The organism is Halorientalis pallida, assembly GCF_004118325.1.
Lineage (GTDB): Archaea > Halobacteriota > Halobacteria > Halobacteriales > Haloarculaceae > Halorientalis > Halorientalis pallida.
Genome location: NZ_RDFA01000001.1, coordinates 401,584 through 456,706, shown reverse-complemented (window position 1 = coordinate 456,706; position 55,123 = coordinate 401,584). Strand labels below are relative to the sequence as shown.

General features: G+C 66.7%; 57 protein-coding genes and 1 tRNA gene (2 of these 58 running past the window's edge). 24 read left to right on the top strand and 34 right to left on the bottom strand.

The features are described 5' to 3' along the window. The 3 genes from EAF64_RS02510 to EAF64_RS02500 all read left to right on the top strand — a co-directional run. Positions 1 to 527, top strand: the 3' portion of a protein-coding gene (locus EAF64_RS02510) for an alpha/beta fold hydrolase (RefSeq protein ID WP_129067389.1). The gene continues 151 nt to the left of window position 1, outside the view; the window shows 527 of its 678 coding nt (coding positions 152-678); its start codon lies beyond the left edge, outside the window; its stop codon occupies positions 525 to 527. A 74-nt stretch (positions 528 to 601) separates the two neighbouring features. Continuing rightward, entirely contained in the window at positions 602 to 1,957 is a 1,356-nt protein-coding gene (locus EAF64_RS02505; protein ID WP_129067388.1) for a cytochrome P450, read from the top strand. Positions 1,958 to 1,999: 42 nt separating this feature from the next. Continuing rightward, entirely contained in the window at positions 2,000 to 3,409 is a 1,410-nt protein-coding gene (locus EAF64_RS02500; RefSeq protein ID WP_129067387.1) for a carotenoid oxygenase family protein, read from the top strand. 1 nt (position 3,410) lies between these two features. Here EAF64_RS02500 and EAF64_RS02495 read toward each other — a convergent pair whose 3' ends face one another. From EAF64_RS02495 to EAF64_RS02490, 3 genes are read right to left on the bottom strand one after another with little or no spacing between them, the layout of a single operon-like run. Beyond that, entirely contained in the window at positions 3,411 to 4,241 is an 831-nt protein-coding gene (locus EAF64_RS02495; protein WP_129067386.1) for a hypothetical protein, read from the bottom strand. Positions 4,242 to 4,281: 40 nt separating this feature from the next. Further along, positions 4,282 to 4,413, bottom strand: a complete 132-nt coding sequence (locus tag EAF64_RS21550) for a hypothetical protein (protein WP_267899417.1) — start codon at positions 4,411 to 4,413, stop codon at positions 4,282 to 4,284. A 37-nt stretch (positions 4,414 to 4,450) separates the two neighbouring features. Next, a complete protein-coding gene (locus EAF64_RS02490; RefSeq protein ID WP_227738862.1) occupies positions 4,451 to 5,392 on the bottom strand; it encodes a M48 family metallopeptidase in 942 nt (313 codons plus the stop codon). Positions 5,393 to 5,487: 95 nt separating this feature from the next. Here EAF64_RS02490 and EAF64_RS02485 point away from each other — a divergent pair, with 95 nt between their 5' ends. Then, on the top strand, positions 5,488 to 5,733 hold the full coding sequence (locus EAF64_RS02485) for a DUF7120 family protein (protein WP_129067385.1): 246 nt from the start codon (positions 5,488 to 5,490) through the stop codon (positions 5,731 to 5,733). A gap of 28 nt (positions 5,734 to 5,761) precedes the next feature. On the opposite strand, the gene EAF64_RS02480 is transcribed toward EAF64_RS02485, so the two are convergent. The 5 genes from EAF64_RS02480 to EAF64_RS02465 form a co-directional block, all read right to left on the bottom strand. After that, a complete protein-coding gene (locus tag EAF64_RS02480; RefSeq protein ID WP_129067384.1) occupies positions 5,762 to 6,115 on the bottom strand; it encodes a hypothetical protein in 354 nt (117 codons plus the stop codon). Between the two features lie 64 nt (positions 6,116 to 6,179). Next, complete coding sequence (locus EAF64_RS20730; RefSeq protein WP_193767543.1) at positions 6,180 to 6,341, bottom strand: hypothetical protein; 162 nt, start codon at positions 6,339 to 6,341, stop codon at positions 6,180 to 6,182. Positions 6,342 to 6,408: 67 nt separating this feature from the next. Then, a complete protein-coding gene (locus EAF64_RS02475) occupies positions 6,409 to 7,707 on the bottom strand; it encodes a PH domain-containing protein (RefSeq protein ID WP_129067383.1) in 1,299 nt (432 codons plus the stop codon). Between the two features lie 44 nt (positions 7,708 to 7,751). Further along, positions 7,752 to 9,929, bottom strand: coding sequence for an N-6 DNA methylase (locus EAF64_RS02470; RefSeq protein ID WP_129067382.1), 2,178 nt, complete (start codon positions 9,927 to 9,929; stop codon positions 7,752 to 7,754). 94 nt (positions 9,930 to 10,023) lie between these two features. Next, a complete protein-coding gene (locus tag EAF64_RS02465) occupies positions 10,024 to 11,412 on the bottom strand; it encodes a PH domain-containing protein (RefSeq protein WP_129067381.1) in 1,389 nt (462 codons plus the stop codon). A 190-nt stretch (positions 11,413 to 11,602) separates the two neighbouring features. Between EAF64_RS02465 and EAF64_RS02460 the strand changes: the two genes are divergently transcribed. Next, complete coding sequence (locus tag EAF64_RS02460) at positions 11,603 to 11,788, top strand: hypothetical protein (protein WP_129067380.1); 186 nt, start codon at positions 11,603 to 11,605, stop codon at positions 11,786 to 11,788. On the opposite strand, the gene EAF64_RS02455 is transcribed toward EAF64_RS02460, so the two are convergent. Both EAF64_RS02455 and EAF64_RS02450 read right to left on the bottom strand, forming a co-directional pair. Next, positions 11,782 to 12,834 carry a hypothetical protein gene (locus EAF64_RS02455; protein ID WP_129067379.1) on the bottom strand — a complete coding sequence of 351 codons (1,053 nt, stop codon included), beginning with the start codon at positions 12,832 to 12,834 and terminating at the stop codon, positions 11,782 to 11,784. The two genes, EAF64_RS02460 and EAF64_RS02455, sit on opposite strands and share 7 nt — an antisense overlap. A gap of 86 nt (positions 12,835 to 12,920) precedes the next feature. Further along, on the bottom strand, positions 12,921 to 13,445 hold the full coding sequence (locus EAF64_RS02450) for a FlaD/FlaE family flagellar protein (protein ID WP_129067378.1): 525 nt from the start codon (positions 13,443 to 13,445) through the stop codon (positions 12,921 to 12,923). Positions 13,446 to 13,702: 257 nt separating this feature from the next. Between EAF64_RS02450 and corA the strand changes: the two genes are divergently transcribed. Further along, positions 13,703 to 14,680, top strand: coding sequence for a magnesium/cobalt transporter CorA (gene corA / locus EAF64_RS02445; protein WP_129067904.1), 978 nt, complete (start codon positions 13,703 to 13,705; stop codon positions 14,678 to 14,680). 57 nt (positions 14,681 to 14,737) lie between these two features. Further along, on the top strand, positions 14,738 to 15,247 hold the full coding sequence (locus tag EAF64_RS02440; protein ID WP_129067377.1) for a type IV pilin: 510 nt from the start codon (positions 14,738 to 14,740) through the stop codon (positions 15,245 to 15,247). On the opposite strand, the gene EAF64_RS02435 is transcribed toward EAF64_RS02440, so the two are convergent. The 6 genes from EAF64_RS02435 to EAF64_RS02410 all read right to left on the bottom strand — a co-directional run bounded on the left by EAF64_RS02435 (position 15,244) and on the right by EAF64_RS02410 (position 21,881). Further along, positions 15,244 to 16,491, bottom strand: coding sequence for a tripartite tricarboxylate transporter permease (locus tag EAF64_RS02435; protein ID WP_129067376.1), 1,248 nt, complete (start codon positions 16,489 to 16,491; stop codon positions 15,244 to 15,246). The two genes, EAF64_RS02440 and EAF64_RS02435, sit on opposite strands and share 4 nt — an antisense overlap. A 102-nt stretch (positions 16,492 to 16,593) precedes the next feature. Continuing rightward, complete coding sequence (locus tag EAF64_RS02430; RefSeq protein ID WP_129067375.1) at positions 16,594 to 18,528, bottom strand: histidine kinase N-terminal 7TM domain-containing protein; 1,935 nt, start codon at positions 18,526 to 18,528, stop codon at positions 16,594 to 16,596. Between the two features lie 166 nt (positions 18,529 to 18,694). Further along, positions 18,695 to 19,042 carry a 50S ribosomal protein P1 gene (rpl12p, locus tag EAF64_RS02425; protein WP_129067374.1) on the bottom strand — a complete coding sequence of 116 codons (348 nt, stop codon included), beginning with the start codon at positions 19,040 to 19,042 and terminating at the stop codon, positions 18,695 to 18,697. 31 nt (positions 19,043 to 19,073) lie between these two features. After that, entirely contained in the window at positions 19,074 to 20,120 is a 1,047-nt protein-coding gene (locus EAF64_RS02420) for a 50S ribosomal protein L10 (RefSeq protein ID WP_129067373.1), read from the bottom strand. Between the two features lies 1 nt (position 20,121). Next, positions 20,122 to 20,757 (bottom strand): 50S ribosomal protein L1, encoded by a 636-nt coding sequence (locus EAF64_RS02415; protein WP_129067372.1) that lies wholly within the window; start codon positions 20,755 to 20,757, stop codon positions 20,122 to 20,124. Between the two features lie 110 nt (positions 20,758 to 20,867). Continuing rightward, positions 20,868 to 21,881: a Brp/Blh family beta-carotene 15,15'-dioxygenase gene (locus EAF64_RS02410; protein ID WP_129067371.1), complete on the bottom strand. Its 1,014-nt coding sequence runs from the start codon at positions 21,879 to 21,881 to the stop codon at positions 20,868 to 20,870. A 105-nt stretch (positions 21,882 to 21,986) separates the two neighbouring features. On the opposite strand from EAF64_RS02410, the gene EAF64_RS02405 reads away from it, so the two are divergent. Next, complete coding sequence (locus tag EAF64_RS02405; RefSeq protein WP_129067370.1) at positions 21,987 to 23,540, top strand: phytoene desaturase family protein; 1,554 nt, start codon at positions 21,987 to 21,989, stop codon at positions 23,538 to 23,540. A 17-nt stretch (positions 23,541 to 23,557) separates the two neighbouring features. Here the strand turns inward: EAF64_RS02405 and EAF64_RS02400 are convergent, their stop codons facing one another. Continuing rightward, on the bottom strand, positions 23,558 to 24,040 hold the full coding sequence (locus tag EAF64_RS02400; protein ID WP_129067369.1) for a 50S ribosomal protein L11: 483 nt from the start codon (positions 24,038 to 24,040) through the stop codon (positions 23,558 to 23,560). A gap of 118 nt (positions 24,041 to 24,158) precedes the next feature. After that, the gene (locus EAF64_RS02395; protein ID WP_092662888.1) at positions 24,159 to 24,359 is read right to left on the bottom strand and encodes a VNG_1110C family protein; all 201 of its coding nucleotides are present in this window, start codon (positions 24,357 to 24,359) and stop codon (positions 24,159 to 24,161) included. Positions 24,360 to 24,483: 124 nt separating this feature from the next. Here EAF64_RS02395 and EAF64_RS02390 point away from each other — a divergent pair, with 124 nt between their 5' ends. Then, a complete protein-coding gene (locus EAF64_RS02390) occupies positions 24,484 to 24,990 on the top strand; it encodes a cation:proton antiporter regulatory subunit (protein WP_129067368.1) in 507 nt (168 codons plus the stop codon). Continuing rightward, a complete protein-coding gene (locus tag EAF64_RS02385; RefSeq protein WP_129067367.1) occupies positions 24,991 to 26,235 on the top strand; it encodes a cation:proton antiporter in 1,245 nt (414 codons plus the stop codon). It begins immediately after the preceding gene. On the opposite strand, the gene EAF64_RS02380 is transcribed toward EAF64_RS02385, so the two are convergent. Both EAF64_RS02380 and EAF64_RS02375 read right to left on the bottom strand, forming a co-directional pair. Next, on the bottom strand, positions 26,213 to 26,902 hold the full coding sequence (locus EAF64_RS02380) for a potassium channel family protein (protein WP_325051200.1): 690 nt from the start codon (positions 26,900 to 26,902) through the stop codon (positions 26,213 to 26,215). The genes EAF64_RS02385 and EAF64_RS02380 overlap by 23 nt on opposite strands. Then, a complete protein-coding gene (locus EAF64_RS02375; protein WP_129067365.1) occupies positions 26,871 to 28,331 on the bottom strand; it encodes an APC family permease in 1,461 nt (486 codons plus the stop codon). The genes EAF64_RS02380 and EAF64_RS02375 overlap by 32 nt, the downstream gene beginning before the upstream one ends. 177 nt (positions 28,332 to 28,508) lie before the next feature. On the opposite strand from EAF64_RS02375, the gene EAF64_RS02370 reads away from it, so the two are divergent. The 5 genes from EAF64_RS02370 to artA all read left to right on the top strand — a co-directional run bounded on the left by EAF64_RS02370 (position 28,509) and on the right by artA (position 35,705). Beyond that, complete coding sequence (locus EAF64_RS02370) at positions 28,509 to 29,621, top strand: OBG GTPase family GTP-binding protein (protein ID WP_129067364.1); 1,113 nt, start codon at positions 28,509 to 28,511, stop codon at positions 29,619 to 29,621. Continuing rightward, the gene (locus EAF64_RS02365; protein ID WP_129067363.1) at positions 29,621 to 30,118 is read left to right on the top strand and encodes a TIGR04206 family protein; all 498 of its coding nucleotides are present in this window, start codon (positions 29,621 to 29,623) and stop codon (positions 30,116 to 30,118) included. Before EAF64_RS02370 ends, EAF64_RS02365 begins: the two co-directional genes overlap by 1 nt. 42 nt (positions 30,119 to 30,160) lie before the next feature. Next, a complete protein-coding gene (locus EAF64_RS02360; protein ID WP_129067362.1) occupies positions 30,161 to 30,916 on the top strand; it encodes a VOC family protein in 756 nt (251 codons plus the stop codon). Positions 30,917 to 31,352: 436 nt separating this feature from the next. Continuing rightward, complete coding sequence (locus tag EAF64_RS02355) at positions 31,353 to 34,568, top strand: DUF7282 domain-containing protein (protein WP_129067361.1); 3,216 nt, start codon at positions 31,353 to 31,355, stop codon at positions 34,566 to 34,568. Between the two features lie 168 nt (positions 34,569 to 34,736). Then, entirely contained in the window at positions 34,737 to 35,705 is a 969-nt protein-coding gene (gene artA, locus EAF64_RS02350; RefSeq protein WP_129067360.1) for an archaeosortase A, read from the top strand. Here artA and dph5 read toward each other — a convergent pair whose 3' ends face one another. Then, positions 35,706 to 36,485, bottom strand: coding sequence for a diphthine synthase (gene dph5, locus EAF64_RS02345; protein ID WP_129067359.1), 780 nt, complete (start codon positions 36,483 to 36,485; stop codon positions 35,706 to 35,708). It lies immediately after the preceding gene. A gap of 81 nt (positions 36,486 to 36,566) precedes the next feature. Here dph5 and EAF64_RS02340 point away from each other — a divergent pair, with 81 nt between their 5' ends. Continuing rightward, positions 36,567 to 37,553, top strand: coding sequence for a class I SAM-dependent methyltransferase (locus EAF64_RS02340; protein ID WP_129067358.1), 987 nt, complete (start codon positions 36,567 to 36,569; stop codon positions 37,551 to 37,553). A 178-nt stretch (positions 37,554 to 37,731) separates the two neighbouring features. Further along, positions 37,732 to 37,806 (top strand) — tRNA-Thr (locus EAF64_RS02335). 52 nt (positions 37,807 to 37,858) lie between these two features. On the opposite strand, the gene EAF64_RS02330 is transcribed toward EAF64_RS02335, so the two are convergent. Next, positions 37,859 to 39,157, bottom strand: coding sequence for a sulfatase-like hydrolase/transferase (locus EAF64_RS02330; RefSeq protein ID WP_129067357.1), 1,299 nt, complete (start codon positions 39,155 to 39,157; stop codon positions 37,859 to 37,861). Positions 39,158 to 39,397: 240 nt separating this feature from the next. On the opposite strand from EAF64_RS02330, the gene EAF64_RS20725 reads away from it, so the two are divergent. Next, positions 39,398 to 39,541 (top strand): hypothetical protein, encoded by a 144-nt coding sequence (locus EAF64_RS20725; protein WP_193767541.1) that lies wholly within the window; start codon positions 39,398 to 39,400, stop codon positions 39,539 to 39,541. Between the two features lie 179 nt (positions 39,542 to 39,720). After that, positions 39,721 to 41,178: an ATP-binding response regulator gene (locus EAF64_RS02325; protein ID WP_129067356.1), complete on the top strand. Its 1,458-nt coding sequence runs from the start codon at positions 39,721 to 39,723 to the stop codon at positions 41,176 to 41,178. Here the strand turns inward: EAF64_RS02325 and EAF64_RS02320 are convergent, their stop codons facing one another. Both EAF64_RS02320 and EAF64_RS02315 read right to left on the bottom strand, forming a co-directional pair. Next, positions 41,179 to 42,369, bottom strand: a complete 1,191-nt coding sequence (locus EAF64_RS02320; RefSeq protein ID WP_129067355.1) for a PAS domain-containing protein — start codon at positions 42,367 to 42,369, stop codon at positions 41,179 to 41,181. A 459-nt stretch (positions 42,370 to 42,828) separates the two neighbouring features. After that, positions 42,829 to 43,698: a cytochrome c oxidase subunit 3 gene (locus tag EAF64_RS02315; RefSeq protein ID WP_129067354.1), complete on the bottom strand. Its 870-nt coding sequence runs from the start codon at positions 43,696 to 43,698 to the stop codon at positions 42,829 to 42,831. A gap of 148 nt (positions 43,699 to 43,846) precedes the next feature. Here EAF64_RS02315 and EAF64_RS02310 point away from each other — a divergent pair, with 148 nt between their 5' ends. After that, on the top strand, positions 43,847 to 45,241 hold the full coding sequence (locus tag EAF64_RS02310) for a hypothetical protein (RefSeq protein ID WP_227738861.1): 1,395 nt from the start codon (positions 43,847 to 43,849) through the stop codon (positions 45,239 to 45,241). Continuing rightward, positions 45,238 to 45,564 carry a C2H2-type zinc finger protein gene (locus EAF64_RS02305; RefSeq protein ID WP_227738860.1) on the top strand — a complete coding sequence of 109 codons (327 nt, stop codon included), beginning with the start codon at positions 45,238 to 45,240 and terminating at the stop codon, positions 45,562 to 45,564. The genes EAF64_RS02310 and EAF64_RS02305 overlap by 4 nt, the downstream gene beginning before the upstream one ends. On the opposite strand, the gene EAF64_RS02300 is transcribed toward EAF64_RS02305, so the two are convergent. Beyond that, a complete protein-coding gene (locus EAF64_RS02300; RefSeq protein WP_129067353.1) occupies positions 45,561 to 46,625 on the bottom strand; it encodes a polyprenyl synthetase family protein in 1,065 nt (354 codons plus the stop codon). The two genes, EAF64_RS02305 and EAF64_RS02300, sit on opposite strands and share 4 nt — an antisense overlap. A 123-nt stretch (positions 46,626 to 46,748) precedes the next feature. Between EAF64_RS02300 and EAF64_RS02295 the strand changes: the two genes are divergently transcribed. Next, positions 46,749 to 47,516 (top strand): NAD(+)/NADH kinase, encoded by a 768-nt coding sequence (locus EAF64_RS02295; RefSeq protein ID WP_129067352.1) that lies wholly within the window; start codon positions 46,749 to 46,751, stop codon positions 47,514 to 47,516. Positions 47,517 to 47,572: 56 nt separating this feature from the next. Then, the gene (locus tag EAF64_RS02290; RefSeq protein ID WP_129067351.1) at positions 47,573 to 48,013 is read left to right on the top strand and encodes a DUF7313 family protein; all 441 of its coding nucleotides are present in this window, start codon (positions 47,573 to 47,575) and stop codon (positions 48,011 to 48,013) included. Positions 48,014 to 48,564: 551 nt separating this feature from the next. On the opposite strand, the gene EAF64_RS02285 is transcribed toward EAF64_RS02290, so the two are convergent. From EAF64_RS02285 to EAF64_RS02250, 8 genes are all read right to left on the bottom strand, one after another. Further along, complete coding sequence (locus EAF64_RS02285; protein ID WP_129067350.1) at positions 48,565 to 48,837, bottom strand: DUF7314 family protein; 273 nt, start codon at positions 48,835 to 48,837, stop codon at positions 48,565 to 48,567. Further along, positions 48,830 to 49,228, bottom strand: a complete 399-nt coding sequence (locus EAF64_RS21790) for a DUF7315 family membrane protein (RefSeq protein ID WP_227738859.1) — start codon at positions 49,226 to 49,228, stop codon at positions 48,830 to 48,832. Before EAF64_RS21790 ends, EAF64_RS02285 begins: the two co-directional genes overlap by 8 nt. 44 nt (positions 49,229 to 49,272) lie before the next feature. After that, positions 49,273 to 50,034 carry a cytochrome bc complex cytochrome b subunit gene (locus EAF64_RS02275; protein WP_129067349.1) on the bottom strand — a complete coding sequence of 254 codons (762 nt, stop codon included), beginning with the start codon at positions 50,032 to 50,034 and terminating at the stop codon, positions 49,273 to 49,275. Between the two features lie 4 nt (positions 50,035 to 50,038). Beyond that, complete coding sequence (locus tag EAF64_RS02270) at positions 50,039 to 50,842, bottom strand: cytochrome b (RefSeq protein ID WP_129067348.1); 804 nt, start codon at positions 50,840 to 50,842, stop codon at positions 50,039 to 50,041. A 2-nt stretch (positions 50,843 to 50,844) separates the two neighbouring features. Continuing rightward, positions 50,845 to 51,720 carry a ubiquinol-cytochrome c reductase iron-sulfur subunit gene (locus EAF64_RS02265; RefSeq protein WP_129067347.1) on the bottom strand — a complete coding sequence of 292 codons (876 nt, stop codon included), beginning with the start codon at positions 51,718 to 51,720 and terminating at the stop codon, positions 50,845 to 50,847. A gap of 2 nt (positions 51,721 to 51,722) precedes the next feature. Continuing rightward, a complete protein-coding gene (locus EAF64_RS02260) occupies positions 51,723 to 52,112 on the bottom strand; it encodes a DUF7318 family protein (protein ID WP_129067346.1) in 390 nt (129 codons plus the stop codon). A 2-nt stretch (positions 52,113 to 52,114) separates the two neighbouring features. Next, positions 52,115 to 52,768, bottom strand: coding sequence for a halocyanin domain-containing protein (locus EAF64_RS02255; RefSeq protein ID WP_129067345.1), 654 nt, complete (start codon positions 52,766 to 52,768; stop codon positions 52,115 to 52,117). Between the two features lie 69 nt (positions 52,769 to 52,837). Further along, positions 52,838 to 53,728, bottom strand: coding sequence for a DUF7319 domain-containing protein (locus EAF64_RS02250; protein ID WP_129067344.1), 891 nt, complete (start codon positions 53,726 to 53,728; stop codon positions 52,838 to 52,840). A gap of 94 nt (positions 53,729 to 53,822) precedes the next feature. On the opposite strand from EAF64_RS02250, the gene EAF64_RS02245 reads away from it, so the two are divergent. Further along, complete coding sequence (locus EAF64_RS02245; protein ID WP_129067343.1) at positions 53,823 to 54,308, top strand: DUF7321 family protein; 486 nt, start codon at positions 53,823 to 53,825, stop codon at positions 54,306 to 54,308. A gap of 560 nt (positions 54,309 to 54,868) precedes the next feature. Here EAF64_RS02245 and nth read toward each other — a convergent pair. Further along, positions 54,869 to 55,123 carry the final stretch of an endonuclease III gene (gene nth, locus EAF64_RS02240; protein ID WP_129067342.1) on the bottom strand. 429 nt of this gene lie beyond the right edge of the window, so only the last 255 of its 684 coding nucleotides appear in the window; its start codon lies off the right edge, out of view; the stop codon is at positions 54,869 to 54,871.

The window sequence follows — 55,123 nt, the reverse complement described above, 5'->3', positions numbered from 1 at the left end:
CCGGGTCGCGGCGACTGGGCGAACTGTTCGAGACGGCGGCCCGGGAGCGTGGGGTCCGGATTTTGGCTCCGGACAGACCGGGATTCGGAGCGTCCTCGCCGTGGCCCGGACGTTCGATCACGGACACGGCACGGGTCGTGCCCGCGGTGCTGGACGACGCCGGCGTCGGCTGCGCCGGCCTGATCGCGTTCTCGGGTGGGTGTCCGTACGCGCTCGCGGCGGCCGGTGTCTGTCCCGAGCGCGTCGAGCGGGTCGACGTGATCGCCGGAGCCACGCCGCCGGACGTCGGGGGTGACGATTCCGCGATACGGCGGCTTCTGACCGGGCTGGCGACGAGGACACCGACGTTGCTCGGGGGGCTCTTTCGCGGGCAGACGTGGCTAGCCCGGCGTCTCGATCCGTCCGTCGTGGTCGGGCAGTACACCGACGACGTCGAGTCGGTCCCCGAACCGGTCGCCGAGGAGATCCCCGGCGGCGGTGGCGGTGACGACGACGACGGCGGCATCGGTGTCGACGACTTCCTCTGAACCGGGCACGTGGGCGGTCTTTCGAGCCTGCCGGCGGACCCAGATATTTAATCGTACAGTCCCTAGTGCACTCGATGTCCCAGACGCCACCTGGTCCCAAAGGGCAACCGGTCTTCGGAAGTAGCCGCCAGTACGCCCGCGATCCGTTCACGTTCGTGACGACGCTGGAACGGGCCTACGGCGGAGTCTCGCAGTTCGACATGGGGCCACTGGAGACGTACATGGTGACCGACCCGGACGCGATCCAGCGCATCCTGGTCTCCGACGCGGCGAACTTCCAGAAACCCGCGTTTCAGGACGATGCGCTCGGCGACTTGCTCGGCGAGGGGCTCCTCCTCAGCGAGGGCGAGACCTGGCAGAAACAGCGTGAACTGGCGAACCCGGCGTTCAACATGTCGCGGCTCTCGGGGATGGCGGACCGCATCGTCGGGCACGCCGAGTCGATGGTCGACGGCTGGGCGGCCGGCGACGTGATCGACGCCGAGGAGGCGATGACGGGGGTCACGCTGAACGTCATCCTCGACCTGATGATGGGCGTCGAACTCGACGAGGAGCGTGTCGCCCACGTCCGCGAGCAACTGGAGCCGCTGGGCAAGCGGTTCGAGCCCGATCCGATCCGCTTTGCCCTCCCCGACTGGGTGCCCATGCCCGACGACGCCGAGTTCGACTCGGCAGTCACGGAACTGGAGACGGTGATCGAGGAGATCGTCGCCCAGCGACGCGACGACATCGGGGAGGAGGGCGACGACGACGCGCCGATGGACTTCCTGTCGATCCTCCTGCGAGCGCGCGGGCGCGGCGAGCAGAGCGACGAGCAGTTGCGCGACGAGATGATGACGATGCTGCTGGCGGGCCACGATACGACCGCGCTGACGCTGACGTACACCTGGTACCTGCTCTCGGAGCACCCCGAGGTCGAACGCCGGGTCCACGCCGAACTCGACGAGGTACTCGACGGCGGCCAGCCCACGATGGCCGACGTGCGCGACCTCGAGTACACCACCTGGACCATCGAGGAGGCGATGCGGCTCTACCCGCCGGTGTACACCATCTTCCGCTCGCCCAAACGCACGGTCGAGATCGACGGCTACACCGTGCCCCAGGGCGCGAGCATCATGCTCCCGCAGTGGGCCGTCCACCGTTCGGAGGAGTACTGGGAGGACCCCGAAACCTTCGACCCCGAGCGGTTCAGTCCCGAACGCCGGAAAGACCGGCCCCGATTCGCCTACTTCCCGTTCGGCGGCGGGCCGCGCCACTGCATCGGCAAACACCTGGCGATGCTCGAAGCTCGAATGATCGTCGCGACCGTCGCGGACCAGTACCGCCTCGAGTTCCAGGGCGACTCCCCGCTGGAACTGCTGCCGACGCTGACCGCCCACCCGCGCCAAGAGATGTCGATGGAAGTCGTGCCACGCGAGGACCGGTCGTAGGGCCGCCCACACCTTGATTACCGTCGGCCACCTGTGCTACCTGTGTCACGATCTACGGCGGCGCAACTGGGGTTTCGGTCGCTGACCGACGAACGGACGGGGGAGTCCCTGCCGGTTTCGGGCACCGTGCCGGCGTGGCTCTCGGGGACGCTGATCCGCAACGGGCCGGGGCGGTTCGACGCCGGCGGCGGCGTCAACCACTGGTTCGACGGTCTCGCCATGCTTCGCCGGTACAGTTTCGACGAGGGCGAGATCGAGTACACCAACCGCTTTCTCCGGACCGAGGCCTACGACCGCGCCGAGGCCGGCGAACCCACCCGCCAGTTCGCCACCGGCGCGAACGGCCTGGCAGAACTCCGCCGGTGGATTCGGGCCCTGGGACCACCCGAGCCGACCGACAACGCCAACGTCCACCTCACTCGCATCGGTGACCGGTACGTCGCCCAGACCGAGGTCCCTCGCTGGATCGAGTTCGATCCCCACACCCTGGAGACTGTCGGCGAGTTCACCTTCGAGGACGGCGTGTCGACCCAGATGGCGACGGCGCACTACGTCGTCGACGATCACCGCGAGGAGTCCGTCGGCTACGGGCTCTCCTTCGGCCGGCGGACGGAGTACTACGTGTATCGGGTCCCCCACGGGAGCGACCGGCGCGAGGAGATCGGGCGCGTCACGGCCGAAGGACCGGGCTACGTTCACGACATCGCCGTCACGCCCGACTACGTCGTCCTGCTGGAGCCGCCGCTCCACATCGACGTACTCCGCGGGCTGGCTCCCTGGACCGAGGGGTTCGCGGGGATGCTCTCGTACGACGCCGCCGCGGGGACCCGAATCGTCGTGCTGGACCGGTCGACGGGCGAAATCGTCGCCGATCCCACCGTCGACCCCTTCTTCGTCTTCCACCACGTGAATGCCTTCGAGCGCGACGGTGCGGTCGTCCTGGATCTCGTGGCCTTCGAGGACGCCGACATCGTGGACGCGCTGTCGCTGGAGGAACTCCGCTCCGGCGGTTTCGCGGGCGCGCCGGACGGGCACCTCTACCGCTACCGGGTCGACCCCGGGTCGGGCGAGGTCGACGACGAGCGCCGCCATCCCGGCGGGATCGAACTCCCGACGGTGCCGCCGGCCGTCCGGACGAAACCGTACCGGTACGCCTACGGCCAGGCGACCGACCGCGCCGGGGCCAACGGGCTGGTGAAGGTGGACGTGGAGGCGGGCTCCGCCACCGAGTGGTGGGAAGACGGAACCTACGTCGAAGAGCCGCGAATGGTCCAGCGTCCCGACGCCGACAGCGAGGACGAGGGGGTCGTCCTCGCGCCCGCGCTCGACACCGACGCCGAGCGGACGTATCTGCTCGTGTTCGACGCGGAGACGCTGACGCTACGGGCGCGGGCCCGCCTGCCCCACGCGGTCCCCTTCGGCTTCCACGGACGGTACTTCGCCGAGCCGTGAATCAGGGCGGCTCGCGCTGGTCCGTGTCGGTTTCGAGGGTGCCGGTGACCGCCGTCCAGCCGTTCTGTGGGCCGTCCAGCGTCACCGTCACGTCGTCGCGGTACTCGTCGTAGCTCCAGCCGAACACCCACCAGGCGTTCGTGCCGTACAGCGTCGCCGACGCGTAGACCTCGGTGTCGCCGGCCGTGTCGTAGCTCGCGGACACCGCGGCGTCGTAGGCGTAACACTCGCGCCAGTCGGGGCCGGGGAAGTCACAGTCGCTCGGTCGGCGGTCGACCCGGGGTCGGAGCAGGGGCTCGCCGGCCCACGGCGTCCCGGTGTCGATACTCCGGTCGACGGGCACGGTCACCTCGAACCGGACGCTCCGACTGTCGTCGACGACCATCGAGGGGTCGTCGGGGTCGTACTCGGACTCGGAGATCACGACGCGTTCGCCGCGACCGTTCCGCTCGATAAACTGGTAGTACTCCGGCGTGACGGTCCACTCGTCCGCCGAGACCGCGAGCATCGGGCCCCGTTCTGTCTCGACCACCTCGTAGGCCAGCGGCCCGGATCGGTTGGTGCCCCTCTCGACGGCGGCCGCGCCGAGGTCGGCGTCGTCGGACGCTTCGGGGACCGGTAGATAGATCGTCGCGTTCGTCAGCGTCCCGTTGGTCGCGAGCGTCACCTCGTAGGTGTACTCGCTCTGATAACTGGTGCGGTAGAGGTGGCCGCTGTAGAGCCACACCGCGCCGATCACGACCGCCAGCAGGACCACGACCGCGAGGACGACGCCCAGCGCCACCCGCCGCCAGTTGTCGGCCAGCCACGAGTCCCCCGTTTCGTCGGTCATCGACCGACAGAAGACGAGCGAGCGACATGAAGGTTCGTCCTCACCCGACGATCTCGTCGATCTCGGCGTGGCCGAAGCAGACGCGGCTCCGGGTCATCGCGACGCGTTCACAGCCGTCCTCGACACAGGTCTGCTGGGTGGGAAAGCACATCTCGTCTCGGGGTTCGACCACGGTGGCTTAGCGGTGTCGTTCGGCTCGGGAGCTGAAACTACCGAATCCGCCGCGGCTCTGTCCCCCGGGCACGCCCGCGGAGGCGCTCGATCCGTTCGTCCACGGCCGGGTGCGTCGAGAGAACCCGCCCGAGCGTGCCGTCCTCGTCGCCGCGGGTGTACAGCGGGGAGAGCAGGCTCCAGTTCGGGTCGCGCACGCGGTCGATCTTGGCCAGCGCGCGAGCCAGCGCCAGCGGATCGCCGGTCACCGAGGCCGCGCGGTCGTCGGCCGCCAGTTCCCGGCGGCGCGAGTGGGCACGGATCACGAGCGTCAGCACGAACAGGAGGACGACGACGCCGTTCCCGATCAGCAGGCGGAACTGGCCGACGGTCCCCTCGGCCCACCGGGTCGGGCGCCCGCGGATCCAGGCTACGCCCCGGGCCAACCCGGTCAGAAAGAGCAGGGCGGGCGACAGCAGGACCGTCACGATCCCGACGACAGTCCGCAGGCCGCTGTAGGCCAGCGTCTGGACCAGGCTGTCCCGACTCTCCAGGTGGGCGCACTCGTGGGCGAGGATACCCTCCAGTTCGGACGGCGAGAGCAGGCGGAACAGCGACCGGTCGAGGACCACCGCGCCGTCGGCGGGACTGCCAAGCGCCAGCGCGTTGGGCACCGCCATGTCGGCGACGAGGAGTCGCGGCGTCTCGATCCGCATCTCGGCGGCCAGGCGGTCGGCACGGCGGTACAGTTCCGGCGCGCGCTCCCGCGGGAGATCGGCGGCGTCGACGCTCGCGAGCAACTGGCTGGTGCCGTACTGATAGCTGAGATAACCGACGACGAGCGTCGTCACGCCGACGATGACGACCGTCGTCCACAGCGGCGGTCGACTCTCCCAGAACCAGACCAGTAGCGAATAGACGAGCCAGGCGGCCAGTCCGTAGCCGACGAGCAAGGAGAGGCCGACGCCGGCCATGAGCGCTCGCAGTCCCAGCCGACCCATGGAAGGGAGTAACCGTCTCGCGAGCAAAGGCGTGTCGACCCGAACCTGTCATCGAAGCCCAAAGATTGAAACCGAACGATCGGATAGTGACGAGCGTGCCGACCGTCGAAGTTTCGCTTCCACAGGACGTCCACGCGCAGTTCGAACGGCTAGTCGACGAAGAGTTCGTCACTGAAGAGGAGGCCGTCGAGGAGTTGCTCTCGGCGGGGCTGGACGCGTACACGCGGGACGTGTCCAGCGACGACCGGGGTGCGCCGGACGTGGCCGACGAGTACGCCGACGACATGTGGGACACCGCCGAGGACCCGGCCGCCGGCGGCCCCGACGACGACTATCTCTGAGCCGCGGGGTCGACCCCCGCTCGCGCCTTCAGTCCGCGCCAGTGACCGTCGTGTCGTCCAGATACTCCCAGCCGTCAAGCCGTGCGGCCGTCAGGAGGTCCTCGATCAGCTGGTCGCCAGTCTCGGCCGCACTGGCCTCCTCGTCGCTCTCGACGGTTACCGTCACCGTCCCCTGCACCGTGACCCGGTAGGGATCGAACGGGCCGGCCGGGAACTCGAACACGTCGGTGGCCTCGGCGTCGACCGACTCGAACGTCTCGCCGCCGGCCTCGCGGACTGCCTCGCGGATCGATTCGTCGGCGTCGCTCTTTGCCGTCCCCGTCGTGCCGGCACTCACGGTCGCGACGGTCTCGAAGGCCCGTCGCACGTGGTACGTACTCATGATCGGTCGTCGTCGGCTGGACGTATGTAGCTGGCTGATCCGGAACGCGGTCGGGCCGCCTGCGTCAGCGCGGCCGCGTCGAACTGTCCCGTTCCCGCTCGCGTCCGTCCAGCGCGACGGCGGTGTCCGACCGGATCCACTCGTGAGCGTTGTCGGGATTACAGACGATGTAGTCGCCGTTCCCGACCTCGAATCCGGTACAGCGTCCGTCGGTGTCTTCGCTCATGGGTACTCGGGAGTTACGGACGGGTGGTCAAGAACGAGACGGGGGTTCTCAGGGGATGAGAACGAGGTCAGACGGCGGCGTCGACCGCCTCGGCGTCGCCGGCTTCGGGGAGATCCGCCAGGGCACGCTCGAACCGGGCCGGGTCACACGACCGGAACTCGGCGGCGACCTGTCGGGCGGCCTCGTAGTGGTCACGGGCGCGATAGTAGGCCTCGCGGGCCGTCGTCGTGTCGCCGGTCTCGCGCGCGTCGTCGCCGCGGTCCCGGGCCGCCTCCGCGACGGTCCGGTGGGCCTCGACCAGTTTCTGTGCGGTCCACTCGACCTGGAAGCGCAGCGAGTCGGGATCGCCGTCGAACACGTCTTCGCGGCGGAGGACGAGCGTGAGCGCCTCGTGACAGACGTCGAGCGCCCTCTCCCAGCGGTCGACGGCCGTCTCGCGGTCGGTAGCGTCGGTCGCGGCCTCGCAGGCCTCGGTGGCTTCCCTGAGCGGGGCGCCGGTCACTTCGTCGATGGCCTTCTCGACGCCGGCCACTTCCGCGGCCATGTCGTCGGAGGCGTGGTACTCGACGCCCTCCGAGCGCTCCATCGCGCGCTCGAACTCGTCCAGCGAGCGCCGGTAGGTCTCGTAGGCCTCGACGTAGTCACCCGCTGTACGGGCGGACTCGGCGGTGCCCGCCAGCTGGCGCGCCCTGGTCCAGTGGGTCCGGATCCGCGCCAGCGACAGCCGCGTCTCCAGTTGCGCGATCCGCCGGTGCATGGCGTGGTCGCCGTCGCGGAAGTCCGCGGCCACCTGCTCCGCCTCTTCGAGCAACTCCTCGGTCCGGGTGATCGCGGTCCGGGCCGTCGACGGGTCACCGTCTTCGAGCCTGTCTTCGACCCTCGAGAGGTGTTCCCTGGCTTTTTCCAGCCGGCGGTCGACGGTCACCCAGTAGGAGATGGCCTGCTCGACGTACTCCTCGACGTGGCTGTAGTCCTCGCGGCCGCCGAGCCAGAACGTGTACCGGTCGCTGGTCCGCGCGGTCAGTGTCAGCCGGCTCTTGAGCACGCCGCTCTTTGCCTCGACGGAGCGAATCTCCGTGTACGGCAGCGACACACTCCGATTCTGTCCGTTACCGTCCTCGTTGCCACCGACGAGCAACAGGACGCGCTCGTCGGTCACCGCCGCGACGGCGTTGCACTCCGAGCCGGGCTTGACGACACGCTCGCCGTCGCCGTCCTCGTGTTTGATCCCTCGTTTCTCGTTCGTCAGGACGTGCGCCGGCTCTTCGGTGCCCTCGAAGAAGTCCTCGAGTGTCACCCCCGCGAGGTAGCCGTGCCCACCGCCGTCCCTCGACACCGCGTGCTCTGCGTTCGTGCTGCCCCCCATTGTGATCCCGTAACTATGCTGTGTTGACACTCCACCCTAATCAATCACTCGCCTGGTACCTCCGGTGAGACGACAGCACCGTCGCCGGCCAGCCACTCCTCGACGAGCCGGTCGATCTCGATCTCGATGGCCGACAGCTCCGGGTCGTCGTCCGGCGATCCGTCGCCCGCGGCGACCCGATCGTGTGCGGCGACCGACAGGTCCGCCAGCCGGTCGCTGTGCGGACAGTCGGCGGGCTCGGGGAGGTCGAGTTCCGAGACCACCGACTTCGAGAGACTGGCCTTCCCGTTCGAGGAGAGGTCCCGCAGGGTCCGCTGGTACGGTGCGGCGTTGAGCAGCGCACAGAGGAAGTGCGCCGTCCGCCGGTCGTCGGTCGCGACGAACATGTAGTGATCGCCGGGAATCACCTGTTTCTCGCCGAGGTCCGGGTCCGCCCGCGTCGAGACGACGGTGAAGTGGGGCTTGAATCCCAGCCGACACCACGCGACCTTGTAGTCGGCCCAGGTGTACGTGCCGAGTCCGAACACCGAGTAGAAGGGGCCCCGGTCCAGCCACGACGAGGAGCGGTCGGTCAACTGCTCGCGGTTGGCGGCCAGGTAGTCGTAGGTCTCGGGGTGCTCCTCCCGGAGCCACGCCTCGTTGTCCTCGCCGGCCTGCTCCTGGGGGATCAGACGCAGGTCGTGGCCCGTCAGCCCCCACTTTCTGACGTGTCGCGACTTGAGATACGGATACACGAGGTCGTGTTCGAGCCCGTCCAGCTCGTCCCGGGAGAGGCCGAACACGTCGTTGGCGTCGTCTTTCAGTCCGTGTCTGATCTCGTGGGAGCAGTTGCCCAGCGCCGCCCGCTCGGCGTCGGCCCGGAGCCACGGCGTCGTCGCGTCGTCGGGGTCCAGCGGCACGAGTTCGGTCGCCGTCGACGCCGTACTCGTCCGGACGGCCGCCCCCGAACCGAAGTCGGCCGTGTCGTCGTCGGGCGTCCGGACCGTCGCCGGCACGGGGAAGGACGGCTCGGCGTCGGCCTCGAACGCGTAGACGGCGGCGTTGGCCCCGACCGCCGGGAACGGATCGAGCGCAGAGAGGTCCTGGACGTCCGCCAGCGCGAGCGACCGGTCGCCGACCTGCAGTCGCCGGAGGACCGCCCCGGCCGGGCCCCGCATCAGGTCGCGTTTCAGGACGAACGCCGCCGCCCCACCCGACCGGAGGTAGCGGTGGACGCAGGTCCAGGCGAACGGCACCGACACGTCGTCGTTGCTATGCCCCAATCTGGCGGCCACCCCCTCGTGGGGCTGGAGGCCGAGCGGCTCGACGTACTGGTCCCGCCAGCGGTCCTTGAGCCGCTCCGAGAGGCGCTCCCAGGGGATCCACGGTGGGTTTCCCACGAGGGCATCGAACGCCAGGTCGAGCGAGCGGCCGCGGAACTCGACCTCGTCGCTCCGTGTGAGCCCGAGTGCGTCGGTCAGGAAGACCGGGACCGCGAACCGATCCCGATCCGTCGCTTCGAGTTCGTCGAACAGCGCCGTGCAGTACGCCAGCGTGGCCGACTTGACCGCGACCGGATTCAGGTCGATACCGACGACCGAGGCGACGGCGGTGTCGAGGAGATCGTCGGCCGAACCGGTCCAGGCCGCGCGTTGCCGATCCAGTGCGGCCGTCAGGAACACGCCGGAGCCACAGCCCGGATCGAGGACGCTCGCGTCGGCTACCGACGCCGGCAGCGCCTCGACCGCGAGGTCCGCCACACCGCGAGGGGTGTAGTACTCACCGAGCGCGAGTCGCACGTCTCGGGAGACCACGTCCGTGTAGAGGTCCCGGAGCCGGGCAGCGGATAGCCGACGCAGACTCCCCTCGTCGACGGCCGACGTCACCCGCTCTCGCCCCTGCTCCGGCGGAAGCACGCGGTCGTGGAGGTCCCCGAGCGCGACGCCGGTGGCGCCCGTGTTCGTGCCCGGTTCCCGGTTCCTGATCGACACGTCCGTCTCGCCCTCGACGGCATCGAGCAGGCAGTCGAGCAGGAAGTCCACGTAGCAGGTCTCGACGAACGCTCGATCCACGGGGTCCTCAGCCTCGAGGGCGGCGAACACGTCGCCGTGGCTCGTCCGGACGAACGACGCCCAGCGGTCGCGGGCCGCGGCGAGCGGGCCGTCCGCGGCGAGTCGGTCCCGTGCCGCGGTCCGGTAGGCTGTCTGCTGCGCGTCGGCGTCGAACTCCCGGAACAGGGCCATTCGCTCCCGGGTTCGGGCGGCCCTGTCAAATAACTCCCGTCCGCGGTCGGGACCGACGGGTCACGGAGTGGCTTTACGCAGAAGACGGGGTGGATCAGTCGTTCGAGAGCCGGCGGGTCCGTGGATCGCCGTCGGGCATGTCGCCCACGAACTCGAAGTCCTCGCCGGCTGGCTCCTCGGCGAGGGCGATCAGCTCGGCGATCGTGTCGGCGGACGCTTCGAGAATCGGCCGTAGCCGAGGTTTCAGCTCTCTCGCGACCGTCAACGCCTGCTCGATCTCCGAGCGGGCGTTTCCGTAGGCCGCCCGCGCCGCGTCCGGGGAGCCAGCGGTCAGGAGCCGGTCACCCGCGGCCCGGTGGTACGCGGCGACCAGGTGACGCGTGTGAACGAGTTCGCCGACGACGCGTTCGATAGTCCCGCGCAACTCGTCGCTGTTGCCCGCGAACCGCTGTTCGTCGCTGCCCCAGTCGAGGACGAGCGCGGTCTGGTACCGTTCCAGCGCGACCTCGAACTGTTCGGCCGCGACGACCGGTCCGTCCGCGTCCCTGGCGCGTTCGGCGGCCGTCTCGGCGCGCCGGAGCGGCGACTTCGAGAGGTGGTCCAGGCTCTGTGTCACCGTGTCGGCGCGCTCCCGGATGTCGCTCTCCTCCGGGAAGTCGTGGTCGCGCGCGATGTCCAGCGCCCGCTCGTACTGTTTCCGTGCCTTCAGGAACGCGTCGTAGGCGTTGTTGTACTGCTCCCGTCGCCACTCGTCGTTGGCCGTCGTCGCGTGTTTCTTCGCCCGCGAGACGTGGATGTTCATGACGCTCGCGTCGAGGCGCTGTTCGACCTCGTGGACGCGCTCCCAGACGGCGTCGTCCCGGTTGGTCGTCAGCTCCGGGGCCTTCCGCTGGGCCTCCTCGATGTGATTCCTGGCCGTGCTGGCGGCCGCACGGGCTGCGTCGTGATCGTCGTCGGAGAGCCGGTCGTCGACGTCCACGAGGTGTTTGCGAGCGTGTCTGAGCTGGCTCTCGACGCGCGACCAGACGACCGCGGCCCGCTCCAGGTACTCCACCGCCGGCTCGATGTCGACGGTACTCCGGACCGCGAAGTGCCACTTGACGCCCTCGGTCGTCCAGATGTCGACGCCTTTCGTGAGCACCCCACTCCGGGTCTTCACGTCCTCGATCTCCGTGTACGGCACCGCGAACGAGGTATCGCCCGTCCCGTTGCTGTCACCGACGACGAAGAGGACGCGCGTGTCGGTGATCGCCGCGATGGCCTGGAACCCGTCGCCCGGCGTGAACACCGTCGCGTCCTCGTCGCTCTCCCGTCTGACGCCCTTTTTCTTATTCGATAATAGAAATGCAACGCGCTCTTCGGCTCCCAGGTACTCGATAAGCGGCTTGTCTTTGAGATAGCCACTCGCGAATACGCCCCCGCTACCCGTTCCTGTAAGCAACTCCTCGTCGGAAATCGCGTTCTCGTCCTGGGAAGCCAACATGGGTTCGCACGGTTACAATGACGCTCGTTGATAATGAGTCATGCGCTCGATCAAAGGTGCGTCAGACGTTATATTTTCACGAGCGTGTATAAAATAAACGTTCAATACAGTCGAGCGAGGCTGCCGTGTGCCACAGCGCCGACGTGCGTCTGACTGGGGTTTAGGTGCCTCCGTCGCCTCCCTCTGTGCTATGCCACGGTTGGCGCTGGATCTGCCCGACGACCTCAGACGAGTCGAGAACAGTCGCGAGAACGGTGAGAGCCGAGCCGACGACACGTCCGTCGGGACTCGAACGGCGACCGTGACCGACTCGGGGGTCGACGACCCGAAAGTCACCCGGTGGCACCGGTGCTGGGCCGGATCCGGGGATCAGTAACTGTCGCTCTCGATCAGGTGGGCGGCGATGCGCTGGGCGCCGACGGTCGCCGAGAGGTCGGGTCGGTCGGGGGCGGTGGCCGTCACCTCACGCTGGAGTTCCTCGCTCAGACGCTCCTCGAACTCCTCGACGATGCCCGGAACGCAGGCCATCCCGCCCGTCAGGACGATGGGCTGGTCCAGTGCCAGCTGGTACACTTTCATGTAGTCGTTGGCCAGGTCCGGCAGGAAGCTGTTGGCGATCTCGTCGACCACCTCGTCCAGGTAGTCGTTGCAGGCGTCCATCACGCTCCGTTCGATGGTGAACTCGTGTGAGCCGCCGCCGGGTTGCTGGATCACGTCGGTGAACGGCTCGAAGTCGACGAAGTCGGCGTGGTCTTCCTTGTACTCGCGGGCGGTCGTCTTGTCGATGTTGACCCGACCCTGGGTCTCTTCCTCGACGTTGTTCGCGATCATCCGGTCGACCTCGTTGCCCGTCACCGCGCCAGTCGCGAAGGGGGTGAGTTGCTCGCCGCGCCGGTAGGCCGAGGCCTCCAGATTGGTCGAGCCCATGTTGACCGCGGTGAAGATCTCGCTGATCGCCTCCAGGTCGTCACCGATCGCGGGGATTGAGCCACACAGCGACTCGGGGTAGCTCTGGACGCCCGCTTCGCCGACGACGCTCTCCTCGATCACCGATTCGAGATTCGCCAGTCCCTTCTCGTTGTCGATGGTCGGGATGGCGTAGACGACGACGCTGTCTTCGGGCACGTCGTGCTCCTCGATCAGGGCGTCGAAGAACTTCTTGGTCAACTCCGCCCGGTCGTCGTCCTCGGGCAGGCCCGACCGTAGCATGAACTGCGCGCGGTCGGGGTACTCCGTGGCGGCCTCGTCGCCGTACAGCACCCGTTCCTCGCCAGTGAGCTGGTCTTCGTAGGTGGATAGACAGGTCAGCGTCCGGATCGTCTCCAGTCCGCCCTCGCCGTCCGGGAGGGCGATCACCGTCCGGGTACTCCCCAGTTTGACCCCGACCGGCACTGGTCCGTCGGTATCGTCGTCATCACTCATGATCGGCCGCGACTACTCACGGCTCTGGTATATATTCTCTCCCTATACTCGGAATCGAAACACGTCGGACGGATAGCACGGACCGGCTACCGCATCGAGACGAGCCGCGCGATGTAGACGAGACTGAGTTTGTGGTCGTCGACGGTGCCGCCGCGTGGTTCCTCGCTGGGGCTCTCCAGCCCGAGCAGGTAGTCGTTCAGAGCTGCTTCCACGTCCTCGGTGAGCCAGCCGACCGACTCGTAGTACTGCAGCGCCTCGTTGGTCCCCTGGTAGCCGAAGTTCGACAGTAGGAACTCGAGCCACTCGAAGATGACGTACTCCGCGGCGTAGCTCTCCGGAAGCCCGTCGAGATACGGCTTCTCCAGGTCGTCGACGCCGGCCTCCAGGGGCAGGAGTTCCCGGTAGAGGCCGTTCTGGAACTGGTCGCGCGACGGCGTCTCCGAATCGAGGCTGTCCCACCCGTTCGTCTCGGGGCGCACGCTCTCTTCGCCGTCGCCGGACGGCGGTCTGGGTGCCTCGCCGCCCTCGCCGCCCGACCGGGGCCTGTCACCTCGCTCCCGGGCCATCTTCCGGAGTTCGTCGAGGTCGTAATCACGTGGATTGATCGTCATGTGTTCGTTGGGTAGAGATTTCTCCCCCAGTATGTTAAACCTTACACCCGCCCGAGCGCCCTCTGTGGGTTCTCTCCGCCGGAAATCGCGCACCGTCTGTCACGCGTCCGACGCACGACTGACGGATGACAGCCGCGCGGTCCGTCCGCGCTTCCGGGAACGCTTTTGAGCCGCCCGGGCGAGTGGTGGCGTATGCACGGCGAACCGGGTCGGGGTGTGAGGACCTGCAGCGTCACGCCGCGCAGGAGGGATCGGCCGTGATCGCGACGGTCGTCTACGGGCCCGACGGTGCGACCGAGTACAACGACCTCGCCGCTGCCAGGGACGCGGTCGGGACGACCTGGGTCAGAGTCAGCGACGCGAACCCGGGAGAGCTCGACGCCGTCGCCGAGACCTTCGAGATCCACTCGCTGGTCGTCGAGGACGTGCGCAACGAGGTCCGGGCCAAGACCCAGTCGTACGACGATTACGCCTTCACGCTGGTCAAGACCGTCGAGTTGGCCAGGGGCGACCAGCCCTTCGAGGAGGAGATCCGCGCGGAGGCCGTCGGCATCTGCGTGGGCGAGGACTGGGTGGTCTCCCTGTCGGTCGCCCCCGACGACCCCGTCGACCGCGTGTGGGACGCCGTCCTCCGGGACGACCGACGTATCCTCGACCGCGGCCCGGACTTCGTCGCCTACCGGCTGGTCGATATGATCGTCGACGAGTACTTCACCGTGCTCGACGACCTGGAGACCGACATCGAGGCTATCGAGGAGGCAGTCACCGTCTCGACGGATATCGGCACGCTCGAAGACATCAACGCGCTCCGGCGCGACCTGCTGGCCTTCCGGAAAGTCGCCTGGCCGTGCCGGGAGGCGGTCGGCGTCCTCGCCCGCGGCGGCCCCTCGCAGGTCCGCGAGGAGACCGAGAAGTACTACCGGGACGTGTACGACCACCTCGCCCAGGTCGTCGACCTCACGGAGACCTACCGCGACCTGACCACCGGCACCCGTGACATCTACCTCAACACGCTCTCGCAGTCGACCAACGAGGTGATGAAGGTGCTGACGGTCATCGCGACGATCTTCCTCCCGCTGACCTTCGTCGCCGGCGTCTACGGCATGAACTTCGTCGGGAGTCCGTACAACATGCCCGAGTTGACCTGGCGGTACGGCTACCCGGCCGTCCTGCTCGGGATGGGTGCCATCGCCGGCGGGATGCTCGTGTACTTCAGACGAAAGGAATACTTGTAGCTTTCGGCCGTCGACACCGTTCGTGGGATTAAGTGTCGTGCCGAGTTACGCCGGTCAATGAGCGACTCTCGTCGCCGGTTCCGGCCCGTCCACGACGACCGCGCCGTCTCGAACGTCGTCGGTGTCGTCCTCGTCGTGGCCGTCGTCGTCCTCTTGGCGGCAGTCGTCGGGAACCTCGCACTCGGATTCGGGGGTTCGATGGGGACACCGGCACCACAGTTCACCCTCGAAAGCCACTACCAGGCCGACGGAGCGGGGAACGACGCCGACCGACCGTATCTCAACATCACCCACACCGGCGGGGATACGGTGGACGGGACGAAACTCTTCGTCGTCGACAGCGACGGGAACGACGTGGCCTGGGCCGACGTGTGGACCGGGGGCGAGGAGATCACGGCGACCGATTACGTCCACATCGACGGCCACGGTAGCGACGGCGACCTCAACGCCGCCTGCGGGGGCGAGACCTACCAGTTGATCTACCGCCCCGACCAGGAAACGTCACACATTGTGCAGGAGGTCGAGATCGAACGGCAAGCGACCGGGCCGGCGGCGACGTACTGCTAGCCCACCGCCAGCGGGACGAGCAACACGCCCATCAGAGTCGCTCGCCGCGACCCGAACCGTGGCGGGACCAGTCCGACGACCGTGGCGACCGCGAAGATGCCGATTCCGACCACGCCGGCGAACACGAAAGAGAGGCAGAGCAGCAGCGCCAGCACGGCGATCGACAGGACCCGATAGTCCAGCGTGCCGACCAGCGACAGGTAGCGGTCCCCCACCGTCGGGACGAGGACGAACCCCAGGGCCGCCGCCAGCGCGACGCTGGCCAGCAAGAGCGGGAAGGCCAGCGGCGCACCGCTCGCGTCGAGCGCCACCAGCACGCCCGTCCGGGGCGAGCCGAGCGCGCGCAAGGCCAGGAGCGCGAAGATCGTGTTGGCCGTGTTCACGCCGCTGGTGATCACCACGAAGCCCCGCGCCCCGAAGCGGTACGGAACGGCAAGCAGTGCGCCCGTCGCCGCCACGGCGCTGGAGACGCCCGGGAGAAATCCCACGACCGCGCCCGAGAGCGTGCCCGCGACCGAGAGGCCACCCACGGCGGGTTTCGAGAGCGAGAGCGTCGCGTCGTCCTGTGGCGGGACGCCACCCCCACCCAGCGCCTCGATCAGGACGGGCGCGCCGAACAGTCCCGCGAACAGCGGTGCGAGCGTTCCGCCTGCACTCACCAGCCCACTCGTCGGGAGATCGAGCGTCAGGAGTCCGAGGACACCGCTTGCCGCTAGCGCGAGTCCGGCACCGACTTTCGCCCGATAGGTCCCCTCGGTCGTCACAAGTCCCACCGCGACGGCCGCCAGCACGGCCGAGAGGTTGGCCCGAATCGTCGGGTACAGCGCCGTCACGGCCTCGGTAACCGGAATCGCCAGGGGCACGGCGAGCGCCACCGCCAACCCACTCCCGAGTGCCGACAGCCGGAGTGCCTCCCGACCCCGGCCAGCCAACACGAGCTCGTGACCGGGGAGTGCGCTCGCCGCCATCGCTGGGTCCGGGACGCCGAGTGACAGCGCCGGGATCACGTCGAGGAACGTGTGCATCGTCCCGGCGGCCAGCATCGCGGCCCCGATCAACCGCGGTGGGCCGGGGACCGCGGACGCTCCCGCGGCGAGCAACAGCGCCATGTTGTTGGCGTGGAGTCCCGGAACGAGCCCGCTCACGACACCGAGCGCGGCACCACCGGCGACGAAGGCGAGCGCGACGGCTGCTGCCGACGGCGCGACTGCGATCCGGACGCCAAGCCAGGTCGAGACTGCCATCGAAACCTGGTGGTCCCGGCTTCCAACTTAAGCGCTCGTCCGACCACTTCGATCCCCGGCCGCCGGCCGGTTGTCGGCCTCCGGTCGTGGCAGCGGCCCGTATCAACCGTCAGTCCGGGAGTCGTCGTTCACTCGGTCGACACCGGTGAACTCGAAGCGGGCACCCGCCGTCTCGCTGTCGGTGACGGTCACGTCCCAGCCGTGAGCGTTGGCAGCGTCGGTGACGATAGCTAGCCCGAATCCGGTTCCGCCCTCGCTGGTCGTGAATCCGTGGTCGAGTACCTCCCTTTTCCGGTCGTCGGGAATACCGGGGCCGTCGTCGGCGACGAAAAACCCGGCTGCGTCGTCGTGGTCGAAGTCGCCGACGGTGACGGTCACGTTTTCTCGGCCGTGTTCGACGGCGTCCTGGCGAGTCTGCGAGGCAGGGCTCGTAGAGCCATGCTCGACGGCGTCCTGGCGAGTCTGCGAGGCAGGGCTCGTAGAGCCATGCTCGACGGCGTTCCGGGTGAGGTTCTCGAAGATCGTCCGCAACCGTCCACGATCCGCTTCGATCACGGTGTCGGTTTCGACCCGCAACGTCGCGTCGGCGGTATCGACGGTCTCCCATGCGGATTCGGCTGTCTCGGACAGATCGACCGGTTCGGTCTCGGTGACCGCTTTCCCTTCCCGGGCCAGCGTCAGGGCGTCGTCGATGATGGCCTCCATCCGCTCGGTGGCCGTTCTCATCTCCTCGATGTCCGTCTCGCTGATCTCGGCGCTGTCGTCGTCACCGTCGATCTGTGCCTCGAACAGTTCGAGATAGCTCGTCGTGACGTTGAGTGGGTTGCGAAGGTCGTGGGAAACGATACCCGCGAACTCGTCCAGTCGTTCGTTCTGGTGTTCGAGTTGCTGTTTGCGTGACCGCAACGCCTCCTTCTGTTCCTGTAATTGCTCCTCCCGACGCTTTCGATCGGTGATGTCGTGGAGCAGGATGACGTGGGCGCGTGCCTCGTCGCCCTCACTCAGTGCGGAGATCGTCGCCTGATAACAGCGCTCGCCGTTGGGCGTCTCGACCCACGCCTCGTCGTCGAGTTCGTGGACCGGTTCGTCCCCTTCCAGAACCGGCCCGATCTCGCCACACTCGAGGACCCATTCCGGGCGGACGACGGTCGTCAGGGGCTTTCCCACCGGGCGGTTCAGCCCGAGCATCCGTTTTGCCGTCGAGTTGACGTCGACGATCCGGCCGTCCTCGTCGACGACGATGATACCGTTGTCCACCGCTTCCAGGACGAAGTCCCGCGCCAGCGGGACGGTGTTGTCCAAGCGCGACTCGACGATGCTGAAGATGCGGTCGAACGGGAGCGCCCGGATGAACGTCACGCTGCCCATCGAAAGCAGGAAGACACCGACCACGACGTAGACGAACGGGACGAGCATGAAATGCGGGAACGGACTGAGCTTGGTAAGGGAGAGAATCGTCACGACGCCGATGGCGAGCGTCGACAGGGAGATGACGGCGCTGATCTTCCGATAGACGTTCCGGGACCGGGCTATCCGCCGGGCCAGCACGGTGTTGTAGCCGATCGCGACGGCATACGAGATGGCAGCCATCGCTTTCACTCCGATCCCGAACTCGTACGTGAGCATGGCGAACGATCCGCTCCGGTCCACGCCGACATCGACCAGAAACAGCCCGTGAATCCCGTTGGTGAGAGTGAGTCCGAGTGTAACCAGGGGGAACGTCAGAAGCGCGCCCACCCGCGGCCGGGTGAGCCAGTCCCGCCGACCCACGAAGTGGACGGTGAAGAGGCTCGTCGTGACGACGAGCAGCGGGATCGTCGGGAGAAACAGTGCGAACCACAGCTGCTTCCAGAACAGCGACACGGCAGAGACGGTCAACAGCGTGAACAGGGACCACAGCGCCAACGACAGCTGGACGCCCATCGCAGAGACCTCCAGGGGGCCCTCTCGCTGGTGCCAGGAGATCGCTGCGCCCACGGTCCCGACCACCACCGCAAGCGCGAGCGGTACGGTATACGGCGTGGCTTGTAATTCCATTCTGCTCAGGAACTGGCTTCGTTTCTGTATGTTCTTCTCGACGAGTTAAAGATCCACCCTGGAGAATCACTACTGATAACGTCGCTTCGCGACTGGGGTGCTACCGTCCGGTCGGCAGCGCTATCGCTCGCCGGGTGAAAGAATGGAGAAGGTGGTGGGACCGCGATCAGCCGAACAGCTCGCCGAGGCCTTCGCCGCCGTCGCCCTCGTCTTCGTCGTCGCCGCCTTCGTCTTCCGCTTCGGCTTCCTCTTCTTCGCCGCCTTCGTCGTCGCCGCCCTCTTCGAGTTCACCGTCGGCGCTGCCGCCCGCGGGGGCAGCCGCGCCGCCGGCCGGGACCGCTGCGGCCTGTTCGACGGCTTCCTCGATGTCGATGTCCTCGAGCGCCGCGACGAGGGCCTTGACGCGGGATTCCTCGACGCTGACGCCCGCCGCTTCGAGGACGCCCGTGATGTTGTCTTCGTTGATCTCTTCGCCCGTCTCGTTCAGGATGAGTGCTGCGTAAACGTATTCCATGGTTCGTAGTCTTGTTGGTGGTATTTAGTTGTTAGCCGAACATCGCGCCCATCGCATCGCCCGTGTCACCGTCGTCGTCGTCATCGTCGTCGGTGTCGTCGGGTTCAGCGTCGGCGTCCGCCTGGTCTTCCTCGCCGTCTTCGTCGCCGCCCGCGTCGGGCTCCGCTTCGGTCTCGGGCTCGGCCGTCTCGACGCCCTGAAGCTCCTCGGGGAGCGCCTCGGGGTCGTCGATCTGGGCCGCCAGTGCCCGGACCTGCCCGTCCGCCTTGCTCAGGAGGTCGGGCATGAGTTGCTCGTCCTCGATGGCCGCCTGCAGGCCGACCGACTTGGCCTCGCCGGACGCCTTGCCGAGCAACGCGCCGACCGTCTGTGCGGTCGGGTAGACGGCGTTGATCGAGAGGTTGCGTGCGCCCGCGACGGCCGCCTCGATGTCCGCCTGATACTCGTCGACGTCCAGTTCGAGCTCCTCGGGCTCGAAGAGGACGCCGTCGGCGAACACCGCCTGCAGGTCCAGCCCGACTTCCTTGGGCTCGATGCCCAGTTCGCTCAGCACGTTGGCGAGCTGGCTGTCGACGGTCTCGCCCGCCTCCAGCACCGTGGAGTCGGCCATGACCTGGATTGAGCCCTCCTGGATCCGGGCTTCCGCGCCGACACCCTGGAGTTCACCGACGAACTGACCGGGGTCCATCCCGGTGTCGCCCTCCGGAATCACGATGTCGTTGGGCGCGACTTCGCCGTCGTTGATCGGTGCGGACGTCTTCGAGGCCTCCAGCTGCTGGTACAGCGTGAACGGGTTGTCGTTCGTCCCGATGAGGCCGACCTGGCCACCGATGAACTCGGTGAGATCGTCCAGCCCTGCGTCGACTTCGTCGAGCGCACGCTCCATCAGCGTGTTCCGGCTGACGCGCAGCTCGGCGGTGCCGTGGAGGTTGCGCCGCATGTCCTGGAGCTGGCGGCTCGGAATGCCGGCGATGTTGACGATGCCGACCGAGTCGTACTGCTCCAGCGTTGCGACGAGGTCGTCGACCTCCTCCTTTTTCCACTGCGGGATGGTCTCTGTCTTGCGTTCTGCGCTCATCTTAGGCCACCTCGACGGCCGGGCCCATCGTCGTCTTGACGAACACCGAGTCGATGTTCAGCGGGCCCTTCTCGAGCTCGGCGTGCAGCCGCCGGAGGATGACGTCGATGTTGTCCGCGATGTTTTCGGCGTCCATGTCCTCCGCGCCGACGCGCGTGTGGAAGGTCCGCCGGTCGCGGCTCCGGAGCTGCACCGTGTTTTTCATTCGGTTGACGACCTCGACGACGTCGTCGTCGGGGTCGAGCGGTTCGGGCATCTTCCCGCGCGGGCCGAGGACGGTACCGAGGAAGCGACCGATGTCCTGCATCATGTTCTGCTCCGCGATGAAGAAGTCGGTCTCGTCGGCGAGGTCCTTGGCCTCGTCGTCGTCGCCCAGTTCTTCGAGGTCGTCGCCGTCCAGCACGTCGTCGGCGGCGTCCTCCGCACGGAGGGCGGTTTCGCCCTCCGCGAAGACGACGATACTCGTCTCCTGGCCCGTCCCCTCGGGGAGGACGACGCCGGTGTCGACGCGGTTCGACGGGTCGTCGAGGTCTAGGTCGCGCAGGTTGATCGCGAGGTCGACCGTCTCGCGGAAGTTCCGCGGCGGTGCCTCGTCGAGTGCGCTAGATACTGCTTGCTCTATGTCCTGATCTGCCATCGTTCACCTCCGTAGTACGCGTAACGCTCCTACGGGTCAGTGAAACAGGCGAAGCCTGTCTCACCCGGAACGTGGCCGATGCCAAACTTAAACCCGTCGAACCGAACCGCTCACGTCGTCCAGATCCCCCGTCGCCGGTCGAGCCACGACCCGACGAGGACGTGGGGCACCGCGATCACGGCGACGAACACGCTGTACAGCGCGACCCACCCGGTCGGCGTCGTCGGTGCCTCCGGGAGCGCGACCGCCAACCCCGCGAGCAGTGCGAGCGCCCCGAGCCAGGGCGCGACCGCTCCGCGAGCGACCCGGGCGAGTACCGTCCGGAGCGACCCGCCGCCCGCGCTCAACCGCGCCGTCTGTCGCGTCGCGTACCAGCACGGGAAGTAGACGCCCACGGCCAGGATCGGCGGGACGACCGCGAAGAAGGCCACCAGCAACGACGTCTCGCCGGCTTCCGGGAGCCACGAACCGAGTCCGTCGGCCCGCCGGTAGCCCCACACCAGATGCACCAGGAGAGCCAGCAGGTACACGCCCGCGAGAACCTCACGCGCCGGCGACTCGAACAGCCACACGGCGTCGGCCAGCGCCTGCGGTTCGAACAGCGCCGTCATATAGTAACTGACCATGTAGAACACGCCCGGGTGCGCGACCATGGGGACGATCATCACCGCGCCCCCACGCACGAGCGCCCCGAGGACCCGCTGTGGCCGACTCGTCAGGTGGTCGCTCCCGGTCGTCGATTCCAGGACGTGCAGTCCGCCGAACCCGCCTTTCAGGCAGGTGATGGCGACCGCGAGCGCCAGGCCCGCGGCCGGCGCGAGGACGAACACGGCCAGTGACGCGCCGATCAGGAGCAGGTACGCCAGCAGGTATCGGACCTGGAACGACTCCCCGCGCCCGCGGAGGTTGGCGACGTGTTCGAACCCGCCGTGGGGGAGGCTGACCCCGATCATCAGCGCCAGGTACGCGATGGCCTGGTAACGTATCGGTACGGTCGTCTCGAAGACGGTGGCGGCCCCGAACAGGACGGTCAGGCCGGCGAACAGCGCCCACGACGCCACTAGCAGGCGGCCGGCCGCGCCCTCGCCGTCGGTCGGAAGCCGTCGCTCGACGGTGCCGAACATCGACGGCGACTAGGGAATCGGTCGGAAAAAGGGGCGGTGCCCGTTCCCGAACCGCAGGAATTCGGTACAGGCTCGAAATGGGTTGGCTCCCTAGCCGGAACGACCATGCACGGTGACGACTTCCGCGGACCGAACGGTCCCGACCTCGACGGGTCTCCGCTGGCCGGCGAACGAACCGTCGTCGTCGGCGGCGGCGTCGGCGGGCTGGCGACGGCACCGTACCTGGCGGCGATGGGCGCCGACGTGACCGTGATCGAGCGCAACGACGACCTCGGCGGGGTCGCCACGCGCACCGAGGGCGAGGGGTTCCGGTTCGACGCCGGCCCCTCCTGGTACCTCATGCCCGACGTGTTCGAGCGCTACTTCGCCCACTTCGACCGCGAACCCGGCGACTTCTACGACCTCGAGCGCCTCGATCCGCACTACCGGATCCACTGGAAGGACGGTGCCGAGGTGGCGGTCCCGGACGACCCCGAGGCCGTCGCGGAGCGCTTCGAGTCCTACGAGTCGGGCGCGGGCGAGGCCTTCCGGGCGTACCTCGACGAGGCGGCCGAGACCTACCGGATCGGGATGGAGCGGTTCGTCTACGAGGACCGCCCCCGGCTCCGGGACTGGGTGGACCTCGACGTGGTCCGCTCCGCCCGCGGACTGACGTTCCTGGGCTCGATGCAGGATCACGCGGCCGACTACTTCGACCACCCGAAACTCCGGCAACTCGTCCAGTACACCCTCGTCTTCCTCGGCGGCGCGCCCCACAACACCCCCGCGCTCTACAACCTCATGGCGCACGTCGACTTCGAGCTTGGCGTGTTCTACCCCGAGAACGGCATCTACAGCCTCGTCGAGGCCCTGCGGGACCTCGGCCGCGAACACGGGGTCACGTTCCGAACTGGCGAGACGGTCACCGCCATCGAGCCCGGGTCGCCCGCGACGGTCACGACCGAGTGTGACCGCCACCGTACGGATCGCGTGGTCTGTAACGCCAACCCAGCACACGTCGAGCGCGACCTCCTGCCCGCGCGGGCCCGCCGGCAGGACGACGACTACTGGGCCGACCGGACCTACGCTCCCTCGGCGTTCATGCTCTACCTGGGCGTCGAGGGCGACGTGGCCCCGCTCGAACACCACACGCTGATTCTTCCCGAGGACTGGGACCCCCACTTCGAGACCATCTTCGACGAACCGTCGTGGCCCGAGGACCCGGCCTACTACGTGAACGTGCCCTCGCTGACCGACGACGATGCGGCCCCCGAGGGACACCACACCGTCGTCGTCCTCGTTCCCATCGCACCGGGGCTGGACGACGGCCCCGAGGTCAGAGAGCGGTTCCGCGAGCAGGTGCTGGCGGATCTGACGACACACACCGGGGTCGATCTGCGCGGCCGGATCGAATTCGAGGAGACTGCCTGTGTCTCCGAGTTCGCCGAGTGGGTCAACGCGCCACGTGGGACCGCGCTGGGGCTGGCCCACACGCTCCGGCAGACCGGGCCGCTGCGGCCAGGGCACCGGGGCGGTGCCGACGAGCTCTACTACGTCGGTGGGTACACCACGCCGGGTATCGGACTCCCGATGTGTCTGATCAGCGCCGAACACACGGCGAACGCAGTCCGGGAAGACGCCACGACGCAGTCGCTACTGCCGGGACTGACGAGCGAATGAGAAGTGGGCCGGGCCGATCAGGCTTCGGCCGCGAACTGGTCGTCGTACTCGCCCTCGTCGATGCGCTCTTTGAACTCACGGGGGTTGTTGCCCTCGATGGTGACGCCCAGCGAGGTGCAGGTACCGACGACTTCCTTGGCGGCGTTTTTCAGGTCGTAGGCCAGCAGGTCCGGGTGTTTCTGCTCGGCGATCTGCTTGACCTGGTCGACCGACAGGTCCGCGACGAAGTTCTCCTGGGGTTCGCCGCTCCCGGTGTCGAAGCCGGCCTCGTCTTTGACGAGTTCGGCCGTCGGCGGGACGCCGACCTCGATCTCGAAGTCGCCTTCGTCGTCGTACTCGACGGTGACGGGCACTTCGGTGCCGTCGAAGGCTTCGGTCTGGTCGTTGATCTCCTGGACGACTGCCTGTACGTCGACGGGCGTCGGGCCGAGTTCCGGACCGAGCGGCGGTCCGGGGTTGGCCTGCCCGCCAGGGACGAGTACTTCGATGGTTCCAGCCATATCGAACCTATCGTGGGGGCGCGCTTTTAACGGTTGCTTTCCCCGGCGAGTGTGTCGACGGAGCACACGCTCTCGGGTTGCGGTGTGAGAAGCGGGACCGGCGGGCGGCAGCGCCCGACTACTGGACCGAGATGCCGTTCCGAGAGAGGTACGCGCTCGCTTCCTTGATCTCGACGGGACTGCCGACGATGCGCACCCCCTGCTCTTCGGAACGAATCGTCAGCGTAAACCGGTGCTCCAGTTCTTCCCGGAGCCCGTCGAGGGCTTCCTCCGGGAGCAGGATTTGCGTACTGTCGCGCAGCAGAGCCGCGTCGGGCATCACCCGAATGAAAGCCATCTCGCCGTATAGGTGTATCGAAACGGTCGCCCGCTCTCCCGTCTGCGGGGCGCACGTGGCCCAGCGCCCACACTGCCTTTATGCTCGGTCCAGTCCATCTCACCGCATGACCGTCTACGAGACCGAGGTGCCCGGCGTGGGCAAGAAGTTCGAGATCGAGATCGGCGGCGGGAAGCGCCTGGTCGTCCTCATCCACCACGACGGCAAACGCGAGGTCTACCGCCGGCCCGACCCCGACGCCGACAGCGAGAAGTTGTTCACGGTGAGCGGCGAGACGGCCCGGAAGCTCGGGTCGATCATCGAAGGAGCCTACTTCCAGCCCGTCGAGACCGACGAGGTGCAGGTCCCGCTGGGCGATGCCTTCATCGAGTGGCTCGATCTACACGCCGACTCCGAACTCGCCGGTCAGACGCTAGGCGAGGCCGACCTCCGACAGGCGCTCGGCGTCTCCGTGCTAGCGGTTCAGCGCGACTCCGAAACCTACCCCAACCCCGGCCCGGAGTTCGAACTCCGGGTCGGCGACGTGCTGGTTACGCTCGGCACCCGCGAGGAACAGAACGCGCTCGAGGAGATGCTCGGCGGGAACGGCGTGGACGAGGGCCCAGACGAATAGATGGCCGTCGCGCTCTACGAGATCGGCATCGCGATCACCGCGCTCGCGATCGCCGGCTCGGTCGTCTACCGCTACGGGTTGTCGGTCATTCCCGCCTACATCGTGATCGGCGTCCTCGTCGGCCCGAACTTCCCGACCACGATCGGGGACCTCTCGCCGGTCGCACTCGGCGCGGTCGGCGACGTGTCCCTGCAACTGGTCTCCGATAGCGACCTCGTCGCCGGCCTGGCCGAACTCGGGATCGTCCTCCTCCTCTTCTTTCTGGGATTGGAGTTCAGCGTCTCCCAACTGCTCGGCGACAGCCGTCGCATCGCGAGCATCGGCGTGATCGATCTGGTCGTCAACTTCGGTGTCGGCCTCGCCATCGGGTTCGCGTTCGGCTTCGGTCCCGTCGAGACGCTGTTTCTCGCGGGTATCGTCTACATCTCGTCGAGCGCGGTGATCACCAAATCGATCATCGACGAGGGGTGGGTCGCCAACCCCGAGAGCGGGCCGATCCTCGGTACGCTGGTGTTCGAGGACATCTTCATCGCGATCTACCTGGCGGTCCTCTCGGCGGTGGCGCTGGGCGGTGGCTCGATTGCCGACGCCGCCGTCTCCGTCGGTATCGCCTTCGCTTTCCTGGGGGTCCTGTTCGGAGCCGCGTGGTACGGCTCGGGCGCGGTCGAGCGACTGTTCGGCACCGGCTCCGACGAACTGTTCCTGTTGCGCGTACTGGGTGTCACCACGCTGATCGCCGGCGTCGCGCTGGCGATGGGCGTCAGCGAGGCGGTGGCGGCCTTCTTCGTCGGCACCGCGTTCAGCGGGACCGAACACACCGAACGGATCGAGCACGTGATCGCGCCGTCCCGTGACTTCTTCGCGGCCGTCTTCTTCTTCTCGATCGGGCTGACGACCGACGTGACCCTGCTGGCGGACGTGGCCCTCCTGCTCGCAGCTGCGGTAGTCGTGACGACCGCGAGCAAACTCCTGAGCGGAACGCTCTCGGGTCGGGTGTACGACCTCGATTCCCGCCGGTCGCTCCGGGTCGGGCTCGGGATGGTACCACGGGGCGAGTTCTCCCTGATCCTCGCGACGCTGGCCGCGACCGCCGGGGCCAGTACCGGCACGCTCGGCGAAGTCGTGCCGGCCTTCGCCGTGGGCTACGTGCTCGTGATGAGTATCGTCGGAACGCTGTTGATCCAGAACGCCAGTGTGATCGAGCGGGCGCGAAAACTCACCGTTAGCCCCGAAGGAGATTCATGACCTCGTCGGCCACACCGGGTTCGACGGCGACGACGTAGCGTTTACCGGCGTCGAGAGTGGTCTCCGGCCCGGCGATGCGCTCGCCGTCGTCGTCGGAGATGACCAGCGTCCCCGTCGGGAAGTTGACGTTCGCGAGCGCCTTGCCCGCCGCCGGCGCACCCTCGGCTACCCGGACCTGCATGATGTCCAACGTCTCGGTCACGTCGCTGATGGTCTCCACGTCGCCACCGATTATTTCGTTCGCGGCCATGCGCGCGCCCGCGCGCTCCGGGAACACGACGGCGTCGACGAACCGCGTGTACTCTTCCCCGCCGAGGCGTTCGACGCGGGCGATAGTCCGGATGCCGCCGCCGTTCATCTCCGTGGCTTCGAGACAGACTGCGAGGTTCACGCCGGTGTTGGCGGTCAGGCCCGCGATCACGTCCGCCCGCGCCACGTCGGCCTGTTCGAGGATCGCCGGATCGGTCGCGTCACCCTGGATGATCGTCGCGACGTACTCGTCGGCGATGGCGTCACACACCTCCGGATCGCGCTCCACGACGGTGATATCGTGGCCTCGCTCGGCGAGGATGGCCGTTGTCTGGAAGCCGACGCGCCCACCGCCAACGATGATGACGTTCAGGTCCTGTGTCATGTCAGTCGTCCTCCTGTGGAACCGCGTCTGCAGGCGTCCCGGGCCTGCCGGTCTCTTCGGCCGACCGCCACCGGTTCAGGCCGAGATAGGCCAGCCCCCCGAGCAGTATCCAACCGACGCTGAGGACCAGCGCCAGCGGGTCCGTCTGCACCAGATACCAGACGAGGACGCCGGTCAACACCAGGTTCAGTGCAATGCCCAGTATCGGCGGCACCGGGTAGTAGGGCATCTCGTAGGGCCGTTTCATGTCGGGACGTTCCCGGCGCAACCGGATGACCGCACCGTTGACGACGACGAACGAGAGCAGGAAAAACAGGCTCGACATGTTCCCCGCGCTCTTTGTCGGCAGGGCCACCGAGCCCAGCATGACGACCGCGCTCGCCAGGATGGCGACGAAGGGCGTCCCGAACCGGTGGTGAAGCTGTCCGATCGAGGGGAGTAACTGCCCCTCACGTCCCATCGAGAACGCGACCCGTGAGGAGGCGATGACGACGGCGTTCAGCGCGGTCAGCGTCGAGAACACCGCGCCGAAGACGATGATCGCGCCGCCGTTTTGAATCACCGGCAGGCCCGTCGGCATGAACTCCGTGGCCGCCTGTGCGATGCCGGCCTCACCGGCCTCGGCCAGGCCCTGCGCCCCGAGCGTCCCGATAGCCACCGTGACCACCGCCAGGTAGACCACGACGGTCACGGCGAGGCTCAGGAAGATGGCCTTGGGAATGTTCTCGCGCGGATTCTTCACCTCCTCCGTCACCGTGGTGATGAGGTCGTACCCCTCGAAGGCGATGAAGGTCAGCCCCATCGCGGGGAGGATCGCGAAGGCCGAGCCGTCCGCGGGGAACAGCGGCTGGAACTCGGCGGTCGAGAACATCGGCGAGAGCGCGCCGAAGGCGACGAACACCACCAGAATACCGACCTTCACGATGGTGAAGATGGTCTCGACGCTCCCGCTCGCGGCGGTCGAGGCGGCGTTCAGCGCGACCAGCAACAGGACTGCGGTGAACGCCAGGCCGACGCTGACCGGGACGGCGGCGTCGAGCAGCGGGAGCGCGACCGCGCCCACCTCGTCCGGTGCCGGGGCGAACCCGTAGACGTGAAGCAGTTCGAGAAAGTTGGGCGCGAAACCGAGCGCGTACAGCGCGCCGGCGATCATGTACGCGAACCAGAGCATCCAGCCCATCAGGAACGAACTCAGGTCGTCGAACACCTCGCGGACGAAGGCGTAACCCCCGCCACTCTTCGGGATCGCCGAGGCGAGTTCGGCGTAGGAGAGGCCGGTGAACGCCGTGACGACGCCGTTCAGCGCGAACACGGCGATCGCGGCCGGACCGGCGATCTCGGCGGCCAGGCCGGTCAACACGAAGATGCCCGCGCCGATCATCGCACCCATGCCGATCATGGTGGCGTCGAGCAGGCCGAGTTCGGCCTCGGGTTTGCGCTCGCCGTGACTGCCGCTACTCATTGGTCCTCCCGGTGCCAGTCGTCTCGGATCAGAACGGCAGGCCGGCCGGTTCCGGTGTGCATCCGTCGTAGCCGTCTCACCCGTGGGTCATAATTCCTCTGCGTCGCTCGGCGGTCGTGGTCTCGCGACGGGACCCAACGAAAGCGCTTTTGGGTGACGGTTGCCGACTGTCCCCTAATGGGCCTGGAGGAGGAGATCGAGGAGATCGAGGAGGAGATAGCCGAGACTCCCTACAACAAGTCGACCGAGGCCCACATCGGCCGGCTGAAGTCCAAACTCGCACAGAAGAAAGAGGAACTCGAGAAACAGCAGTCCGGCTCCGGCGGTGGCGGCGGCTACGCCGTCGAGAAACACGGCGACGCCACCGTCGCGCTCGTGGGGTTTCCCAGCGTCGGGAAGTCGACGCTGTTGAACGCCCTGACCAACGCCGACAGTGAGGTCGGCGAGTACGAGTTCACCACGCTCGACGTCAACCCCGGCATGCTCCAGCACAACGGTGCGAACATCCAGATGCTCGACGTGCCCGGCCTCATCGAGGGAGCCGCCGAGGGCCGCGGCGACGGTCAGGCGGTCCTCTCGGTCGTCCGGACGGCCGACCTCGTGGTCTTCGTCATGGACGTGTTCGAGATCGACCAGTGCGCGCGCCTGCGCGAGGAACTGTACAAGAACGACGTCCGTGTCGATACGGAACCGCCGCGGGTGACGATCCGCCGGAAGGGGAAAGGTGGCATCGACGTCAACGCCAGCGCCGACCTCGACCTGGACGAGGAGACGATCAAACAGGTCCTCCGCGACCAGGGGTTCGTCAACGCCGACGTGACCGTCGGCGAGCAGGTCGACATCGACCGTCTCATCGACGGCGTGATGGACAACCGTGTCTACCTCCCCTCCATCGAGGTCGTCAACAAGGCCGACCTGATCGACCCGGACTACCTACCGACCGTCGAAGAGAACCTCCGGGACCACGACATCGACCCCGACGAGGCGGTGTTCATTAGCGCCGAGGAGGGGAAGGGTCTGGACGCACTGAAAGAAAAAATCTGGGAGGCACTCGGTCTGATCCGGATCTACATGGACAAGCCGGGCCGGGGCGTCGACTACGAGGAACCGCTCATCCTGCGTTCGGGCGACACCGTCGAGGACGCGTGTGAGAAACTGGGCGGCGAGTTCGAAGAGCGGTTCCGCTTCGCCCGTGTCTCCGGTTCGAGCGCCAAACACGACGAACAACAGGTCGGGACGGGCCACGAACTCGCGGACGAGGACGTGCTCCGACTCGTGACTCGCAAGTGATGGGGGCGTCCGACACCCACTCCACGGACGAGTCGGCTCCCGAGACCGTTCGGCGATACCGCCGGGTGTTGGTCCTCGTCGCCGTGGCGCTCGCGCCGTGGACCGCCGTCTCCGCGAACGGGTTCGTCTCGTGGTTTCTGCCGATCGGGATCGTCAATCTCGATCCGCTGGAACTGACGACCATCTTCGAGTACTACCTCCTCTACACGCGAAACCTCCCGCCGTACCTGAACGCGTGGGGGTTGAGCGTGGTGGTGTTCTTCGTCGGACTCGTGAGCGCACTCGTCGGGCTCGTGTGGCGGGAGGACGCACGCGTCACGGCGTCGATGTTCGTCCTCGCCGGTATCGGCCAACTGGTGTTCGCGCTCGGCTTCTTCCGGCGGGGACAGGGGTACGCCGCCGTCCCGATCGGGACGCTCCTGCTGTGGGGTGTGGTCTGGCGATACTACCGGCGCGACCTGGCGTCGATCTTCCAGTTCCCCGACGGGACCGAGTAGCTCGTCGGTATCCTTTTCGGCGTTCCACCCCAGCTAACGGACATGCACGCGACGCTCGACCACACGATGATGCGCGTCGAGGACCTAGACGAGTCCCTGGAGTGGTACCGGACCCACTTCGACTACGAGGAGTACGGCCGCTGGGAGGCCGAGACCTTCACGAACGTCTTCCTCGGCCCCGCGGACAAACACGAGGACGGGGCGCTGCTGGAACTCACGTACAACCACGACGGGCGAACGTACGACTTCGGTGACGCGTGGGGACACATCGCCGTCCGGTGTGACGACGTGTACGAGGCCTACGACGAACTGATGGACGAGGGCGTCGCGGACTACCGCGACCCCGACTCCTGTGGCGGGCAGTACGCGTTCGTGAGAGACCCGGACGGCCACGAGATCGAGATCGTCGAGCGCGACCACGGCGCGACGTGGAGCCTCGACCACACCATGCTCCGCGTCGAGGACGCCGACGACGCCATCGGCTGGTTCACCCGGAAACTGGAGTACCAGCTGTTCCGCCGCGCGGAGTTCGACGACTTCGCACTGTACTTCCTCAAACCCGAGGACGCCGCGCCCGAAGAGATGTCGGTCGAACTCACCTACAACTACGACGGGCGCACGTACGACATCGGGGACGCCTGGGGACACGTCGCGGTCCAGGCCGACGATCTCCACGAGTTCTGGGATACGCTTACGACACGCCACGCCGAAGAGTACCGCGATCCCGAAAGCTGTGGGGATCGGTACGCGTTCACCAAGACGAGCGACGGCCACGAAGTCGAGGTCGTCACGAACTGAGAACGAATCGGCCACACGACAGGTTGGTTCCCGTACTCTTTGTTGGTCGACTCGAACACCCGTCTGACTCTTCGCCTGAGTACTGGCTCCGACCCCGAAGTCTCCAGCTACCGTCCCGACTGCGCGCCAGGTAAAGACGGCTGTTGGCCGACCGCTCGTGTCAGACGTCTGTGAGACGCTCGACCGACATCCTCACATCTGAGGCGAAATCGCCGAAATAGACGCCCGAAACGGCGATATCAGGGTATGTGGAGTGGTGTCAAGCCGCGAATTTGACCACAAAGCATTTATAACGAGCGCCAGTTGTTCCGAGCGTACCCCTAACCATGGTGACAGTATCGAGTACGGTCTGGCAGTCTCCCCGCGGCGGTCGTGCGGGCCGCGGCTGTCCTACGGGAAAGATGCTGAAACCGCCCGAAAAGCACAAACACAAACTATGACAGGAACACGCGACAAGATCCGCAGTCTGTTCCTCGCGACGCTGATGGTTACGTCGGTATTCGCCGGCTTCATCGCGTTCTCGGGAGCAGCTGTGGGCTCTGTGGCAAACGCCGCATCATACGATGCTGGCGAAACACAGAATAACGGTATTGTATTCATAAGCGCAAACGGAGATGTTGTAGTCAACATCGACGATGTCGATGCTGGCACCAGCGATGACACCATCGTAGTCGCCTCACAGGACGGCACGTACTCGTCCAGTGACGTTGAGTCCGGCACTAGGAGTGGTACCGGTGACTTGACGCTTGATTTCACCGGTAGCGCCCCGGGTGCCTATCAGGTGTACGTCGGTCCTGCCAGTGGAGGCAACCCCACGCTGAGCGACGGTGACTCGCTCAGTAACTGGGCTACCGTCGAACTCAACGACATCTCTCACGGCGTGGGGCTCGTCACAGCTAAGCAAGACACCAACCCGACTGAACGCCAGAGTAACGCGTACGACGACACTCTGAACTCCGGTAGCACCTACTGGCAGGGTCAGCGCCTTGTCATCAAGAAGCCGAGTTTGGCCGACGGTCAGGTCGACATCCGTGAAACTGAAACCGCCGACGGTGGTGGCGAACGGATTCCATCCGGCTCTCTCGTCCGCGAGGTTTCCCTTGACAGCAACGGTGAAGCAATCATCAACACCGAGAATCTCGAGGGTACCTATGCAATCACAGACGGACAGGGTAACAACGCCGTCCTCAACTTCAACAGCGGTATCGCTGGCAGCAAAGACTTCGCTGATGACGACGGCGCGAACAACGGCGAGTTCGACGACAACGGTGAAGTTGACTCGGACTATGTGGGCAACGGCAACGGCGACAGTATCAACGATGTTGTCCAGGCCGCTTCCTTCTCCGTCACGTCGCAGAACGTGAACGTCGGCTTCCAGTCCGACGAATCCGCACAGGAAGAGATCTACCTCGAAGCCGACTCCGCACGGACCGGCTACAAACTGCTCGTCACGGCTGACGGTCTCGACGACGGTGAAGTCGTCAACGTCTTCGACGACGAGTTCGAGGACGGCGACGACGACAACTCCGTCAACAGCGTCACGGACGCGAGTAACGCGAACAACGTCGACGGTGACGGCGTCCTCTTCGATGGTGTCAACAGTGACGCCAACATCACGGCCAACTTCTCGGACGTCGACACGGGCGACTACGAGTTCACGTTCGAGGTCACCGACACCGGTGTCACGGACACCTCGAGTGTCACGGTGACTGAGGAAGACGACGTCAACGCGGAGATCCTCCGCGGCGGCGTCGCCACTGCCGCACAGGGTGACTTCGCTGTCATCCCGATCCAGCTCGAAGAGACGGACGAAGCCATCGTCAACGTTGGCTTCAACGACGTCAACTTCAACGCGACGTTCCGCGTCGAAGACGGTAACGACGACGGCGTCGTTACGGTCAACATGAACACCTTCATTGCTGCTCGGAATGACGACGGCGCAGATGGCGTCCCGTCCTACGTCAAAACCGCAGCCGAGGCAGAATACGGCATCAACGACTGGGACAATGAGCCCGCAAACACGAGGGCCAACGTCACGCTGGACGCCGCCATTTCGGCTGACGACAATGAAGACACGGTAACTGCCACGCCCCTTAATACGGGCGACGATCTCGGTATGGTCGCCAACGAAGGCGACGACCTCAGCCAGCCGACCGCTGACGTCGGCATCGAGGGCCCGATGGAACCGGACCAGTACGACGTCAACGTTACCTACAACGGTAACGAACTCGACGTCGGTACGATCCAGGTCGTCGAGCCCCAGGTCGTCGACATCAAGAGCTGGACGATGCCCGGCGACGTCTTCTCCGACGTGGAAGAAGACGAGACCGCCGAGGTCTACGAGCTCGCCAACGCTGGCGAACTGACTCGGGACAACTCCGTCGCGGAGGGCGACGTCCTTGTCTACCAGATCCAGTCGACCAGCATGTTCGGCGCCCTGAAGTTCGTTGAAGATGCGTACAATCAGGACTTCGCCGAAGCGTTCAACACGATCTCCCGCTACGACGATGCCGGGAACTACAAGTTCAGTGTTGAACAGACCGAAGAGAGCACCGCAGCGAACCAGCAGGAGAAGGAACTGGCCCTCTCCAACAGCAACAACAACGGTATCAAGGTCGTTCCGGACGAGCGCAACTCCTCGCTGTTCGTCGTGCTGAAGGAGGACAACCTACAGCTCACCCGGACGGATCTTGAAACCGCAGGCGACACCTACACCGGCAATGCCAACCTCGGCATGGAAGACGGTGAGGAGTACGTCGCCAACTGGACCACGTTCGAGGACTCGGACATCGGTGACGAGACGCAGACGGTCACCGACCGCGCGTCCATCGTCGAACAGTCCATCGACTTCGACACCGACACTGGTGGCGTCATCCGTGTCGCCGCCTCCGCGGGTCAGGTCATCTCGGGCTCCACGAGCGTCGCACCCGGGACGGAGCTGAACATCCGGCTCCGCTCCACGGGCGAAAGTCCGTTCCTCGAGGACCCCGAAGCAGTCGTCGACTCGAACGGCACGTTCAGCACCGAGGTCGACCTCTCGGACCGCGCACAGAACGCGTCGTTCGTCGCCAACGCACAGGGCTTCGACGATGACTACGACACCCCTGGTGTCATCGGTCAGGCACCCACTGCCGACATCACCTTCGACAACCAGACGGTCGAAGACGGTATGGTCGAGGTCAGTGGCACGATGTCGGAAGGTGGCTTCGTCGCCATCCACTCCGGCTCGGCCAGCGGTGAAGTCATCGGCAACTCCGAGTACATCAGCCCGGGCGAATTCTCGACCACCGTCGAGATCAGCCCGCTGTCCGAAGAGGGCACGCTTGTCGCCATGGCGCACATGGACACCAACGACAACGAGGCCTACGACTTCGGTGGCTCTGGTACTGCGGACGGTCCGTACACTACGAGCAACGGCACGGCCGTGATCGACTCCGCTACGATCACGCCCGAGTCCACCGACACGCCGGACACGGACACGCCGATGGACACGGACACGCCGATGGACACGGACACGCCTGACGACACCGGTGGCGAGCAGACCGAGGCTGCAGACACGACCACGAGCGGGGACGGCGCCGGCTTCACGGCCGTGCTCGCCCTCGTCGCGCTGGTCGCCGCTGCGCTCCTCGCAGTCCGCCGCCGCGACTAACTACCGGAATCCGTTCCGGCCTCAACTGACGCTTTTCTTTCGACGCTACCCGGGTAGCGACAGCGCTACTCCGTGACTGTCGAGCCACCGCTCTGTGACTCGCGGTCGTGTGCGACGCGCTCCAGTAACGACAAGACATATGACAGACTTCGCCCTACGATTCCGTGAATGATCGAGACGGTGCTGGGCGTCCTGGAGTGGTTCACGCAGTGGTCGGATCCGCTGGCGTGGCTGGTGGTCGCGACCTTCGCCGCTGGCGCACTCCTCGACTGGTACGACCTGCATCGCGATATCGCTCGGACCGTCACCGTCGCCGCCTGGGTGCTGTTCGGATTCTTCTGGTTCACCCAGATCTACCACTTCGCGTTCGTGCAGAAGAGTATCGTCGAGGGGATCGGGACGCTGATCGCCGTCCCCGGCTGTCTGTACGTCGCAGTCCTGCTCCGGCGGGGTCGTGACTCGCTGTTCGTCCTCTCGCGGGCCGTCGCGGTGATGGGGGCGGTCTTCCTGCCTTTCGAGGCGATCCTCGTCCTGCAGGAATTTCTCATCGAGATGGTCACCCGGCAGACGGAGTTTCTGATGAGTCTGCTGGGCTACCAGCCGGCGGTGATCCCCGGGAGCGCGATCAACCCGGACTACGAGTCGTTCCGGAACACGTTCGTCTTCCACCCCGAGCCGGGCTATCGGATCACGTATACGATCATCATCGCGTGTACCGGTGTCGGGAGTATGGCCATCTTCGTGGGGCTGATTGCAGCCGTGCGCGCACCGATCCGGCGGAAGTTCCGGGCACTGGCGGTGTCGATTCCCGTCATCTACGCGCTCAACCTGGTCCGGAACGTGTTCATCGGGCTCTCGTTCGGCGAGATGAAGATGCAGTTGGTCCCCGAGCTGACCGCGAGCGTGTTCGCGTTCGACCTCGCGACGGACCCGGGACTGGTGTCGTACTACTGGGCCGACCGGATCCTCGCCCAGAGCGGGTCGGTCCTCGCGCTGGTCGCGATCACGTGGCTGGTGGTGCGGGAACTCCCGGAGGTCCTGATCGTCATCGAGGACCTCCTCTATATGGCGACCGGGAGCGAGTACGACCTCCGTGGGGCACTCGGCGTCGCGCCGGTCCGCGCCGACGGCGAGTGATCAGATCGTCCGATTCGCGACGAGTGTCTCCGGTGCACCCGCGAGTTCGACCAGCGCGTCCCGTTCGAGCAGGTGGAGATCGCCGGGGAGCACGAGCAGGTGCAACGGGGGACCGAAGTCCCGGTCGGCCAGCACGGGGAGGTCGTCGGCCACCACGCTCGGATCGGAACTGCCGGCCTGGCAGACGGCGACGGCGAGGCGCTGGTCGTACTCGGCCGCGAGCAGGTCGGCGGCCACGTCGGCGGTCATGTAGTCGTCGTCGGCGGCTTTGATGTCCAGATAGACGAGCGTGTGGAGCCCTCGATCCGCGTTGTCGGTAACGGTCTCGACGACGCTGTCGGGGACGCCGGTGCCGCCGTGGGCGCGCTCGAAGGGGAGGGTCGTGGCCTTCCCGAAGCGGTAGTTCTGGAGGCCAGTGAGCGAACTCGCGGCGGTCTGTGCGGTCGTGCCGTGGACGACGCGGGTGTCGATGCCGCGGTCGTGGGCGCGGAGTCGGAGGTCGACGTGGGTGGTCGAGATCATCGGGTCGCCGGCGGTCAGGAAGACGGCGTCGCCGTCGGCCGCAGCGTCCAGAATCGGGCCGGGATCCTGTTCGACGCCGGTCCGTTCGCGGACCTCGATATCGACGCCGTGGTGGGCTTCCAGGTCGCCGATGGACGTGCCGACGAGTTTGGCGGTGTAGAACTCGGCGAACGCTCGGTCGGCGGCCCGGAGGTGTTCCCGGCCCGCGACGGTGATCGAGCGTTCGTCGTACAGCCCGAGGCCGACGAACGTGAGCATACGGTCGCTGGGTGGCCGGGGCGGTTAAACGGCCCGGCATGGAACCGAAGGCTTACCGCCCGCGGTGGCCCACGGAGCAACATGTCGGTGCCATGCGTGCGTGTCGCCCGGGAAGACGGCGAGCGCGCCCGTCAGGACCTCGCCGCCGCCGAGCTGATCGACGACACCCACGAGATCGAACACGACGAGGGGTGGCTGTACATCCCCGTCGTCGACCCGGCCGCCGTGCCCGACGCGTTCGACGTGGTCGAGCACGACGCGCCCACACGCGAGACACAGACGATGCCGGCGGATCTGGTCGACTTCGACGCCTCCTACGAGCGGATCGGTGACGTGGCGATCGTCGACGAGGACGACGCCAAGCGCGCACGTGCCCTGGCCGACGCCATCGTCGAGTCGGCGCTCCCCGTCCACACCGTGTTGAACCGCGCCTCGAAGGTCAAGGGCGACCTCAGAGTTCGGGACTGGGAGGTGCTGGCCGGCGACGGGGCGGCGATGGAGACGGTCCACCGCGAGTACGGCTGTGAGTACGCGGTCGATCTCGGCGCGGTCTACTTCTCGCCGCGGCTGGCGACCGAACGCCACCGCGTGGCCGAGCAGGCCGAGGCGGATGAACACGCCTTCGACATGTTCGCGGGCGTCGGCCCGTTCGTGATCCCCTTCGCCGACCGCGGTGCCGAGGCAGTCGGCGTCGATCTGAACGAGACGGCGGTCGAGTATCTTCGGGAGAACGCCCGCCGCAACGGCGTCGCGGAGCGAGTGACTGCTATCCAGGGAGACGTGCGTGAGGTGGCCGGCGAGTACGCGGACTGGGCAGACCGGATCGTGATGAACCTGCCCCACAGCGCCGACGACTTTCTCGACACAGCGGTGGCGCTGGCCGGCGACGAGGCGGTGATCCACTATTACGACATCCAACACGAGGACGATCCATACGGGCCGGGCGAGCTGGCGATCAGGGCGGCGGCCGAACCGGCGTACGATGTCACCATTGAGACGCGCCACACCGTACGGTCGTACGCGCCACACGAACTCAACGTGGTGCTGGACGTGCGGGTGACGCGGTGAGTCGAAGGCGATTCGCAACCCTTATTGCGGTTATCCGCCCACAATCTGATGCACGCAGACGCGCGCCGGTGTCCTGCAGAGCGAAGCGATGCAGGGCTCGACAGACGAGTAAAGCGAGTCTGCCGGTGTGCCACCGAGCGAAGCGAGGTGGTGCTCGGTGCGTGAACGACGTGAACGCGCCGGTGTAGCTCAGACTGGCTAGAGCGATTCCTTCGTAAGGAATAGGCCGAGGGTTCAAATCCCTCCACCGGCTTTCTACTGCGGACGACCTTCGAGTAGCGAACGTTCCGTTCTTCGGCAGCCACTCACGCGGAGCCCCGTTCCTCGGGTCGTTCGCGGACGGGGTCGGAGAACGACTCGTCGAGGCCGCCGACGGCACGGGGGTCCAGGTCGGTACGCAGGCTACGGAGTCGCGCTCTGGGGTCGCCGTCGAATTCGCCGACGGTCTGGAACCCCTCGGTGTGGGTTTCGTATGCGTAAGAGCCGTCGGCTGCGACGAAGCCCCAGAGAGGAGACCGGCGACGTTCCAGCGCCTCGAGTGGGGCGTCCCGGCGCTCGAACTGCGCTTCGTGGAAGGGGAGTGGGCCGTGGTACTCGACGAGGCGGTCCACGGGCTGGGGGTCGTCGAGCAGGTTCTGCCCGTGACTCTCTACCTCGATCCCCGTGAGGTCCGCGACGGTCCGGTGGACGTCGAGCAGGCTGACGACGCGGTTCTCGCGGCCCTCCAGACCGGGGCCGCTGACGACTAGGGGGACACGCGTCAACTCCGGGTAGAGGCCGAACGAGTGGGCGACCATGTCGTATTCGCCGAAGAGTTCGCCGTGATCGGAGAGCGTGATCACGTAGTCGAACGAGTCCCGGAGTTCGTCGAAGATCTCGCGGTAGGTCTCCGAGAGGGTTGCGACAGATCGACGATAGGCGCGCCGAGCCCGGTCCAGATCGACTGGGGTGTCGGTGAAGGCGTCGGCGGCGACCACCACGACCGGATCCTCGCCGGGCGACGGCGGGTAGTAGGGGGTGTGGGCTTCCGTGAGGTTGAGGAAGCAGAACTCCCGGTCGCCGAAGTCGCTGGCTCGCAGGCGGTCGCGGACGGCAGTGGCTCCGCCGTCGGCCGGTGAGCGGGTGAGGAGGTCGTACCCTTCACGAAGCGATCGGAATGTGTCGCAGTCGGCCCGCAGGCACTGACAGACGGCGTCGAGGTATCGCCGGTACCCGGTCGCGTCGGCGCCGTCGAAGCAGGTGCCCCAGTCGAACGAGTCGGGGTGGTACGCGTCGAGGCTGGCGTAGCCCACGAACTCGTCGAAGCCACGCTCCCAACCGTCGTACCGGTGGAGTTTGGGGTTCGCGGTGAACGTCCGCGTCCGGTAGCCCGCGGCCGAGAGACGTTCGGCCAGGGTGGGGGCCGGACAGTCGAGGGCGGGGGATCGGCTGTGGACGCCGACTTCGCTGGCGTAGTGGCCGGTGAACAGGGCGGCGTGGACCGGGACGGTCCAGTGCGACGGCGAGAACGCGCTGGTGAACCGCCGGCCGGGGAGCCAGTCGAACGCCGTACTGAACTCGTCGTACCGTAGCGTGTCGAGGACGACGACGGCGACGTTGTCCATGTATCCGGGTGTCTGTGGGGGCGTTTGGTTATGCGTTCGCTTCCCGCCGACTCGTGTGCGGCCGTAGCTGGACCGTACCGAGACTCGTCTGCCTCACGTCCGTTCGTGCGGCCGGAATCGCGTTCCGACAGCCGTGGCTTACCCCGATCGTAGGGACTCACTGTGGCGATCCGGGGTCGCGGGACCAGCGATCGGTAGACACACGTCTACCGGTGACGGGACGCTCGCCGCGGTCGGCCGGTGTTCTGTGGCGTCGACGGCACGGACCGGACGGCGGTCGGCGACGGCGAACGGAACGACGACGGGACGGCCGAAACCGATCGCAGCCGACGGGCCGGTCTCCGGTACGAACTTCCAGACGCCCCCGGCGACGCCGGTCAGTGACACCGGGGCTTCGCGTCGACGACAGAAGTGAACCCGCTCGTCGGGCACCCTTGCAGCGGTCTGTAGGTGTCATCCATCTCCGTAATGGACGTTCCAGTGCTCTGATCCGGGAGCCGGCACCGACGTTGTGCGCTGAAACGCCCTCAACCCTTAACAGTACACTCACCGAAAAGGCTGACATGAGTGACGCCGATGTCGATCGGGTTCGGGTGTTACACGTCGACGACGACCCGGAAATCGTCGATCTGGCCGCGACTTTTCTCCGCCGGGAGGACGAGCGCCTCGACGTGGCCTCCGCGGAGACGGCTTCGGAGGCGCTCGAGAGCGTGCGGGCTGGTGACGTGCAGTGTCTCGTGAGCGACTACCACCTCCCTGATATGGACTGCGCCGAGTTCGTCGCGGCCGTCCACGACGTCGATCCGGACCTTCCGTGCATCCTGTTCACCGGCCGCGACCGTGCCCGGATCGACGCCGACATCGAGTCGGCTATCACCGGCTACCTCCAGAAGGGGTCGGGGACGGAGCGGTACGCGACACTGGCCTCGGAGATTCTCTCGGCCGTCGGTCAGGGCAGTCGGGTCGACACGGACGGGGGGTCGGAACCCTCGGCGCGACCCGAACTGGCCGACCTCGGTCTGGGCGGGCAGGGGGCCGTCCTCGCGAACGCGCTCGACACAGTCCAGGACGGGTTTTTCGTGCTCGACCGCGACCGGACCGTGGTCTACTGGAACGAGTCGATTCCCGGCGTGACCGGGTACGACGACGTGGAACTCGAGGGGATGGACCCGACCGCGCTCTTCGCACCCGGGGACCGCGAGCGGATCACCGACGCCATCGACGAGGCCTTCGAGACGGGCCGAGCGACGGTCGAGGCCGTCGTCCAGCGCCGTGACGGTGGCGAAGTCCCCGTCGAGTTCCGTGGCTCTCGACTCACCGACGAGACCGGTGAAACCGTCGGCGTGGCCGGCGTCGCCCGGGACATCTCCGACCGGATTGCCTCCGAACGCGAACTCGAACGGCAGAACGAACGTCTCGAAGAACTGATCGGCGCGGTCTCACACGACCTGCGGAACCCGCTGAACGTCATCTCGGGCCGGCTCCAGTTGGCACGCGAACTGGACGACGCCGAGGAACACTTCGACGCCGTCGAGCGCTCGACCAACCGGATGGAGACGCTGATCGACGATCTCGTGACGCTGGCCCGGAAGGGAAAGCCGGTCGCGGAGACCGAATCGCTGGCGCTCCCGCCGCTCGTCGAGACCGTCTGGGACGACCGTGAGACACCCGAGGCGTCGATCAGCGTCGAGACGAACCGCCGACTCCTGGCCGACAGGGACCGGGTCCGCCGACTGTTCGAGCAGTTGCTGGACAACGCGGTGACACACGGTGGTGACGGGGTAACCGTCACCGTCGGCGACGTGGCCGACGGCTTCTACGTCGCGGACGACGGGCCGGGCATCCCCGAACAGGACCGCGACCGCCTGCTCGAATACGGGGAGACGACCGACCACGAGGCCTCGGGGCTCGGGCTGGCGCTATCCCGGCGGATCGCAGAGGCGCACGGCTGGTCGCTTCGGCTCGTGGAGAGTACGGACGGCGGGGCGCGAGTCGAGATCACCGGTATCGGGGCCGACTGATCACTCCCGCTCGGTCACGTCGCGGAGGACGCCGACCGTCCCCTGAAATTGGTCGTCGTCGGTGATGACGGCGACGTTGGCCTCGTAACACCGCACGTCGTCGTCGATAGTCTGTGTCGCGAACTCGAAGACGCCCCAGCGGCGGTCGCGGTCCGCGAGCAGATCAGCGACCAGTTCCCGGCCCCGTTCCAGGTCTTCCTCGCGCATGTACCGGGAGACGTGAGTTCCTTCGACGAACTCGCGTTCGTAGCCGGTGTGTTCGAGGAAGGCTCGATTGACCCACGTGAGACGCTCGTCGGGGTCGAGCAGGTACACGGGGTCACCGACGTTCTCGACGACGCGCTGGTACCCCTCCAGATCCTGCTCGCGACGCTTGCGGTCGTCGATGGCCCGGGTCGTGACGACGAACCCGTTGACCAGCGGGTCGTCGAGCAGGTTCCGTCCGCGGGCCTCGACCCAGCGCCAGTCACCGTCGGCATCCTCGATACGGAACTCGGCGCTGGGCGGGCGCTCCTTGTCGATGACGCCGTCGTAGAACTCCTCCCGGAGGCGTCGCCAGTCGTCGGGGTGAATCCGGTCGTACGGGACGGTGCCCTTCAGGTCCTCGACCGAGTGGCCCAGAACTTCCGTGATCGTCTCGTTCTGGTAGGTGATCGCCGCGCCCGGACGGACGACGCTGATCACGTCCGGGTTGGCGTCCAGCAGTCGCTGGGCCTGCGACCCACGACGCCGCTCGCTCATCGCGTCGCGGTACTCGGAACAGTGCGTGACGACGTGTTCGGCGAGTGTGCCTGTCGGATCTTCCTCGTCGGTCGTCACGTAGTCGTCGATGCCCGCGGAGATGGCGTCGCTGGCGAGCGATTCGTCGCCTTCCGCTGCGAAGAGGACGATGGGCAGATCCGCCTGTTTCGCACGTACCGCTTCGACGAACGCCACCGGGTCGTAGGCCGCGTCGTCCGTACAGACGAGGCAGTCGAACGGGTCCTCCGTCTCCGCCAGCGGACTCCGCATCTGCGGGTCGATTCGCTGTTGGGCCTCGGCGATCCGTTCCAGCCCGTCCTCGAACGCCGTCTCGACGACCAGCACGACCTCCGGCTCCACGCGCTCGAAGCCAGCTCGGATCCAGTCCGCCACCTCCTCGTCACTGCCGACGTAACACACTCTGAGCGGACCCCGACCGACCTGTACCATTGATCATGAACTGCGCACGTTTCGTGATAAGTGTTGGCAACACATCGGGTCCTGCTTGTGGTTTAAACTGGATACCACTGATCCGGTGTTTTATTTCACGCTGATAGGAACGCTTATTATCTCGTCGCACTCACTGTGATGTGGATAAACGATCATGACACTCGTACGCCCCGGCGCCTGATTCTCGACAGCGTACGGACTTTCGACCGCCACGATTCGACGACCCATGCCACACGATACGACAGACGCAAGCACCGATTTCGCACCGCTCGTTCCGAAGATGCCCCGGCGGGGTACCCGCACCGACGGGGGTGCCCGTACCGACGGACAGGCCACGGGTGGCACAGCCAGGCGGCGACGGACGGCCGGGCCGGTCGGTCGGACCGGTTCCCCGGAAGCCAGCGTGACGGACGCACCGCTGGTTCCGGATCTGCGCCGAAGAGAAGCGGGCGCTCTCCGCTATATACCGAACTCCGCGCCGACGTACAGCACGACGACGAGGAAGACCCAGACGACGTCGACGAAGTGCCAGTACATCGAGACCGTACTGACCGACGTGTGTCGTTCTGCGGAGTACTGGCCCAGCAGCCCACGGATGAACACGATGGACAGCAAGATCGCGCCCAGCGTCACGTGCAGGCCGTGCAGACCGGTCAGGCCGAAGAAGGCGCTGCCGAACACGGCTCCTTGGAACTCCAGTCCGCGGTGGACGATGAACTCGTAGTACTCGTAGACCTGGCCGCCGATGAAGATGACCCCGAGCAGTAGCGTCACACCCATGAGGCCGAGGAACTGCTTGCGGTTGTCCTTCAGGAGGCCGGTGTGTGCGAAGTGCAGGGTGAAACTGCTGGCGATCAGGATCAGTGTGTTCACGATGACCAGCGTCCCGAACAGCTCGGGGAGTTCACCCGGCGGCCACGTGCCGGCCCGGATGAAGAAGTAATAGACGAATCCGGCCCCGAACGTCGCGATCTCCGTCCCGAGGAACAGTATCATCGCGAGCCGCAGCGTCGAGTCGTCGTGTTCACCGGTGCCGTGCTCCCAGAAGTTGACCACGAAGGCGTGGTAGAGCCAGCCGTACAGGCCACCGAGGAACATCACCGCGCTCGCGATGAAGACCCCCGGTCCGACCATCGGGCTGACGATGGCGCTGTCACCTCGACCCAGCACGTACAGCGCTGCGCCGATGTAGAAGCCACTGCCGCCGATGGCCGTGATGAACGGCCACCAGCTGGCTTCACCGAACCCGCGCGGCCAGTCTTCGACCGCGGGCAGGTGGTGACCACCGTGGCCACCGTGGTCGTCCGAAGTTTCGTCTGCGACGCCCATATGTGAATGAGGGTTACGAGTCGACCGGTAAAAACCTGCCCAAGTCGTCGCCGCTGGCTCCGAGTCCCAGCCGTTGCCCGCCGTTCCCCGGTCCCGCGCCCGTCCCATTCCGGAAGCTACTCCACCGGCCCATTCCAAACCTCGACAGATGGTGGGTACGTCACTCCGCCGCCACTGTTGCCACCTCCTCGGTGCGCTACTGGCCGGCACCCTGTTCGTGGGAACGGCCGCGGCCCACGGCGGTAGTCTCGGCGCGGGCGGCCGGGAGTCGATACAGATTCCGACCTGGCTGTTCCTGCTCACGGGCGGCGGCGCGATCGGGGCCTCGTTCCTGCTCGCCTCGTTCGTCACCGACCGGTTGTTCGTCGAGGAGTTCCACGGCTGGGGCAAAGACGCCGTCGTACCCGCCCGTCGCCTCCTCGTCGCACTCGGCCGACTGGCCGGACTCGTCGGACTCGCGGCCGTCCTCGGGATCGGGTTCCTCGGGCCGGACGCCGCGCTTGCCAACCTCGGTCTGCTGCTCGTCTGGGTCGGCTGGTGGGCGGGCTTCACCATGACGACGTACCTCGTCGGGAACACCTGGCCGGTTCTGAACCCCTTCCGAACCGTCGCGAGCGTCCTCCCGGCGCTCGACCGTGACTACCCGGCCCGCTTCGGGGCCTGGCCCAGTGTCGTCGGCCTGCTCGCGCTGATCTGGCTCGAAGTCGTCAGCCCGCTGGCCGACGACCCCCGACTGCTCGCGACCACGATCCTCGGCTACGCGGCCGTGACGCTCGCGGGCGCGTTCGTCTTCGGCCCCGACCAGTGGTTCACGACCGTCGATCCCGTCGCCCGCGTCTTCCGGTACTACGGCCGCGTCGCGCCACTCACCCGCGACGACACCGGTCGCCTCCGGCTTCGACTCCCCGGGAGCGCACTCACGGACGCCCGGCTCGTCGACGGCCTCGACGAGGTGGCCTTCGTCGTCGCCCTCGTCTGGGTCACCACCTACGACGGACTGGTCGCGACGCCGCTGTGGCGTGGCGTGGCCACCTGGATCGTCGACCTCGGCGTCCCGCCGCTGGTCCTGTACCCGGCCGCACTGGTCGCTGGCTACCTGGCATTCTTCGGGGCCTACTGGCTGGCGGCCCGCGGTGCGCGTCGGCTGGCCGACTCGTACGTCTCGACGCGCGTCCTGGCCCAGCGGTTCGCGCCGCCACTCCTGGCCATCGCCGCTGGCTACCACCTGGCACACTACCTGGAGTACTTCCTCTCGCTGGCCCCGGCCGCCCTCGCGGTCGCGCCGACGCCGCTCGCCGGGTCCGTGACCGGTGAAGTCCCGATCGGGGTGATCCCCGGCTGGTTCGGCGCGCTCAACCTCTCCTTCGTCCTGCTGGGCCACCTGCTGGCGATCTGGGTCGCCCACGCCGCGGCCTTCGACCGGTTCCCCGGTCGCCTCCAGGCCATCCGGAGCCAGTACACGTTCACCCTGGTGATGATCTGGTACACCATGACCAGCCTCTGGATCGTCGCGCAACCGACTATCACCCCACCGTTCCTATGACCGACACCGACACCTCGAGCGAGCGAGCGGGCACCGACGCCCCGGCCGCGACCGACCGGGCGATCCCCGACGAGTACGACCTGCCGTCCGACGCCGACCCGGTCGTCTGTGACCACTGCGGCGCGCCCTTCGCGGAGGCGGAACTGCTGGCGCTCCACCGCGGTATCGACCACGCCGACGCCCTCGACGCGTCCGAGCGCGACGCGTTCGAGGACGCCTACGAGAGCGAAGAAGAGCGGCTGCGACTGTTCCGGCTGAAGGCCCTCGGTGCGCTGGTGTTTCTGTACTTCGGCCTGTTGATCACCTACTCGGTGTTCGCCTAGACGTCCCGTTCGATCACGAAGCGGGTGAACTCCGCGAGCTGTGTCTTCGGTTCCGGTTCGAGGTCCAGTCCCTCCAGCTGTGTCCGTGCCTTCTCGGAGAGCGTGCGGGCCGTCTCACGGGCGTACTCGATACTCCCGGTCGACTGGTACAGGTCGAGGACCCACTCGATATCGTCGTCGGTGTTGTCCTCGGCCCAGAGGATCTCCTCGAGGCGGGCGGCGTCCTCGGGCGCCGCGTTCTCGACGGCGTGGATGGCCACGAGCGTCTTCTTGCCCTCCCTGATATCGTTGCCGAAGGCCTTACCGAACTCGCCGGCCCGGTCGAGGGAGTGTTCCACGTCGAGGATGTCGTCGCCGATCTGGAAGGCGACGGACATCTGCTGGGCGTAGGTCGCGACGGCGTCCTCGACCGCTTCGGACTGCCCGGTGACGATGGCCGCCAGTCGCGCGACGATCCGGCCGAGACAGCCGGTCTTGCAGGCCGACATCTCCAGATACTCCGCCTCGGTGATGTCCATCTCCCGTTCGTTGTGCCAGGTGATGTCCATCCCCTGTCCGAGGTGGGTACGGTTGAGTTCGTGCATCAGCATCTCGTAGGCCGCGAGGCGGGTTTCGGCGTCGAGGTCGCCCGGATCGTGTGTGATGACCTTCAGCGGGAGGAAGTACATCGCGTTGCCGGCGTTCAGGGCGATATCGGTCCCGAACGCGTGGTGGATCGCCTCCTCGCCTCGCCGCATCGATGCCCCGTCTTCCACGTCGTCGACGATGATCGTCCCGTTGTGGAGGATCTCGGGGATACAGGCGTACGGCAGGTACTCGTCGGGCTCTTCGCCGAAGGCCTCGACCAGCAGCAAGAACACGACGGCTCGCCACCGCTTGCCCCCCCTGTCCAGCAGTTCCCAGATCGGGTCCGCCAGCGCGACCTGGACCGCGTCCGGGTCGTACGCGTGCGTCGCCGGACCGAAAAACGCCCCCAGATACTCTTCGTCGACGACTCGCGGGAGCAACTCCTCGATGGCCTCGTCGACCGTCGGACGCCACTCCCTGAGCACGTCTCGCATACGCGTCCGGTCACGCCCGCCCCTCAAAAGTGTTCAGAAACGCACCCGCCCGGACCGACGCCGCCCGCCGCCACGCCCGCCGAGACCGCACGTTTTTGACTGCCGGGGCCCCACGAGACACCGATGAGTGATCGAGCCGAGCGCGCGACCGTCGGCGTCGTCGGGGAGCGGACGGTCGAGCCCGTCGCCACCGCCGTGGCCGACGCCGGCGGAACCCCCGAAACCGGCGACCTCGACACCGTGCTCTCGACCGCACCCGACGCCGTCGTCGCCGTCGGCGAGGACGCACTGCTGGCACTCGCCGCACGTCCGGATCCGCCCGAGACGCCGATCCTCCCCGTCGACGCGGGCCGTGGCGTCCGCTCGGTCCCGCGGTCTGCCGTCGACGACGCGATGAGCGCGCTCGTCGCCGGCAGCGGGGAGCCCGACGCCTACCCCGTCCTCGGCGTTCGGATCGGTGACCGCCCCTACACCCGCGCCCTCACGGACGTGACGCTCGTCACTGCCGAACCGGCGCGCATCTCCGAGTACGCGGTCGCGACCGACCGGACCACCGTCGCGCAGTTCCGCGCCGACGGTGTGGTGGTCGCCACGCCCGCCGGATCGCACGGCTACGCTCGCCGCGTCGACGCGCCCGTCGTCGCCCACGGCACCGGCGTCGGTGCAGTCGCCCCCATCGCGCCGTTCGCGACCGACGCCGATCACTGGATCCTCGACCTCGACACCGTCTCCCTGCGCGTCGAGCGTGACGAGGTCCCCGTCGAGTTGCTGGCCGACGACCGCCGGATCGGCGGCGTCGAACCCGGCGTCCCGGTTTCGGTCTCGGTCGTCGACACGTTCCCCGTGCTCTCGGTCCCGGCGAGCAGTCACCCGTACACCGACCCAGGCTGAGCCGTTCGCGGGGCCGATTGGAAAAACACTAAAGCATCACGGACGGAGACTCGGATATGCAACCTTCGGTAACGCTGTTCGGCCCGCTGGACGCGATCCTGGGCGGACAGATGGAGTACGTGCTGTTGGTGCTCGCTGTGATCAACATCGGTACCCGGGCGTTCACCTACCGGCAACAGGTCAAACAGGCCGACGAGGGCGGCGCGGACGCGGTCGAGCGGAACCCGATTCACGCCGTGAGCAACGTCCTGTTCATCCTCGCGGCCTTCTACTACACGACGCTGCACGCCCACTCCGGCGTCGTTGTCTCCGTCCTCGTCGGTGGCGTGTTCATCGCCGACTTCTTCGAGTTCGAGGCCCGGAAAGTCGAGGCCCGACGGGGCATCGACATCGAACGTCCCAAGGGCGCCATCGCCGCGTCCCTGCTCGCGCTGGTGTACATCGCGTATCTCAGCCTCTTCTTCCTGGTCGAGGGTCTCGTCGGCCGGGTCATCTGATCCCGGCGCGGCCCCTTATCCTTACTCCGTCTTCGTCGCCCCCCAGCGCCGCGGTCCGTCCCGACACCGGACTCGTCCGGGGAACGTACCACTCGGATTCCCATGCACCGAGTGCGGACCCCGCCAGTCCGTCCCGAAGAGTCCGTCGGGGGCCGTCTCCGCGACCCCGAGGAGTGTCCCAGTCGTGTTCTGCCCTCGAGTCGTGTCACGAACGGACAGCCGGTCCGTCGACTACCGCACGAACGCCTCGGTGGTCGTCGACCGCGAACGGGCACCGACCGTCCAGCCGTCGGCGACGGGCGCGGACACCTCCGCAGCCGTCGGCGGCTGTACCGACGGCCGAATAGAGCCGAACCGGGCCGAACGGCGCTCGCAGTCACCTGCCTGGACGACCGGCCGGCGTGACAGCGGACCACCGCCTGCCGACAGCGAGTGTGCCGGGGAGGCCACTCCGTCGAGGAAGTGCCCCGGAGTACGGGAAGCGAGAAGAGGTGCCGCCGTTCCGGACCGTCGGCGGTGGGGGGCGTCGAGAACTGTCGCGCGTGATCCGATCAGCTACTGCGGTTGGCCCACGCCTCGCGGGCCTGTTCGATCAGCGGGACGCCGATCCAGAACGTCAGCGCGCCGAGGATGGCGAACCAGAGGAACACGTCCGTGAGGAAGATGCCGATCTGGTCCCAGACGGTCGGTTGCGCTGGCGGGGCTGCCGTGATGAGCTGTGCGTTGCTCTCGAAACTCGGCGTGAAGTACCAGCCTGCCAGCACCATCCAGGCCAGTCCCGACGTCGTCAAGATCCCGAGACCCTTGGCGAATTCGTCAGCCATTATCTGTGCTTTCGTCGGTGTCGTCTTTAGACTTTCCCATTCCTTCCGCGCGGAACCGTGTCGAGAACGCGTAAGCCGCTGCTCCGGCCAGGATGAGTCCGATGCCGAACAGGGCCGCGACCGGCTGGATCTCCGAGAGCGAGGCGGTCGCCCGATTGGTCGCCGAATCGATCAACACGAACCCGGCGACGACGGTCACGATGGCGAACATCGTCGTGAACACCGTGATCGCCTTGTACACCCGCATCGGCACTTCGATGTCGCGGTCGGTACTCCCGTCGGTCGCCGTGTCGTCCGTGGCCGTCGCCCCTGCCGACGAGTCACTCGGCGTGTAGGCGGATTCCGCGTCTGGTGGCTCCTCGGACGGATCGGACTGGTCGTTTGATACCATGAAAAGGACTGAAACAGGCGGTCGAAGTCGGGCGGGTCGAGCCGTTACTTCGGCGGCCGCAGCCGGTAGTACCGGCGGTTGAGGGTGAACATGTACCCCTCGCGCATCGACTTGAGGATCGCGTACGCGATGAACCCGGCCACGAACGGGAGCAGGAACGTCAGGTCGAACAGCAGGTGCGAGTCCATCGGCACCAGGTTCTTGACCGACAGCACGGACACCGTGAAGGCGAACGTCACGCCGAACACGCCGACCGCCGCCCAGAAGGGCTGTTCGACCGGTCGTCGGGCCGCGCCCTTGTTCAGGAACGGCACGATAGTGATCGCACCGACGATGACCAGGTTCGCCAGGACACCGTAGGTCCGGTCGGCCATCAGCTTGCTCCCGCCCAGCAGCGCCAGGTCGGGGTTGAGCGGCCCGAGTTTCAGCAGGCCGAACGACCAGTAGAGATACCAGTCCGGCAGGATGACCGCGGGCGTACTCGAGGAGTTCGCCGGCGGCATCATCTCCGGGGGCAGCGTCGCCGAGAGGAAGACGATCATGCCGACGAAGAAACTCGTCAGCGCGAGGTTCCGGATCATCTCGTGGGGCCAGGCCGGGAAGCCGAGTACGTCACGCTCGACGTAACTCGACTCCTGGCGCAGGTCCTGGTCCTCGCGGCGCGCCCGCTCGAAGTACTCGTATGTCAGCCGGGAGAGCCCCTCCGTGCGCTCTTTGCGCTCGCTCCACGTGGGGGTCTCGTCGTCCGGCGGGACGATTCCAGTGCCGCCGTCGGTCTCCGTTTCGGGAGTGTCGTTGTCGCTCATTGTATTAGTGTGGTTCCGCGATGCCCTGCATCCAGACGATGCCGATGTGGACCGCGATCAGCCCCGTCACGATGAACGGCAGGAAGAACACGTGCAGGATGTACATCCGTTGCAACGTGGCCTGCGTCAGCGTGAACCCGCCGAACAGGAGCTGGGCCGTCCACTCACCCGCCAGCGGGATCGACAGCGCCATCTCGACGCCGATCTGTCCCGCCCAGTAGCTCAGCTGGTTCCAGGGGAGCAGGTACCCGCTGTACCCGAAGACCATCGTCAGCGAGATCAGCACGATCCCGATGATCCAGTTGAGCTCGCGGGGTTCCTTGTAGGCGCCCGTGAAGTACACACGGAGCATGTGCAGGAACACCGCTGCAGTCATGACCTGCGCGCTCCAGCGGTGTATCGACCGGAGCATGTACCCGAAGTTCAGGTCCTGCATGATCGTGGTCACCGACGTGAACGCGACCGTCGGATCGCCCGTCGCACCCGCCGCGGCCGGCGCGTAGTAGAATCCGAGTAAGGCCCCGGATATCGCCGCGACCAGATACGCGATGGTCGAGAACGACCCGAGCGCGTACAGCGGGTACCAGTACCAGAACTTGTTGTCGAGCCCGTACTGCTCCGTGTGGCTCTTGGGCATCTGCATGTTGACCTTGTAGTACAGGTCCTCCAGCAGTTCCAGATAGTCGACCAACCGGAGCCGCTTGTCGAGCCACATCAACAGTGTGAGGTAGCGTTCCTCGAGCACCGTGAGCTCGCGCTCCTCCATCCAGCCTTTGTGATCGTGTTCGTCTTTTTTCTCGAGACTCATGTTTACTCACCTGGTCGCGGAAGTGCGACGAAGGACTTGCTGACGGGACTGAACGGGTTGTACACCGACTGGTGACACTGGCAGTACACCCGGTCTTCCCCGCCGAACTTCGCGCTGCCCTCGTAGGTCTTGAAGCCCGGCACACAGCAGAAGTGGGTGCACTTGTTCAGCCACGCCATGAAGTCGTTCTCCGTAGCTGCACCGAAGAAATCCCGGACCGACGCCGGAATCTCGCTGTACTTCCCTTCGCCGTTGGCGATCTTCGAGACCTCGGGCGACCGCATGACCTGCACGGGGATCGTCTGCACTTCACCCTCCGAGCGCCACTGGGCCTTGGCGGGCTTGCCCAGCCCGCTCTCACCGATACCGTTGCCCCAGCTCTCGTAGTCGGCGAAGTCGTCGGCGAACAGTTTCTCGCCGGCCTCCTTCGAGTCGGCCTGCCACTGCAGCTCCGACCCCGGGACCGACCGGAAGAAGTTGTCCTGGTCGGCGTCGGGGGCCAGCCCTTCGGCGGTCTGGATCCCACAGTACTGGTACCAGGCCGACGAGTAGGTGGTCCCGTTGATCTCGGTCTCGGCGATGGTGACTTCCCGACCCTGCACGGTCTCGGTCTTCACTTCGGGCCAGCGGCCCTTCAACGCACCGTCGGAGTCGATGGTCAGCGGAATCAGGGGCATCCCGCGCGGTGCCGGACCGTCCGTATTCTCGATCCCGACGAACTGCGTGATACCACCGCCGACACCCGACGGTGACGTCGCCGTGTCCAGGGCGACCGCACCGCCGACGCCGACGCCGGACAACGCAGCACTGCCGACGACGCCTTTCACGAAGCGCCGCCGGCCCGTCTCGCTCGGATATTTGTCTTCGTCAAGTGGCATAGTTATCTCTTGTAGTACGGGTACAGCGCTCGCTTGACTCCCTCCCAGGGGCTCTCCTCGGTGAACGACGTCCCGTCGACCTGATCCTCACGGATGTACAGGTCCTCCCACTTGCGCCGACGCTTCTTGACGATCATCACGTCGGGGAGGAACTCCTTGCGGTACAGCAGGAGGATGAAGGCCAGGTCGATGAAGATCACGGCGAGGATCCCGCCGAGGAACATGTTCCCGACCTCGGACAGGCCCCAGCCGCCGATCAGGCCGTAGGTGAACATGCCGACGAAGATGATCTCGACGACCGTCAGCAACACGATCGCCAGCGCGGCGGCCGTACTCTCCCTGGGCGGTTCGTACCGGTGGATGTCGCCGTAACTGCTACCTTCCGATGACATCGTTAGTCGTTCCCTCCTTTGCTGTGTGGTGATTCACCGTACTTCAGCAGGAAGAACGTGAACACCAGCGACACGATCACCATCAGGATGGTCGCCAACCCGACGTAGTGGGCCTGGAACGGCACGCCCATCTCGTGGGGGTCTTTCTCGCCGCCGCCACCGGCCGACACCGTCGGGTAGTCCGACCCGACGACGATCGAGCCTTTCATTCCGAGGCTCTCGTGGGGGACACACTTGTAGTTGAAAATTCCGCCCTCCTCGAACGTGTGTTCGTACTGGACGCCCGAGCCACCGACGGCCGAGCCGGAGTCGAGGGGGCCGCCGTCGTCCTGAGAGACGACGTTGTGCGAGCCACCGTTGCCGGTCCACTCGAACTTGACGGTCGTGCCCGTGTCGATCTTGACGGCCGGTGGGCTGAAGCCGTATCCCTGGCTCCCGGAGCCGACCTTGACCGTCACCTCACTGTTCCCTGTCTGGTCGGCGACGGACCCGTCGTAACCGTTCGCGCCGTCGAGCCAGCCACCGAAGTCCGGCTTGGTTGCGCCGCCACCACCGCCGCCTTCGGAGGATGCGGCGGCTGTGCCTGCGCTCGCAGACACGGCGGCGGTCGCGCCGGCAGCCCCGCCGGCTGTCCGGATAAAGTCCCGCCTGTTCATGTACATATCCGACTCAGTACTGGGTTTGTATAAACCCACCGAATACGGCCCCGAGACGGGGGTTGACACTCAAGAGACCGGTTCGGAATCACGCCCCTCGTCGTCGCGCTCTTCGGGCGTCGTAGACGCTCCCAGCTCCGCCGAGGGTTCCCCGCTCAGGCCACCGGGCTCGTCGCGCCACTCGTCGTCCTCGACGGGGAGGAAGTCCGGCCGCTCGCCGTCTTCGATCCCGATGGCGCGCAACCGGTTGCGGTACTCCTCGGCCCGGAACCGGTCGGAGAGCCGCGCGTTCGCCACGGTGAAAAACAGGGCGACGCCGATCAACAGGAACGCGAGGCCGGCGACGATGGCGACGACGTTCAGGCCGAAGACGATCCAGGCCCCCAGCAGGCCGATCCCGGCCAGCACCTGCATCCCGCCGACTAGCTGGAGCATCAGGTTCCCGAGTTCCCCGCTCCCTTCGGGCACCTCCGTCGGTGTGGGGAGCACCTCGCCATCCGGCATGTCGGGCACGTCGTACTCGTCCATCGAACAGAGGGCGACGACGGGCTTGACGTCCCGCAGGACGGTGCCGAAGCCCTCGACGCTCCCGTCCGGATAGACCGCGGCGTACCCTTCGTCCGAGTAGGCGACGACCCGACCGTCTTTCAGGCGTTCGACGCGTGCGAACACGTCGCGGACGACCACCCGGTTCTTCAGGTCCGCCTCGACACGGTCGAGCAACTCCTCGCCGGTGATCCACGTGTCGGGGTCGAAGGCGGCGTCCCACTCGTCGGCGCTCATCTCGGCCATCTGGTCCGGGCCGAAGTTGTCGAAGTCGTACTGTGCCTCGACCTGTTCGCGCAACTCGTCGGTCGACACCGCCTCGGCCTCGTCGGGGCGCTCGCTCCTCGGGGCACCCGCGTCGGCGTCGCGTGGACCGTCCTCGTCGTCGGCGGACGTCGACTCTGGATCGGCCATTTGGCTGTGATACGGAGGGAAGCCGTATACGCTTTCCGACCCGTGTTCCCCCGGTTTCGGCACGTTTTAGCGGCCCCTGTCCCTAGGCCTGGCTATGGTCGCCCTGTCGGACGCCACCATCGCGACGCTCGTCCTCGTCGCGGTCTCGCTGAGCTTCCCCTGTTTCCTGTACGGGGCCTGGATCATGATCGACGCCGAAGCGGTAACCTGGGGTGTCCTGACACACCACCTCAAGTTCATCGGGACTGGGCTGACGCTGACGACCGTCCCGATGCTCCTGTGGATGGTGCCCCGGCTGTTCGACCAGCTGGCCGGTGCCGCCGCCATCCACGCGTTTCTCGGCCTGCAGGCCTACGCGATGCTCGCGTTCGGATTTACTGGCATCGTGCGCGTCTTCCGCGCAAAGTTGGAACACGACCTCTATCACGACTACGACGAGGACGTGTTACTCGACGAGATCGGCTCCGACCGGATGCAGTTCTGGCGGCGGCGCATCCGGATCGGCGTGTTCGGCTACACGTTCTTCTGGATCCTCGCCTACGTCGTCGGCGTCTCGCGGTACGCGATCAAGTACTTCTAGAAGAGTGGCCGGGAGTGCCGGCCAGGAATGACAGGGGTGATGTCCGGGACCGATTGCGGAGGGAACCGGAAGACGGGTGTCGATCCGGGTGGGTGCTGGCCGATCGACGCCCGTGCGGTGAGGTGCAAGTGGGTAGGGGGAGATTATCGCACGAAGACGACGTGTCGTCGCGTTCCGACAGGCCGACGCCGCTCCCAGCGAGCGACCGATCGTCAGTGACGCCGTCTCTGCCCGAGAGTGTGTGGCGTCGCGGCGTGGCGTCGGCCACGTCTCGTCTCCGTAGGGTCTTCCTATCGACCCTACGATTGGGTAAGCGCACGATAGACGTATAACCGTTTTTTCGGCCTTCTCAGGCTTGGGACCCGAGTTTTCAGCTATCGCTACCGATTGGCTACCGATAGTTGCGGCCCGGACCCCACTCGGTGAAGCGCTGGCGGCCAGGTCGTCCCCGCGAGCACCGAGGCGTCACGCCCGCGGTAAGCCGTCCTGAACACCGGTCGCCGGTCACCGGGGGACAGGCGCGGCCGATGATCGATCGCGAGGGCGGAGTAAAGGCGTCCTTACCAGGCCTCGCCGCCGGCGAGGTCCACGTCCCCGTCCTCCTTCGAGGACGGGCAGACGTCTTCGAGCACACAGTCCGCACAGTCGGGGTTCCGTGCCGTACAGGTCGCCCGGCCGTGGCTGATCAGCAGGTGGGTGAAATCCTGCCACTCCGATTCGGGGACGACTGGCATGAGGTCCTGCTCGATGGCTTCCGGGCGTTCCGCCTCCGTGATGCCCAGGCGGCGGGTCAGTCGCTGGACGTGCGTGTCGAC

What these genes read in the sequence shown, in the direction of transcription:
- EAF64_RS02505 (WP_129067388.1), top strand. Translation starts at nt 602, where the DNA reads ATGTCCCAGACGCCACCTGGTCCCAAAGGGCAACCGGTCTTCGGAAGT.
- EAF64_RS02495 (WP_129067386.1), bottom strand. Translation starts at nt 4,241, where the DNA reads ATGACCGACGAAACGGGGGACTCGTGGCTGGCCGACAACTGGCGGCGG.
- EAF64_RS02490 (WP_227738862.1), bottom strand. Translation starts at nt 5,392, where the DNA reads ATGGGTCGGCTGGGACTGCGAGCGCTCATGGCCGGCGTCGGCCTCTCC.
- EAF64_RS02480 (WP_129067384.1), bottom strand. Translation starts at nt 6,115, where the DNA reads ATGAGTACGTACCACGTGCGACGGGCCTTCGAGACCGTCGCGACCGTG.
- EAF64_RS20730 (WP_193767543.1), bottom strand. Translation starts at nt 6,341, where the DNA reads ATGAGCGAAGACACCGACGGACGCTGTACCGGATTCGAGGTCGGGAAC.
- EAF64_RS02475 (WP_129067383.1), bottom strand. Translation starts at nt 7,707, where the DNA reads ATGGGGGGCAGCACGAACGCAGAGCACGCGGTGTCGAGGGACGGCGGT.
- EAF64_RS02470 (WP_129067382.1), bottom strand. Translation starts at nt 9,929, where the DNA reads ATGGCCCTGTTCCGGGAGTTCGACGCCGACGCGCAGCAGACAGCCTAC.
- EAF64_RS02465 (WP_129067381.1), bottom strand. Translation starts at nt 11,412, where the DNA reads ATGTTGGCTTCCCAGGACGAGAACGCGATTTCCGACGAGGAGTTGCTT.
- EAF64_RS02460 (WP_129067380.1), top strand. Translation starts at nt 11,603, where the DNA reads ATGCCACGGTTGGCGCTGGATCTGCCCGACGACCTCAGACGAGTCGAG.
- EAF64_RS02455 (WP_129067379.1), bottom strand. Translation starts at nt 12,834, where the DNA reads ATGAGTGATGACGACGATACCGACGGACCAGTGCCGGTCGGGGTCAAA.
- EAF64_RS02450 (WP_129067378.1), bottom strand. Translation starts at nt 13,445, where the DNA reads ATGACGATCAATCCACGTGATTACGACCTCGACGAACTCCGGAAGATG.
- EAF64_RS02440 (WP_129067377.1), top strand. Translation starts at nt 14,738, where the DNA reads ATGAGCGACTCTCGTCGCCGGTTCCGGCCCGTCCACGACGACCGCGCC.
- EAF64_RS02435 (WP_129067376.1), bottom strand. Translation starts at nt 16,491, where the DNA reads ATGGCAGTCTCGACCTGGCTTGGCGTCCGGATCGCAGTCGCGCCGTCG.
- EAF64_RS02430 (WP_129067375.1), bottom strand. Translation starts at nt 18,528, where the DNA reads ATGGAATTACAAGCCACGCCGTATACCGTACCGCTCGCGCTTGCGGTG.
- rpl12p (WP_129067374.1), bottom strand. Translation starts at nt 19,042, where the DNA reads ATGGAATACGTTTACGCAGCACTCATCCTGAACGAGACGGGCGAAGAG.
- EAF64_RS02420 (WP_129067373.1), bottom strand. Translation starts at nt 20,120, where the DNA reads ATGAGCGCAGAACGCAAGACAGAGACCATCCCGCAGTGGAAAAAGGAG.
- EAF64_RS02415 (WP_129067372.1), bottom strand. Translation starts at nt 20,757, where the DNA reads ATGGCAGATCAGGACATAGAGCAAGCAGTATCTAGCGCACTCGACGAG.
- EAF64_RS02410 (WP_129067371.1), bottom strand. Translation starts at nt 21,881, where the DNA reads ATGTTCGGCACCGTCGAGCGACGGCTTCCGACCGACGGCGAGGGCGCG.
- EAF64_RS02405 (WP_129067370.1), top strand. Translation starts at nt 21,987, where the DNA reads ATGCACGGTGACGACTTCCGCGGACCGAACGGTCCCGACCTCGACGGG.
- EAF64_RS02400 (WP_129067369.1), bottom strand. Translation starts at nt 24,040, where the DNA reads ATGGCTGGAACCATCGAAGTACTCGTCCCTGGCGGGCAGGCCAACCCC.
- EAF64_RS02395 (WP_092662888.1), bottom strand. Translation starts at nt 24,359, where the DNA reads ATGCCCGACGCGGCTCTGCTGCGCGACAGTACGCAAATCCTGCTCCCG.
- EAF64_RS02390 (WP_129067368.1), top strand. Translation starts at nt 24,484, where the DNA reads ATGACCGTCTACGAGACCGAGGTGCCCGGCGTGGGCAAGAAGTTCGAG.
- EAF64_RS02385 (WP_129067367.1), top strand. Translation starts at nt 24,991, where the DNA reads ATGGCCGTCGCGCTCTACGAGATCGGCATCGCGATCACCGCGCTCGCG.
- EAF64_RS02375 (WP_129067365.1), bottom strand. Translation starts at nt 28,331, where the DNA reads ATGAGTAGCGGCAGTCACGGCGAGCGCAAACCCGAGGCCGAACTCGGC.
- EAF64_RS02370 (WP_129067364.1), top strand. Translation starts at nt 28,509, where the DNA reads ATGGGCCTGGAGGAGGAGATCGAGGAGATCGAGGAGGAGATAGCCGAG.
- EAF64_RS02365 (WP_129067363.1), top strand. Translation starts at nt 29,621, where the DNA reads ATGGGGGCGTCCGACACCCACTCCACGGACGAGTCGGCTCCCGAGACC.
- EAF64_RS02360 (WP_129067362.1), top strand. Translation starts at nt 30,161, where the DNA reads ATGCACGCGACGCTCGACCACACGATGATGCGCGTCGAGGACCTAGAC.
- EAF64_RS02355 (WP_129067361.1), top strand. Translation starts at nt 31,353, where the DNA reads ATGACAGGAACACGCGACAAGATCCGCAGTCTGTTCCTCGCGACGCTG.
- artA (WP_129067360.1), top strand. Translation starts at nt 34,737, where the DNA reads ATGATCGAGACGGTGCTGGGCGTCCTGGAGTGGTTCACGCAGTGGTCG.
- dph5 (WP_129067359.1), bottom strand. Translation starts at nt 36,485, where the DNA reads ATGCTCACGTTCGTCGGCCTCGGGCTGTACGACGAACGCTCGATCACC.
- EAF64_RS02340 (WP_129067358.1), top strand. Translation starts at nt 36,567, where the DNA reads ATGTCGGTGCCATGCGTGCGTGTCGCCCGGGAAGACGGCGAGCGCGCC.
- EAF64_RS02330 (WP_129067357.1), bottom strand. Translation starts at nt 39,157, where the DNA reads ATGGACAACGTCGCCGTCGTCGTCCTCGACACGCTACGGTACGACGAG.
- EAF64_RS02325 (WP_129067356.1), top strand. Translation starts at nt 39,721, where the DNA reads ATGAGTGACGCCGATGTCGATCGGGTTCGGGTGTTACACGTCGACGAC.
- EAF64_RS02320 (WP_129067355.1), bottom strand. Translation starts at nt 42,369, where the DNA reads ATGGTACAGGTCGGTCGGGGTCCGCTCAGAGTGTGTTACGTCGGCAGT.
- EAF64_RS02315 (WP_129067354.1), bottom strand. Translation starts at nt 43,698, where the DNA reads ATGGGCGTCGCAGACGAAACTTCGGACGACCACGGTGGCCACGGTGGT.
- EAF64_RS02310 (WP_227738861.1), top strand. Translation starts at nt 43,847, where the DNA reads ATGGTGGGTACGTCACTCCGCCGCCACTGTTGCCACCTCCTCGGTGCG.
- EAF64_RS02305 (WP_227738860.1), top strand. Translation starts at nt 45,238, where the DNA reads ATGACCGACACCGACACCTCGAGCGAGCGAGCGGGCACCGACGCCCCG.
- EAF64_RS02300 (WP_129067353.1), bottom strand. Translation starts at nt 46,625, where the DNA reads ATGCGAGACGTGCTCAGGGAGTGGCGTCCGACGGTCGACGAGGCCATC.
- EAF64_RS02295 (WP_129067352.1), top strand. Translation starts at nt 46,749, where the DNA reads ATGAGTGATCGAGCCGAGCGCGCGACCGTCGGCGTCGTCGGGGAGCGG.
- EAF64_RS02290 (WP_129067351.1), top strand. Translation starts at nt 47,573, where the DNA reads ATGCAACCTTCGGTAACGCTGTTCGGCCCGCTGGACGCGATCCTGGGC.
- EAF64_RS02285 (WP_129067350.1), bottom strand. Translation starts at nt 48,837, where the DNA reads ATGGCTGACGAATTCGCCAAGGGTCTCGGGATCTTGACGACGTCGGGA.
- EAF64_RS21790 (WP_227738859.1), bottom strand. Translation starts at nt 49,228, where the DNA reads ATGGTATCAAACGACCAGTCCGATCCGTCCGAGGAGCCACCAGACGCG.
- EAF64_RS02275 (WP_129067349.1), bottom strand. Translation starts at nt 50,034, where the DNA reads ATGAGCGACAACGACACTCCCGAAACGGAGACCGACGGCGGCACTGGA.
- EAF64_RS02270 (WP_129067348.1), bottom strand. Translation starts at nt 50,842, where the DNA reads ATGAGTCTCGAGAAAAAAGACGAACACGATCACAAAGGCTGGATGGAG.
- EAF64_RS02265 (WP_129067347.1), bottom strand. Translation starts at nt 51,720, where the DNA reads ATGCCACTTGACGAAGACAAATATCCGAGCGAGACGGGCCGGCGGCGC.
- EAF64_RS02260 (WP_129067346.1), bottom strand. Translation starts at nt 52,112, where the DNA reads ATGTCATCGGAAGGTAGCAGTTACGGCGACATCCACCGGTACGAACCG.
- EAF64_RS02255 (WP_129067345.1), bottom strand. Translation starts at nt 52,768, where the DNA reads ATGAACAGGCGGGACTTTATCCGGACAGCCGGCGGGGCTGCCGGCGCG.
- EAF64_RS02250 (WP_129067344.1), bottom strand. Translation starts at nt 53,728, where the DNA reads ATGGCCGATCCAGAGTCGACGTCCGCCGACGACGAGGACGGTCCACGC.
- EAF64_RS02245 (WP_129067343.1), top strand. Translation starts at nt 53,823, where the DNA reads ATGGTCGCCCTGTCGGACGCCACCATCGCGACGCTCGTCCTCGTCGCG.